The sequence below is a fragment of the Pantoea sp. S61 genome (assembly GCF_016625145.1).
Classification (GTDB): domain Bacteria; phylum Pseudomonadota; class Gammaproteobacteria; order Enterobacterales; family Enterobacteriaceae; genus Pantoea; species Pantoea rwandensis_B.
The window spans coordinates 115,344-170,906 of sequence record NZ_JACVUO010000013.1 but is presented as its reverse complement, the minus strand read 5'-3'; the positions used below and the strand labels follow the sequence as shown (position 1 = coordinate 170,906).

Below are 55,563 nucleotides of genomic sequence, written 5' to 3'. Positions count from 1 at the left end.
CGCAGCAAACGCTGGCCCGTATGTTCCTCTAGTCGACGAATCTGTGCACTGAGTGCGGATTGGGCTCGTCCGGCCTGCTCGGCGGCGCGTGTCAGGCTGCGGTGATGACAAACGGCAACGAAAGTACGAAGCAGCGCGGGTTCAAAATTGTCCGATATCATGATGGGGTTATGTCTGATACATGTGAATGCAGCCTACCAACATATCATCAGCTTCGCTACGCTTTATCTACCGGTCATTATTCGTGTTCAGCAGTGTGGAGAGCAGAGATGAAAGCAGTAACTTACCCACAACCAGGTGGTCCAGAGGTTTTGCAACTGGTGGATGTCCCCGAACCTCTGATCACGCAGGATGAGCTTTTGGTGGCGGTGGAAGCCATCAGTGTTGAGGGCGGCGATATCATTTCTCGCAACAGCCAGCACTTACAAGCGGGTGAGTCTTTGGGCTATGCGGCAGCGGGCACCATTCTTGATATGGGTTCCAACGTGACGGGATTTAAGATTGGCCAGAAAGTGGCAACGTTCAACTGGCGAGGTGCTTATGCAGAACGTCGCGCTGTCGCTGCATATAACTGTTTCCCTGTTCCTGAAGGCCTGGATGCGCGGATTGCTGCTGCCATTCCGGTTGGGCCAGGCACCGCAGCATGGGCGTTTCATTTAGGAAAGCTGCAGCCAGGCCAAACCGTACTCATTCTCGGCGCGGCGGGTGGAGTGGGCATGGCTGCCGTCCAACTGGCATCCCGCATGGGTGTCCGGGTGATCGGAACCGGTACGCGGCCAGAATCACTGGAAAAGTTACGTGAGTTTGGCCTCAATGACGCGATTGTGGTCGGTGACAAGCAGGCTGGCGAACAGGTGCGTGAATTGCTGGGCGGCAATAAAGTGGATTTGCTGATCGATACCATTGGCGGTGAAGCATTGTCAGATGGCATTGAAGTATTAAAAGATGGCGGGGCGGCGATTCTGATCGGCATTCTCGCTGGACGTAATCAGATGGTCGATGCGGAATATCTGCTGCTGCACCGTATTACGTTGATCGGATGCTTACTGGGGCCAGAATGGGGCGAAAAACAGATTGCCCGCGATTTGGTGAATGAACTAATGGTGATGGCGGCGAAAGGCGAACTGATCGTGCCTATTGATAGTACTTTCCCGCTGGAACAGGTGGTTGAAGCTCATCAACGAGCAGAAACGCGTGGGCGTTTGGGCAGAGTGTTTATCACTGTTTAACAGTGTGCGGCCGTAAGGCCGCACACTACCTGGTCACTGCTTATCCAGTGACCAGGTCGCGCTGCGCACATCCACTTTAACCGGCAGCAATCCAACGCGGGTAAACGTATCGGCTAACGCCTGCTGTTCATCAAATACCTGCGGTGTCATGCGCGTGGCACCATACGGCAGGCGCTTCAACGTGGTCTGCCAAATCGTTTTATCTAACCCGGTCGATTTCGACAATATCGCCGCGGCTTCATCCTGGTTGGCATTCGCCCAATCACTCAACTTACCCAGTTCCTCCACCACCTGTTTCGCGGTGTCAGGATGGCCTTCCGCAAACGGGCGGCTGGCAAGATAGAAGGTGTAATGCGGCACTAAACCTTCCGCATTACGGATTTCACGCGCATCGGCATTGGCTTCCACTTCTGCAAGGTAGGGGTCCCAAATTACCCAAGCATCAATCGCACCTTTCTGGAATGCCGCGCGGGCATCGGCGGGTGGCAGATAGACGGGCTTCACATCCTTATAATTTAATCCGGCATCTTCCAGTGCTTTTACCAGCAGATAGTTCACGTCAGAACCCTTGTTCAGCCCAACGCGCTTCCCTTTCAAATCTGCGACACTTTTGATCGGTGAATCTTTAGGTACCACGATGGCTTCGGTTTTGGGGTTAGCAGGGGAGTGACCGAGGTAAATCAAATCAGCTTTGGCAGCCTGCGCGAAAGCGGGTGGGGCATCGCCGGTGGCCGCTAAATCGATGCTGCCCACGTTTAACCCTTCCAGCATCTGCGGCCCGGCCGGAAACTCGACCCAGCGGACATTGATGCCTTCCTTCTTGAAGGTTTCATCCAGCGTGCCGCGATACTTCAGCAGCGCAAAGATATTGGCTTTCTGATAGCCGATGGTCACGGTTTCTGGTTTAGCGGCAAAGGCGTGCGCAGAGAGCAGGCCGACGCTAAGCGCCAGGATGCTTAGCGCAGGAATTTTAGTTGGCATAATCAGTCCTTGGTGGTTTTTATCTCACCATAACAAAGCACTTATATAACCAATAAATAACGAATTTCGATCGCTTATAACCGAATTTTTGTGATCAAGATCATTCACTGTAATCAGTATGTCATCTTGATTTGCATAGATGCCCAGATAATTAGCACGCTAATAATTTGTATAACAAATCAAAATGTCATATCGATAGGCTTCTGTCAGGATAGGCACTTACGTTGCCTGCTATGGGTTTCTTTCGCTCTATGAAGTGGTTTTCACAAAGCGCAGTGCTGTTTTCTGCCAAAACTTGTCTTGCCGCCTTTCTGGCTTTTTACATTGCTCTGGAACTCAATCTCGATAAACCGGCCTGGTCACTGACTACAGTGTACGTTGCCTCCCAACTCTATTCGGGTTCGACCGTATCGAAATCGGTGTTTCGCTTTTTCGGCACCTTGCTGGGTGGGCTGTTTACGCTGCTGATCTATCCCACTACGGTAGAGTCACCGATGCTGTTCAGCCTGTGTATCTCGCTATGGGTTGCCGTGTGCCTTTACCTTTCATTGCATGATCGCACGCCGAAAAGCTATGTGTTTATGCTGGCGGGTTACAGCGCGGCGATCATGGGATTCCCCGATGTGACATCCCCTTCGGCCATCACCTACACGGTGATATCGCGTATTGAAGAGATCACCGTGGCGATTATCTGCAGCAGCCTGGTGCACCGCTTAATCATGCCGGTCTCGATGCGCAACTTGCTGGAACAGAGTGTCAGCCTGTGGTACCAAAATGCCCGTAAGCTGTGCAGCGAGTTAGTTACGGTGATGCCAGCTGATAAATCGGTAGAACGAGAAGATATTCTGGTTCAGATGGCGAACTATCCTCTCAACGTCGAAACCCTGATTACACACTGTGTATATGAAGGCGATGCCGCGCGACGTCTGGTGCGGTTGGTCAGCGTGCAGTATCAACACCTCTCCTATTTGATCCCGACCCTAACGGCAATTGAATCACGTCTCAATTTGCTGGCGCAGCAGGAAATCCGCTTTCCAGTCTATGTGTCTGAGGCGTTCCAGCAGTTTTTGTTATGGCTAAATGGCGATGATCAGGTTCAGGTGCACGATGTCCTCACTGTTGCACAGGCGCAGTTGAAACAGGCCTGGCAGGAAGGTCGACTCAACAGTGAAGAGAGTATTTTGTTGATTGGATTGCTGGAACGTCTGCTTAACTTCGTGCGTATCGCAAATGCCTATCACAGCGTCAGCGAACGCGTGAGTGAGTGGACACCGACCGTCAAGCCGGGAAAAACCGTGCGTGCGCATAAGCATGTCGATAAAGGTTTGCTGCTGCTCTCCTGCTTCACTGCGTTTCTTGCCACCTTCGCCACCTGCTTGTTCTGGATCGGCAGCGGCTGGAAAGATGGCTCGACAGCGCCGATGATGGCGGCGGTACTCTGCTCCTTCTTTGCCGGGCTGGATAGTCCCATCGCGCCAATGAAGCTATTCCTGAAGGGCGTATTGATCTCAATGGCGATCAGTCTGCTTTACGTCACCGTGTTGATACCACAAGCGGTAACGTTTGAAGCGATGATCATCTGCCTCGCGCCCGGATTATTTGCGCTGGGATTGGTGATTGCCAACCCGGCAACCAATTTGATTGGCCTGATCGTCGCCACGCAGATTCCGGGTCTGATTGGCATGAGTCATCATTTCAAACCCGATCTTCTGCTTATAGTGAACGCAATGATTTCAACGCTGGTGGGTATTGTCATCGCCCTGGTGCTGACGTTGCTTATTCGCAACAAGCGTCCATCGTGGACGGCGAAACGCGCGGTGCGTAAAGGGATCCGCGATTTGCTGCAGTTTATCGCTGCGCTGCGCCTCAACACGGTAACGATGACGGCGCGCCAGCAATTTGTGGCGCGTACGCTGGATAAGGTCAACATTATCCTGCCACGTAAGCGCGTCGATCCCTCACCCGATCTGGTTTCCGGCGGCAATCTGATTGCCGAAGCCTGGCTTGGCGCCAACTGTTACGACTATTACACGCGGCACAAGGCGCTGCTGACCGAGAATGGCATTGAGAGTGCGGCGATGTTCCATGAGCTGAGAGTGTTCCTCAAACGCAGGCTGAAATCCCTGCAGACACAGCCCCATCCGGCGTTGTTGCATGAACTTAATCGCCTGCTGTTGGGTTTAGAGGCGCGGACTTTACAGGAACAGGCGTTGTTTACGCCGATGTTCCATCTGTTCAATATCCGCTTATCGCTGTTTCCCTCAGCGCGCTGGCCGGAAAACGCGCCACTTGAGGTTGATCGCGCATAAGTGTGCCGCAAGCCCTGTATTTGAGCTGGGGGCATGCGCCAGACTGACAAATCCCGTACAGTGCTGGACAGGCTTGATAAAGGAAAATCGCAGATGAAAATGATCGGTTTGATCGGTGGGATGAGTTGGGAATCGACGGCGCTCTACTATCGCATCATCAATGAACAGGTGAAGCAGCAACTTGGCGGATTGCACTCGGCGCGTAGCCTGATGTACAGCGTCGACTTTCAGGAAATTGAGAAGCTGCAAGTGGCGGGAGAATGGCAGCGGGCCGGCGAGATTCTGGCAGAAGCCGCGCGCAGTCTGGAAAAGGGCGGGGCGGACTTTATTGTGCTCTGCACTAACACCATGCACAAAGTCGCTGACCAGATTACCGGTGCCGTGGATATTCCGCTGCTCCATATCGCCGATGCGACTGCTCAGCGTATTCAATCAGCGGGCGTGAAGCGCGTGGGCTTACTGGCGACGGCATTCACCATGGAGCAGGAATTCTACAAAGGCCGCCTGGCGCAATCTGGCATTGATGTGCTGGTACCGGATGCGTCGGGCCGGAAGACGGTGCATGACATCATCTATCAGGAGTTGTGCCTTGGCATTATTCGTGAGTCGTCGCGAGCGCGTTATCGTGAGGTGATTGCTGAGCTGGTTGCGCAGGGCGCCGAAGCGATCATTTTGGGTTGCACCGAAATTACCCTGCTGGTGAAGCCCGAAGATGCCAGCGTGCCGCTGTTTGATACCACGTTAATTCATGCCGAGGATGCGGTGAAACTGGCTCTGGCAACAAAATAATTATCCTGCTAATTATTTTGTGTGTTATTATCTGTTCATTGAAGGCACAACGTCTGACCCCACATGGTCGTACAGGGATGTGCCAGAACGGGCTGCCAATACGTTGGCAGCCTTTTTTGTGGTCAGAATGCTGTTTCCAGTGAATCTGTGACGCAATAATCGTCGTCCACCAGTGGCAGATAGCGCCATTTATCAAAAGCGGTGCAGGGATGAGAGATACCGCATCCTACCCAATGACCCGGCTGCAACGTTTCATCATCGGGCAGCAGCAGATACGCATGTTGATCGTTGACGTCACTGATACGCAGATGGGTTGCCGCGCGCGGTTCACTGCCATCTGCGTTGCGAATCCACAATGGATTGGGCAGATCCTGGTCGAACGGCACATCACGTCGGCCAAAATCGACAAAAGCCAATCCTGGCTCAGGACGAGACAATACCCGCCCCCAAATCTCCAGTGCTGCATCGAAGTGATGGCTCGAACCCGGTTGCGCGAAGGGTGCAATGCGCGCATACAAGCCGCTGTCATGCGCCATATAGGCACCGGATCGAATCAAGGGTGTCATCGGCAGCGGTAATGTCGCGGCAGTAAAACACTCGGTCACCACATCAAACCAGGCGCCACCGCCAGCGCTGAGGATGATGTGATCGCTGCTGAAGAGTTGCTGACCTGCCAGCAGTGCGGCGGTGCTGATCATCATCTTACAATATGCTTTCACGCGTTGAATACCGGCTTCATCACGACCCGCACCCAGCGCGCCTTCATAACCGGCCACGCCCACCAGATGCAGTGAAGTACTGGCTTTAATCGCTGCGGCAATTTTTAGCGCTTCCTGCTGCGAACGGCAGCCGGTGCGGCCGCCGCTCACCGACATTTCCAGCAGCACGGAAATCTGTGTATCACCGAGATGCTGCTCCAGCAATTTTACGCCCTGCAGTGAATCCACATAGCAGAGGAAACCGTGGTCAGGATGCTGCTGCTGCCATTGACCAATCCAGCGAATGCCCGCCGGATCGACCAACTCATTGGCGAGAAACACATTGCGGATGCCAAACTGACGCAGCGCGCGGACCTGTGCCGGCGTGGCAGCACCCAATCCCCACGCGCCACCCTCTGTGATAGCGCGGCGCAAGATCGCGGGCGACATAGAGGTTTTTCCATGTGCTGCCAGCATGATGCCGTTTTCCTGGCAAAACGTGGCGAGCTGGTGGAGGTTGTTCTGCAGCGCTGATTGCTTCATCACCATCAACGGGGAGAACACTTCATCAGTAGTAAACACATTGCTGCCAGGCGTTAATGGCTGATGACCTGCACCTGCCACCGATTTAAAACGGGGTGCAGGTTGTTGGGCATCCAGCAACCCGTCCGCCTTCAGTGGAAAATGAATCGACATAGTGGCTCCTGTTAATGCTCAAGCACGCGCGATAAGAATTGCTGAGTGCGCGGGTTTTGGGGGTGCACGAAGATCTGCTCAGGTGAACCCTGTTCGGCGATAACGCCCTGATCCATAAACACCACGCGATCTGCCGTTTTACGAGCAAAGCCCATTTCGTGCGTCACCACCACCATGGTCATGCCTTCACGCGCCAGGCTGCGCATCACTTCCATCACCTCGCCAACCAGCTCTGGGTCTAGCGCGGAGGTGGCTTCATCGAAGAACATAATTTTCGGTTCCACCGCTAACGCGCGCGCAATGGCGACGCGCTGCTGCTGACCACCGGAAAGCTGTGCCGGATAGTGATGCGCGCGCTCCGCCAGCCCAACACGAGTCAGTGCCGCCATGCCGCGTTTGTTCGCTTCCGCTTCAGACAGTTTTTGCGCTTTAATCAGCGCCAGCGTGACGTTACCCAGCGCGGTTTTGTGCGGGAACAGGTTGAACTGCTGGAACACCATGCCGACATGGCCACAAATTTCGCTGCTGCGCTTGCGGTCGTGCAATGGCACTTTGTTGACCCATATTTCGCCGCCATCAGCGGTTTCTAAGCCGCTCATGATGCGCAGCACGGTGCTTTTTCCTGAACCGGACGCACCAATCAACACCAGCACTTCGCCGGGTGAAACATCCAGACTAATCTCTTTCAGCACCTGAGTGGAGCCAAAGGATTTAGTAATGCGGCTCAGCGTAATCGCGGATTGGCTCATGATATCTGGCTCCTGGTTTGATGATGTTGAACCCAACGAGAAAGCGGGAAGCAAATGGCGAAGTAGAGCAGGGCAACCAGGCCGTAAATCACCACCGGTTGGCCGATGCGATCGACAATCGCCTGGCCCTGATGCATCAGTTCGGACATGCCGATCATGCTGACGATCGAGGTGTCTTTAATCAGCGAAAGATACTGACCGGCCAGCGGCGGCAACACGATGCCACGGGTTTGGGGCAATACCACGCTCATGAAGGTTTGACGTTTGGAAAGCCCGAGAATCCACGACACTTCCCACTGGCCTTTCGGTACCGCTTCAATCCCGGCGCGGAACACTTCGGCGATATAGGCACCTTGATAGATGCTCAAACCGAGGATCCCGGCGGCAAACAGGTTGATCTCATAACCGAAGTAGGCCACGCCGAAGTAGATGAACATCAGCGTGATCAGCACCGGCGTACCGCGAAACAGCTCGGTATAGAGTACGGCGATCTGTTTGGCGACCGGCAATCGGCTGGTGCGCAACACTGCCGCCAGTAAGCCCAGCAACGTGCTGCCGATAATGGCGGCGATGGACAGCAACAGCGTGATACCCAGTCCTTTCAGCAGGATGGGGAAAGAGCTGATGATAAGCTCGCTCATAGCGCATTCTCCTGTTTCACTGGATTAGTCAGCCATTTTTTTGCCCACCACCAGGCGGACTTTTTTACCGGGGTTACCAGCGGCGGGTGGAACATGCGCCGTCCTGCCACCGTGCCCAGCCAGGAGAACAGATTGCTCAGCACCAGATAGACCAGCGCGACCACGCTAAAGGTCTGGATATACAGCAGAGTGCGGGCGTTGATCACCGTGGCGGTGCCGGTCAGTTCTGGCAGGGCAATCGCAGAAAGCAGCGAAGTACCGAGCAGCAGCTGAATCAGGTTGTTGATGATCGCCGGCCATACGGCGCGTGCCGCCTGCGGCAGCACCACGCTGAGAAAGATTTGCCGACGTGGGATGCCGAGAATATAAGCGGCTTCGAGCTGACCTTTAGGCACCGATTGAATCCCGGCACGAAAGGTTTCAGACAAGTAAGCGCCAACGTTAATGCCCAGCGCCAGCACACCGGCGGTAAAGGCGCTCATGGTGATGCCCAGCGAGGGCAGGCCAAAGAAGATGATAAAAATTTGCAGCAGCACCGGCGTGTTGCGAATAAATTCGACGTAGCAGTGACTGATCCAGCGCAGGGGAGCAACAGGCGATGATTTCGCTAATGCCGACAATAAACCCAATGCCACCGCCAGCACGAAGGCCAGCAATGTCACCTGTAGTGTCAGCCATGCGGCCTCAAGAAAGGTGTCGGCATAGCGCCAGAGGGTTAGCCATTGATAACTCATGGTTTGACTCCTTCGAACGGCGCGGCATCAACTGCCGCGCCGTACATCAATCAATATTGCGGATTCAGTGGGTAACGTGGCTTGCTACCGAACCATTTCTGATAAAGCTGGGCGTTTTCACCCGATGCATTAATCTCAAACAGGAATTCATTCAGATAGTTGGTCCAGACCTGATCACCCTGTTTCACACCAAAGGCGTTATATTCCAGCGGGACCAGCGCCTCGTTGGTGACGGTCAGCGTGGGGTCCAGCTTGGCCTGGTAAGCAAGGAAGTTGTTATCTTCGATCATTGCATCGGCCTGGCCCTGCTTCACGGCGAGGATCGCGGCTTGCGATGAATCGTATTCCTGAATTTTCACATCAATACCGAGGTTGCGGACTTCATCCCCATTGGTTGAACCCTTCACCGTGGCGATGGTTTTGCCCGCCATATCATGGGCTGATTGAATGCCGCTGTTCTTGCGCACCAGCATTGCCTCACTGGCGACCACATACGGGTTGGTGAAGCCGATCTCTTTGGCACGTTCCAGATTACGTGTGAAGTTACAGAACACGACATCGACTTTATTGGTTTGCAGGTTAGGAATACGGTTGGCGCTGGTGGTATTCACCATCTCCAGTTTCACGCCCATCTCCTTGGCCAGTGCTTTTGCCAAATCAACGTCATAACCATCCGGGTTGCCATCTTTGTCATAAAAACCAAAGGGGGCAAAGCTCAGGCAGTCACCGACACGCAGCGTGCCGCGTTGCAACACGTTCTGCAGGGCCGATTGCGGTGCCGCGCCAGCCTCTTTTTTTTCTTCGGTGGGTGTGCAGCCAGCTAAAACCAGTAACGCCAGCGCAGCCGCGCCGAATTTAAGCGATGTTGTGTTCATTTTATGCTCTCTATAAAATGGTTATGAGTCGGCGTAACACCGATATTTCACAGCAAAATGAAAAGCATCAATTAATAACAGGCTGTCCTGGTGTGGGCGAAGAAAATAAAAATTCGTCAGCCTGTTTTAACCGTAATAATTATTTACGATCGGCGCGGAAGCATTTCATATCCACTTCCACTTTGCAGTCGACCACTAAATCCTGCACGCTGCAAATACGCGCCGGTGGATTTCCACTGAATATCTCACTGAATACTTTATTAAAGGAACTGAAGTAGCGTGCGTCGGTCAGCACGGCTGTGACGTGTACCACATCTTCCACGCGATAACCTGCCTCGCGCATGATGGTCAGGCAGTTATCGAATGCTAACCGGGTCTGTTCAATGATACCGCCTTCCATTACCTCACCGTCGCGCATCGGCGTCTGGCCTGAGATGTACAGCCAGCCATCAGCTTCTACCGCACGGGCAAAAGGCAATTTTTGCCCGCCGGTGCCTGTTCCGCCTTCAATGCCATAACGTTTTATCGTCATGCAAATTGCCTCATTTCTGGAGTTGTTAGTCTGTCCGGTATATCAGACTTGAATCTGCAATACCGGATAGGGCAAGATTTGCACAGTGAATTTGCTTTTGCAATATGTGATCGGTTATTTAATTTTTTGTGATGTAGTCGGGATCGCAAAATAAATATCCTGGAGAGTGTTCGTTTAATAATAATGTGACCTTTGTCGAACATTTCAAATGTCAGCAAAAAACGATTGCGCCAAAATGAGGCCCCAAAATAGATCGCCATAATATAACGTCAGTGATTAATTTTTATTTTTACGGGGATGGGTAATTGTTGCGTTGGGGTGTATGATGCTTTTCTTTTTTCATGTATTCCAATCGCACCAATGCAACAGGGGAGTGAGCGTATGCCGGATGAAAAACCGTCACGGGCGCGCGGTGTTGACCGGGTTATTGATATTTTCCGTCAGTTGCATATTGCCCGTCAGCCGATGGCGATGCGCGATTTGATCGATGCCACTGGCGCACCCCGATCCAGCGTTTATGAGTTGGTCAGCCTGCTCAGTGAAGCCGGGCTGGTGGAATTAGATGCAGATGGTGCGGTGTTTTTCGGTCGCGAAATGCACTATTACGGTGCAGATTACATGGCGCACAATGACCTCATCCGTCGTGCCCATCAGTTGATGGTGGAGATTGTGGCGCGCCACGGCGAAACCGTGCAGCTTTGCATGTTGGAAGGCAACAAATACACCGTGGTGCTGTCCGAGAGCAGCAACGCGCACCCCTTCAAAATCACCTCAGATATCGGCGTACGCGTGCCCATCACCTGGACTGCGACTGGCCGCTTGCTGCTCAGCAACTGGTCTGACAGCGCGATCCTCGATTTGATTCCAGAAGAAGATTACCGTCTCGCCAGCGGGCAGATTCTCGATAAGCAGGCGTTTCTCGATGAAATCCATCATGCCGGTAAGCTGGGCTATTGCATGACGGAAGGTCTCTCCGAAAGCTTTACCTGCTGTATGGCGGCACCGATTCGTTCACGCAGCGGCCAGGCGGTGGCGGCGATCTGCTTTATGGTGAGCCGTGATACATCGCAAGAGCGTCGGCAGATGCTGTTGCAGGAGTTGATTACCTCCGGGCAGAAGCTGTCAGATTTTACATAATACCTATCCAGGTGCGCATCAATGCGCACCCTACGCAAACCCAACCCCATCCTTTTGACTCAATCCGTTACAACCCATTGTCCTGATGTTTATTTTTCGGCCCTTAAGGTTGTGTTAAGGTAATTGATAATAATAACTATTCTTTTTACCACGGAGTTTTAGGATGAAAACGCGCCTGCTACTGGCAATGGGATTACTGGCTTCCACGGCAGCTTCGGCTACCACTTATCCGTTAACCGTCACCGACATGGACGGTCACACGCAAACCATCAATAAAGAACCACAACACATCATCCTGCAGGATGGCCGCGATATTTTGACGCTGGCGTTGCTGGATCGTGATGACCCGTTCAAGCGCGTGGTGGCGTGGAATAACCTGCCGAAAAAACAGGACACCCAAACCTGGGATCTGCTGAAAGGCAAATGGCCGGAAGCGACCAAAATTGTCGATATGGGCTTCAGCGATCAGGGACAGGTCAATTTAGAAAGCGTGCTGGCGCAAAAGCCCGACATGATGATTGCCCAGCTGCGTGCAAAACCGGCATTGGAACAATCAGGTGTGTTGAATACGCTGAATAATCTGCATATTCCCGTGGTGTTTGTGGATTATGAACTGCACCCGGCACAAAACACCGCACCGAGCGTGACGCTGCTGGGTAAAGTGTTGAACCGCGAAAGCGAAGCAAAAGCCTATACCGACTTCTACCAGCAAAAGTTTGATCGCCTTACCAAAGGCGTTGCTGAAGTGAAGAACAAACCGACCGTGTTCATTGAACCGATTGCCGGTAACAGCGATAACTGCTGCTTTACCCACAGCCATAACGGTTGGGGCGGATTGGTCGAAGCCGTTGGTGGCAAGAATATTGGTTCGGAATTGCTGCCGGGCAATGCCGGGTTCGTTGCGCTGGAAAAAATCATCGCTATGAAGCCTGATGTTTACATCATGTCTGGCTCTAAACGTCCGAACACGAATGTGCTGCCATTTGGTTACGGCGTGCAGCCAAAAGAGATCAACGCCACGTTCCAGACCCTGCTTCAGCGTACGGGTTTGGCACAAATTGAACCGGTGAAAAAGGGGCGTGTGTATGGCGTGTACCATCATTTCTACAACCACCCGTACAACATCATTGGCATGGAAATTCTGGCAAAGGATCTCTATCCACAGCAGTTTGCCGATCTGAAACCCACCGCAGATTTCCATACTATTGTGAAAAAATTCACAAAATTGCCAGATGAACCGATTGATCTGAGCTACCCCAACAATCAGTAATGTGATTGAGCGGGCCGAGAAAGGCCCGCTTTTTTATGCCTTCTCAACAATCTTTCTCTGACATCATGACAATCGCAATTGTTATGTTATAACATATCAATTATAACGTTGGGTGTGGCATGTCACCGCACCTGCACTGGCCATGTTGAAGGAGTCGCAATGTCATCACTATCCCCGAATTTTAGAAAGCTGCCGGTTACTGTCCTGTCCGGCTTTCTCGGCGCAGGTAAAACCACGCTGCTTAACCATATTCTTAACAACCGCGAAGGTCGCCGCGTCGCCGTCATCGTGAACGATATGTCGGAAGTGAATATCGACGCCGCCTTAGTCCGAGAGGGTGGGGCTGAGCTTTCTCGTACCGATGAGAAACTGGTGGAGATGAGTAACGGCTGCATCTGCTGCACGCTGCGTGAAGATTTGCTGCTGGAGGTCGATCGCCTCGCAAAAGATGGCCGTTTCGATAACCTGGTGATCGAATCCACCGGGATTTCCGAACCGCTTCCGGTGGCGGAGACCTTTACCTTTGCCGATGAAGACGGTCAGAGCCTGTCAGAAGTCGCTGCGCTCGACACCATGGTGACCGTCGTGGACGGCTTTAATTTCCTGCGCGATTACGAATCCAACGAAAGCATTAAATCCCGCGGTGAATCGCTGGGTGAAGAAGATGAACGTACGGTAGTCGATTTGCTGGTGGATCAAATTGAGTTCTGTGACGTGCTGATTTTGAACAAAACTGACCTGATTGATGAAGCGGAAAAAGCCCGTTTGCTGGCGATACTGCACTCCCTCAATCCGCGCGCACGCGTGGTAACCTCTGAGTTTGGCAAGGTCGCGCTGAATGAAGTGCTGAATACCGGTTTGTTTGATTTTGATGCGGCCTCACAAGCGCCAGGTTGGTTACAGGAATTGCGTGGTTCACATACGCCGGAAACCGAAGAGTACGGTATTCGCAACTTCGTGTTTCGCGCACGTCGTCCTTTTCATCCCACCCGCTTCGCCAGCGTCATCGAAGGCGATCTCAAAGGCGTAGTCCGGTCTAAAGGCTTCTTCTGGCTCGCCAGTCGTCCCCATTATGCCGGTTCCTGGTCACAGGCCGGTGGCGTGACGCGTCAGGGCTTAGCGGGCATGTGGTGGGCCAGTGCGCCAAAAGAACGCTGGCCGGAAGATCCCGAAACGCTGGAATATATCATGCAGAACTGGGTAGAGGGCACCGGCGATGCGCGTCAGGAAATCGTGTTTATCGGGATTGAAATGGATGAAGCCCGTCTGCGCAACCAACTGGAAAATGCGCTGCTGACTGATGAAGAGATGGCTCAGGGGCCGGAAAACTGGGCCGGGTATCCGGATCCGTTTGATCCCTGGTTTCACTGATCACAGACGCACGCCAGGCAACACCTTTCTGATTGAGTGAGGCGCAGTCATTCGCGCGGCTCCCCAACTGCCACTCTGGCAGTGCATGGCTTAACGGAACGGCATGACGCCATGGGTGGCAAACCCAGGCCGCAACGGGCGGCAGCAAGAGGTCACAATGCAAAAAGTCCCCCTCACCATTCTCAACGGTTTTCTGGGTGCAGGCAAAACGACGCTATTAAAAAGCTTATTGATTCAGGCGCATAAACAGCAACTCGCCGTCTGCGTCATCGTCAATGATATGAGCGAACTGGACGTCGATGGCGTGCTGATTGCCAACACTGAAATCGTCAACGCCAGTAAACATAATTTCATCACGCTCTCAGCCGACAGCATCAGCAGCCGAACGGGTATCGAAAAACTCGATGCCGCACTTGCGTTGATGCTCAACGCACATCGTCCGGATCTGATCCTGCTGGAAACCTCTGGCAGCAGTCATCCATTGCCGCTGGTGCGTTATTTCCGCGACCATGCCAGGGTGCAACTCAACGGATTCTTATCGCTGGTCGACAGCGTGATGCTGAATGACGATTACCAGCAAGGCGAGGCGCTGATTCCTCGTTTACAGGCCAACCTGACCCGCCATGAGCGGCGTATCGAGAATCTACTGGCAGAACAAATCATGTTTTGCAGCCATTTGCTGCTCACCAAAAATGATCGGCTGCCTGCTTCCAGCATTTCCCGCATTGCTCAGGCGATTCATCCTTTGAATCCTTATGTGGCGGTGATGGCGGTGCCATGGGGAAATTTGACACTGAGCGAATTACTGGCGATGCCACCATATGATTTCCAACGTGTGGCGGGGCTGATTGACGAACTGGCGGAGGAGGTGGATGCCATTGATCCCACCGCATGGCAAATGGTCTCAGAAGTGATTCATGACGATCGGCCGTTTCATCCACAGCGATTGTGGGATACCTGCCACCACTTTATGGGCGCGGGCATCTATCGCAGTAAAGGCTTTTTCTGGTTACCGACGCGCGATGATTTAGCGCTGTTATGGAATCAGGCCACGGGCAGCATCAATCTGGAATTTATCAGCTACTGGAAAGCAGGCATTCTGAATCATCGTGATAGTCCGTTAACGGCAGAGGAGCGCGCGGCGGTTGAACAGGCGGTAGCCAAAATGCCGGGGCGATTTGGCGATCGACGATGCAGTTTAACGGTGATCGGTGAACCGGATGAAGTAAAAGCCTTCACCGTCGCCCTGAAACGCTGCTTTCTCAATGAAGAGGAGATTGCATGGTGGAAAAGTGGCGGTGAATTTGCCGATCCCTGGCCGCAGCGCGTGGCGCGCGTATCCGCCTGAGTTAGCCTGCCAGCGTACGCATTTGCGTACAGAACGGACACTGGCAGCCGGATACGGGCTTTAACAGCGCCGCATGCACTTCTGCCGTCGCAAGAGGCTGCGTCAAATCGACGTTAGCCACTGCGGTATCCGGTTTTTGCGCCAGTTTTAACGTATCAATCTTTGCCTGAAAGGCACCTGCTTTTGCCGATGCTATGGCAATCAGCAGCAGAGGAACAGTGGTCTTCATCGCAGCAACCTCAATGAATGATTTGAAATGTGACGATATAACATTAACACAAGGCTGTTAAGGAATTTCAACATGACCAAACCCACAGCAGGAGAGCAGCAAAACCTTCTCAGTATGCCGCCGGAAGAGTATATGAATGCTCACCAAAGTGATTTCTTTTTGCGCTTATTGCGACATGAGCGTCAGGAACTGCTCGAACATATCGACTACCTGAAAACGCAGCTGCAACGCAGTGAACAGCAGGGAGATGAAGCGGACAAAGCGATACGCGAAGAAGAACTGCGCTTGTTGTTTCGCCAGATCGATCGTGAAAGTCGGCTGCTACCCAAAATTGATGCGGCAGTGCAGCGCATCCATCAGGGCGAATACGGCTACTGCCGTGAAACGGGGGATCCCATTGGTCTGGCTCGTCTGCTGCTACGCCCCACCGCAGAACTCTCCATTGATGCCAAGATCAAGCAGGAACGGGTTGAAGCGCAGTATAGGAAATAAAAATCACCCAGAGCGCAGGCTCTGGGTGCTGATTACTGTGAACGTCCCACCCACATGGACACTTCCACACCATCATTGAAAGGCAAAGACATATAGCCGTTTCCGCTGTGAACGCGCGCCAGATACTCCGGGCTGAAATCTGCGTCATCGGCGACGATCAGTGCCCCAGGGCGCAGATAAGGCTCAACCAACGCCAAAATCTCTGGGTAAATCGCTTTCGCACCATCCAGCACCAACATATCCACCGATGCTGGCATCGCTTCGCTTAAAGTCAGCAGTGCATCGCCAACGCGTACCTCAATCAAATCACTCACGCCCGCATCAGCAAAATGATTACGCGCTAAGGCAACCTTGCCCGGTTCGAATTCACTGGTAATGATTTGACCGCCACCGTTATCGCGCACCGCCGCGGCCAGATGCAGCGTCGAAATGCCGAATGACGTGCCGAACTCAACGATAGATTGTGCTCTGCTGCTGCGCGCCAGCATATACAGCAGTTTGCCGGTCTCACGTGATACCGCCAGCGGTACATTTTTCAGGTGGCCATAAAGTTCCAGATAATCGGTTTTACTCTGCATCAGGCGATTTTGTTCTTCATCAGACATGGCGTGAAAAGCTTCGTTGGTCGGATGCGCCATGTTGTCGGCCAGTTCAAAAAGATAGTTAAGCAGTGGCGCTAAAGGCGCAGACGTTAAAGTATTCATGATGTTTCCCCGTGGATTAAACTGTGCGATCAGAATACGATGAATCATTCGCATTTCACTATTCGTGTTCAGGAGTATCTGATGGCTGAACGTCGTAACACTAAGATTTCAGAGAGAAAAAGGCCGCAACAAGCGCGATCCAGTGAGCTGGTTTTGGCGATTTTGCAAGCCGCTACTCAGGTTTTGGAACAGGAAGGCGCCACGCGATTTACCACGGCACGCGTGGCAGAGCGTGCCGGTGTGAGTATTGGATCGCTGTATCAATACTTTCCCAATAAAGCGGCTATTCTTTTCCGCTTACAAAGCGAGGAATGGCAGCGAACCGGCGATCTCTTAGGTTCGATTCTGCGCGATCGCACCGTCTCCGCTCGCCAGCGTCTGCATCAACTCACGCGGGCATTCTTACTCTCCGAATGTGAAGAAGCGGCGATGCGCACTGCGCTAAATGACGCGGCGCCACTGTATCGTGATGCGCCAGAAGTGGCGGCCGCGCGTGCAGCGGGGGAAAATGTGATGAGTGACTTCTTATTTGAATTACTCCCGCAATGGGATGAAAAAGAGCGTTTGCGCGCCGCAGATTTGATCAACAGTACGCTGGGGAATGTGGGTAAGTATTTTTCGGAAACTCCGCGCTCTGATGCTGAAATAGAGGACTATGCACGGGATATGGCTGATATGTTCTGTGTCTGGATCAGGGAAAAAGGCGCGGATATGCAGTAAAACATGGGCCTGGAAATCTCTGAAAGCAGTAAACAATCTCATTATTCGCATTCTCATTAATCCACACCGCGAGTAAGCTTTATGAAAACCTTTTCAAGCCGGATGGAAAACACGGCGAGCAGATACGGGAGAGCAAAATGGCAGTGAAAATGATTGCGGTGGATATGGATGGCACTTTTCTCGACGATAATAAGCAATACAACGCGCAGCGCTTTTCGCGCCAGTACGCGTTGTTGAAAGAGAAAGGCATTCGTTTTGTGGTCGCCAGTGGCAATCAGTATTATCAGCTACAACGCTATTTTCCTGAAATCAAAGATGAAATCGCGTTTGTTGCGGAAAATGGTGCCTGGGTTTCAGACAGCAATGAAGAGATCTTCTGCGGCGAATTAGCGCAGGAACGTGTGCACCAAATTTTGGATATTCTGGCGAAAGAGCCTGACATTAGCACGGTCGTCTGTGGTCGTAATGGTGCCTATGTGCACACCTCAATGCCTGAAGAGGTGATTGCGATGTTAGCCAATCACTACCATCGCCTTGAGAAGCGCGACAATTTGTATGATATCGATGACACCATCTTCAAATTTTCACTCAATTTGGCACACGAAGGGGTGGATGCTTTGATGGAGCGCCTGCATGCGGAACTGGGGGCGATTGAAAACATTATGCATCCCGTCTCGAGTGGCTTTGGTTTCGTCGATTTGATCATTCCCGGTTGCCATAAGGCACATGGGATTGCGCTACTGCAGGAAAAATGGGGCATCGACGATTGCGAAGTACTGGCGATTGGCGATAGCGCCAACGACCTCGAAATGCTGCGCCAGGCGTGCTACAGCTTTTCGATGGCCAATGCAACCGCACCTTTGGCCGCCGTTGCGCGTTACAAAACCGATAGCAACAACGACGAGGGTGCGCTTAACGTGATTGCACGCTTGCTGGCACGCGAAGAGCCATTTGGTTGATTCCTCGCGGCAGAGTTTATCGAGCCTGAGCTGAACTTTCAGCTGGGCGATCGATTCTGCCGCTACCTTTATCAATTTGGGTATTTGCATTCATTTGACTACCCGTTTGCATTTTACTTAACCATCGCCAACAAAATGCGGCCAGGTTGACAGGTAGCTGTGAGCGATCAGCAGACGTTGTGAAGAAGAGATTATGTTGTTAGGGATACTGCATCTTCTAGGGGTTCAATTCATAAACTCCCCGGGATTTTTACCCTGAACGGTACGAAAGGTTGCAGTAAATGTTGACGGGCATGAGAAGCCAAGCTGCCAGACGATCTTTTTAATCGGCATTCCGTTGGCGAGAAGATCCAGTGAGTCGCAAATTCTGGCTCTCAGTTTCCAGTTTCTGAAACTAAAACCCGTTTCCTTCATAAACAGTCGTGAAAACGTGCGTACTGACATAGTAGCGATATCCGCAAGATCGCTCAGTGAGGCATCCCAGCGTTGTTTTACCAACAACTCACTTGCAGCTCTTGATAAACGTTCATCCTGCGGCACAGGAAGCTCAGCTGACAGACACTCGGTCTCACTGAGAATTTCCATTAGTAAAAGAGCCATCGTCCGTTGGCTTGCTCCCTTGTATTAAGCACTAAACAATCCGGCTAGCCGTAAAAGGTAAAGGCATCCTGTAATAAAATACTCCGGGCTGAATGACGCTTATGATGCCTGGCAATTAACAGAACCTGGAATTCCTTAGCAGACGCGGTTTACTCGATGTCGAAACCAATCAGCTCTTTCTTAATGGATGTACCTGGCATCATGAGTTGCAGACCGCGAATCAGTTCATCACCGGCTTCATACAACATTTCCAGTGGCATTGCGGGTAAGCTTTCCAGAATGAACCACATCTGGGTAGCCTCAGCACTCAATCGGGTTCTCACTCCCTGACGCCAGTTCCAGCGGCGGCAGGTGACGCCTGCTTCATCGCGCCAGACGACTTCACCAGGTTCAGGACATTCCTCCGCAGCTATCCCATCTTTAATTGTGTCGAATGTTTCGGTGCCGTCAGCAATCGTGAGCCTGGGTTGCCCGACATAAGCCCCAAAGTTCTCCCCGCCTACGGGTATCGCATAGTGAATGCTTATTGCGTTATAAAGATCTACGACAGGATCAATCCCAGCCATAAATCCGTCACGAATAACGCGTTTGCGAAGTGCTTCTGCTGAGCAGGGTGTTCGCTTCGGTTTTGCCCCAAACTTCTTATACGCTTCTGACCATGCATCAAGATGCGCATCGGCCCATGGCATCTCTCCGGCAACGACAGCCTTACAGGCACGCTCAAGAAATTCCTCTGCAACCTCCGGATGTGTCAGCGGCGCTGCTTCAGCCACAATACTTATGGCTCTGAATCCAGGACCTATCTGGGCAACTGAATCGTCAATTGACGGGATAACTGAAAACATCTCATAATCTCACTAGTGACTAATTTATTTCATGATAGTGACCAATGACCAATAAAGTCAATATAACGACCGATACAGGTTCAGATATTGAGTGCGTTAATGAAGCTGTCTCTGCCAGCATCAAAAATCATCGAAAAAACCTGAAGATCTCGCTCGATGAGCTTTCCAGACGAGCCGGTGTGAGTAAAGGGATGCTTGTTGAAGTAGAGAAAGGAAAGGCTAATCCAAGCATTGCTATTCTTTGTAAAATCGCTGCGGCACTGGGTGTCTCTGTAGCCGATATCGTTAACGTAACACACGCCCCTGACTCCTGGCTGATTGAGAGCCAGAACATCCCCGTGTTGTGGAAGGGTGAGAAGGGAGGGTCTGCGAGGCTTCTGGCAGGAACCAGCGGCCCCGATATGATTGAACTCTGGCGATGGGAAATGCAGCCGGGGGAAGTTTTTGAGTCAGTCGGTCATCCGACAGGGACATTTGAACTGCTTCACGTTGAGCGTGGCACGTTAGGGCTTGCAACAGACACCACGGAATTACAGGTCACCGCAGGCAGCTCAGCAGTGGCCAAAACGGATATGCCTCACCATTACAAAAATTTGGGGGAGGCTTTGCTGGTCTTCACTATGACAGTGGCAGAAATTCGCCAGTAGATATAAAAACTTTTAGAGCAGGAATTATTAATCTAAATGGAATAGGTTTGCCGCTTGCTACTTATTTTTGTTACGGAAGTAGGCCATAAAATAAAAGGTCCGAAGAGTTAAGATGTCCGCTATTGGCAAGAAGTGGACGAACTAACTGAGCTGAGGGTCTGCTGCGAGCGAATAGCCGACGATGGATTTTTACTTACTGATTTCGTGTTTTGTAAGTTATAGCACCATGGTAAAATATATTACAAATATAATTTAAAAGGCGTTTAGAAATGGGACGTTCATCGAAAGAACAGTCAGAACAGAATCGCATTCTGATCGTTGAAAAGGCCAGCGAGCTTTTTCGGGCCCGTGGGGTAAACGATGTAAGCGTTTCTGACGTAATGAAAGCTGCCGGTATGACCATAGGTGGGTTTTATAAGCATTTTGACTCCAAGGAAGCGCTTACCGAAGAGGCTGCGCGACTGGCCTTTAAAAATTCCTGCCTTGGATGGGAGACTTTAGGTGCCGGACGTGGGGAAAACCTCCAGAGAACAATTGCGGAGCACTATTTCGTGCCAAAGGAAGGAAGTACACGCTGTCCAATGATGGCTTTCGGTGGTGATTTGATGAAGCATGAACATCCGGGGCTGACTGCTGATTGCGCGCGTGGGATAAGAGCTTTACTGTCAGTCTTTGTCAGCGGTGACTCGGGCGACAGAGAAGTAACGGATGACAGTAAAAAGCTTGCGTTGTTTGCCGCAATGGTTGGGGCTAATTATCTCAGTGAGGTATCAGGAGATGTGGAGCTGTCTGCAAAGCTGAGGAGCGCGGTTCTGGAGATGTTTTAAATCGGGGGCTACCTTTGCTTCAGTCAAATTTTTCCCGTCACCGTGACGAGACATATTGTTATTATCCTGCACAGCGGTATGAGCTCATCCCGCTGTGGATTAAGCCGCAGGATTATCTGCGGGACGATTTCTCGATTGCACTGATGAGTTCGTTGGTGGTCAAAACCTCAGTAGCGTAGGTAGGACCATCAATGTCCATTGCAGCGTGAAGCGCTTCATGTGATCGTGCCGATGTTGCATCGCGAACCAGCGTGACATGGAAGCCCAATTCCATACCAATTCGCGCAGTGGCCTCCAGACAAGTATTAGCCAGCAACCCGACGCAGATGATTTTTTCTTTACCATAGCGTTTCAGCTTGTGCTCAAGATCAGTGTTCGGGAAACCGCTGGAACCCCAGTGCTCAGTCGCCACAATGTCGCCATCATGCACCTTAAAATCATCATGTAAGGTGCCACCCCACGTATCTTTGGCAAACGCCTGGCGTTCGCCTGCGCCTAGTTGGTAGGGCGAAGGATATTTCCAGTCTTCGTAATCACCTGGCTCTCAGCGGTGATGTGGAACGTGGTAAACCGTAATACCGGCTTTACGTGCGGCTGCAACGAGGCTGCGCAGGTTTTCATGCATGTTGTTTTCAACTGCAATGTCCTTCACCCACGGATAAAGCTTGCCACCTTCGGCCAGAAAATCGTTGTAAAGGTCAATACAAAGCAGGGCAGTCATTTCAGGTTCATAAACTGGGTTGCTCATTGAATACCTCTTAAACAGCGTTTTGAAAGTCACAATAGATTATGATCATAATCTATTTGGTGCAACAAAAAGGATTTAGCGTAAGGATGGACCGAGGCTTTTGATGTCCGCTGTTGGCACACAGCAGACGGTCACGCAATGCCATGTATTCCCCCTCAACATCGGCATCCATTTTTTGTTGGCGGTGGTCAAGTAAAATGCAAACGGGTAGTCAAGCCACGTGCAATTACGCATCAAATCAAGCTTCACGCCTCGCTAACCTCTTTTCCATACGCTTGATCATCGCAGGCAAGAGGAACGCGCTGCCAACCACCAGTCCCCAGAATATGATCGGTAGTGGCGCGGCTATCTCAAAAGTCATGGCCGAAACATAAAAAGCGAGGGTGGTACTCAATGACATCAGCGCCGTTTGCAGGGACAGGAAACCAGCCCGACTGGCCTCATTTGGAAATCTCGCGGTCACACAAGACACCACCACTAATCGACCGTAAGCCCCGCCCAGAAACAGCCCCATGAAAAGTGCGCTGGCATGCATACCTGTCACGGGAAGCAGCATGCCGACCAGTAATATCAGCGTTGAGACAATGGCTAAGGTGTAGCTGGACCAGTGAGCCAATAGTTTTCCGGTGAGCTTTGTCGCCATTAACCCTGCGATGCCACCGATGAAGAACAACACTGGCAGAGAGGCGCTCACAGCCTGCATGTGTTGGGTCAATAAAGGCACCACAGCAGGAATGATGAGCATAGGGGTGAATTGCGCAATGGCGTTCCCGCTGGCGAAAAACAACCATTCTGGCGTCAGTGCTATCGATGATTTAGGGGAGATTTTGCGCGGAGCTTCAGGAATAAACCCGGCAATAAGAAGCAAACCTATCAGACACAGCAAGCCAATGAGTCTCGGTGCGCTATACCAGCCGAAATGGGTGCTCAAAAACAGCATGGTCGGCATCCCTGCAATGCTGACCACAGAGAATGCGGCAATGACGGTGGCAATCATCCGTGCTCGTAAGGCCGCTGGCGCGAGGTTGATTAATAAACTCATCCCTACGCCCATGGTTGTTCCCCCCACTAACCCCGCCATAAATCGTAGAACCAGCAGCAGGGTATAATCGCTCGTGAAGGTGATCAGCACCGTCAGAGCGCCTAAAAGCGCCATATTCCACAGTAAAAAACGTTTGGCGTTAACGCGGTCAATCCATTTCCAAATACATAACCCGGATAGCACTGAACCCAGGGTGTAAGTCCCGGTGACATAACCTGCATAAGTGACAGGTACTGAAAATTGAGACGCCATGTAGGCAAACAGCGGATTAAACATCATGTATTCAAGGGCATTCGTGAATTGAATAAAAGCGATAATCACAGCGATGCGGATCACAGCGAATGAACTTGGTTGCGGGGTGAGGACAGGCATAGTTTGCTCCATTAAGTGACAGGAGGCCTAGTCTATTGCCCGTGCATCATTATGATTAGAGAGATAAATTGAGATGATTAATTATCATAAATGGGATAATAGATGCGCAGTAAAATCGATTTAAATGTCTTACGTGTCTTCGTCACCGTTGCAGAAAAAGGCAGTTTTATCGGTTGGGCGCGGGCCCTTAATATGCCTGCATCGAATGTGAGTCGCCAAATTTCCCAACTGGAAGAACGGTTGGGGATGCGACTATTACAGCGAAGTACGCGTCACATGAAGCTTACCGACGCAGGGCAGATGTTTTTTGACAGCATGCGCCCCTTGTTGGACTCGGTGAATGAGATGGAAGCCAGGCTTAGCCACGCGAAAACTGAACCGGAAGGATTGCTACGCGTGTGTTTACCGAGTGGCGTAGGACCGGTGGTGTTTGGCAATCTTCTGGCTGACTTTGCACTGCGGTATCCCAGGATAGAACTCCACTGTATGACCAACCTTCAGGGGGCTGATGCACTGTGGGAAGACTGCGATGTTGTGATTGATATCAGTCGCGGCGCTCGCGCCAGCAGTGATGTCATTGCTCAACAGCTGGTCTTATTGCCCTGCCAGATTGTTGCGGCGCCGACTCTGCTTCAAAGGTTCCCAAGACCTACGCACACTGAGCAATTGCTGGCTCTGCCCTGTATCACTACCGTTAGCGCTCTTCAGGGGCAGGCATGGCAATTTCTCACGACGGGAAAAGGGTTCCGACATATCAATGTGACGAGCTCGTTTCGTGTCGACAGCGGTGAGATGGCACTGCAAGCAGCACTGAAAGGCGTCGGGTTTGCCATCCTTTCAGCGCAGGCTTGTGAACCTTATATTCGTGACGGGCGGCTGGAAGTGATTGAACTTGAACTCGTTCCTGCCCCTCTTGAGATCGCACTGCTCTATCAGGAGCGAAGTTTTCTTCCCGCGCGAAGCCGTGCGTTTATTGATTTCCTACAAGAGGCCGTGCGAAATCATCGGGAAAAATAACCCGCCTCGCGCATATCCTGCAGTAATCCCGGCCCGGTGGGTTGCCAGTTAAACGTCTGGCGCGTCCATTCACTGGATGCAGGGTTATCCACGGAGGCAAAGAACGCCATCCAGCCCAGCCACTCTTTGGCTTCTTCCAGCGTCAGGCTTTTTACCGGCAGGGATAAACCGGTGCCGATGGTTTCGGCGATCTGACGAAACGCAATGCCTTCCTCCTGAATCGCATGCAGAATCGTGCCGGCTTCGGCGTGCTCAGCGGCGAGGCAGAACAACTCGGCGGCATCATCACGATGTATGGCTGGCCACCGATTGCTGCCGTCACCGATATACACCGCAGCTCCTTTCTCTCGCGCCATATTGATGATCATCGGCACAAAACCATGATCGCCTGCACCGTGGACGGTCGGTGGTAAGCGCACCAGCGACACGCGTACGCCTTTATCAGCCAGGGCGAGCGCGGCAATGTTGGAGTCGGAACGAGGATGACCGCCGGAAACCGGTTTGGTTTGCTCTACAGCAAGACGTCCCGGTGACACCAGTGCCGTGCCGGTGGTGACGACCAACGGGCGGTTTGATCCGGCAAGGACTTCGCCCATCGCCAGAATCGCCTGCTGATCGATAGCCGCCGCATGATCCATCCGGCTGAAATCGTGAATGTAGCCCGCGTGGATCACGCCATCGCTCTGCTCAACGGCGCTGCGCAGGCTGGCAAAATCTTCCAGATCCCCACGAATCACCTGCACACCTTGCTGATGCAGTTTCTCAGCAGATGCATCACTGCGCGCCAGTCCAAGCACATCCACGCCGCGTGCCTGCAGTTTTTTCACAATGGCCGAACCGATAAAGCCGCTTGCGCCGGTCACAAAAAGTCGCATATTCGTACTCCTATTTCTGGCTGTTGAAGCACTATGATAAAAGTCTTCGGCGCGGCGAAAAGTCGTGAGCTTATACAGGTATATGCACTAACAGGATAACGCCATGACCCTACAAGACGACAATCTGCTCGGGAACTATCTACGTGAACGCCGCCAACGGCTGGATGCGAGTAAACTCGGCTATCCGTTGCTGCGCCGTCGTACACCCGGCTTACGCCGTGAAGAAGTCGCAGTGCGTGCCTGTGTCAGCACCACCTGGTACACCTGGCTCGAGCAGGGCAGAGGCGGTGCGCCTTCTGAAGAGGTGCTGGAGCGATTATCTAAAGCGTTAGAATTGAGTGCCGCCGAGCGCGATCACCTGTTTTTACTGGCGCAAAACCGTTTGCCGGGCGTCACCTGGCAGGCAGGCGTGGATGTGTCGCCCTCTTTACAGCGAGTGCTCGATAGCATGACGCAAACCCCGGCGCTGGTGAAAACCGCAGAGTGGCAGGTCGTTGCCTGGAATCATGCGGCGACTAAAGTGTTTGTTGATTATGCGCAGTTACCGCCGGAACAGCGCAACATCCTGCTGATGATGTTCAGCAATGAAGAGATGAAAAAACGCCTGCCGGATTGGCATCAAGTCACGCGCGGCCTGGTCGCAAATTTCCGTGCCGACGTGGCGCGCACCGGTGCCAGTGAGCATGTGCGCGCGCTGGTGGAGGAACTCAGTGAGATGAGTGAAACCTTCCGCCAGCTATGGCAATCGCAAGAAGTCAGCCAACACGGGGAAGGCATCAAACAGTTGTGGCTACCGGACGAAGGTGTGCTGGAACTCGAATACAGCACGTTTGCGGTCGAGGGCAAGCCTGGCTTGAGTCTGGTGGTGTTTAATCCGCGCTTGCCGAGGGATCGAGAGACGGTGGCGCGTCTGATGGCACGTCCGTAGCCTTGCGCAAATTGTCTTCCATCGCATCCAGCGCCGCCTGGTTTTCCAGCCCCCACTGATACATCTGTTCTATCGGCGCTGCGAAGGTCAATCCTAACGGTGTTAAGCGATAATCCACTTTCGGTGGAATCATATCGTACACATGGCGGGCGATCAGCCCCCGCTGCTCCAGCTCTTTCAGTGTCTGAAACAGCATCTTTTTTGAAATCCCCTGCAAGCTGCGCTGCAACTCACCGGTGCGCGCACGCTTTTCCGGCCAGTGATAAAGCGCGTGCAGCACCATGCTGCTCCATTTCAGCGAGAACAAATCCATCAAGCGACGCGGAGGGGAATCCGCATAAAAAAACAGCTTACCGTCAACCCAGGCTGGCATCAGTGTCACTCCTTTATGGTCACCAAAAGGTAACTACTATCATTTCTGCACCACGTTGACTATAGTCTGCCGCCTTCAATTCAATTACGCCAGCACCTTGCGGAGGCACCATGAAAATCAACGCATTAGTCGCTCACGACGCGGCAAAACCTCTCGTATCCAGCCAGATCGCGCTGCGTCCACTGCAACCGCAGGACGTGAAAATCGACATTTTGTACTGTGGCGTGTGCCATTCCGATCTCCATATGGCGCGTAACGAATGGGCGGTCAGTCGCTATCCACTGGTGCCCGGCCATGAAATCGTCGGACGCGTAGTTGAAACCGGCGCAGCAGTTACAAATTTTAAGGTCGGTGATGTTGTGGGTGTCGGCGTGATGGTCGATTCCTGCCGCGAGTGCCATTTTTGTCAGCAGCAGGAAGAGCAGTATTGCGAAGCCGGTTTTACGCCGACTTACAACGGCATGGATAAGCACACGGGCGACAGCACCTGGGGCGGTTACGCGCAGAATGTGGTGGTCGATCAGCATTTTGTGGTGTCAGTACCGCAAAACTTGCCACTGGCGGGTGTTGCGCCGTTGCTCTGCGCAGGCGTCACCGTGTGGTCGCCGTTGCGTCACTTCAACGTAAAAGCAGGCGATAAAGTGGGCGTGGTCGGTTTAGGCGGCCTGGGACATATGGCGGTGAAACTGGCGAGTGCGATGGGGGCGGAAGTCACCTTGTTCACCACCTCTCCGGAGAAGGGCGCTGATGCACGCCGTCTCGGCGCAAGCCGTGTTGTGGTGTCGCGTGATGATGCGCAGATGGCAGCGGCGAAAACCTCACTCGATTTCATTATCGACTGCGTTTCCGCGCCGCACGATCTCGACCCGTACCTCGCGACCTTAAAAACCAATGGCCGCCTGGTGCTGGTGGGGATTCCCGAGCAGCCACATCAGTCCCCCGACGTGACGCCGATGGTGTTCCGCCGTTTAAGCATCAGCGGTTCGTCGATTGGCAGTATTCAAGAGACGCAGGAGATGCTGGATTTCTGTGGCGAGCACAACATCACGGCAGATATCGAATTGATAGCGGGTGAGTCAGTGGAAGAGGCCTTTGCGCGAATGCTGAAGGGCGATGTGAAGTATCGCTTTGTCATTGATATGGCGGCTACCCGCTGGTAAAAATCCTGGCGATTTCAGCCTGAAATCGCCAGACAAATGTTAGTTGAGTGACATCCCCACGTGCAGTGAAAAGTGCTGCACCAGTTGCGGCGCGCTGAGGTTGTCGTGATGCGATAACCCTGCCGCGACAATCTCCAGCACATTTTCGCCACAGGCGATCAACAGCGGCTCAATGGAAATAATCGACCCCGGCGCATGCTGATGCGGCTGGGCAAGCACACGGCTTTTCCACACGATAAAGCGTTGTTCACCTATCAGGCTGTACGCGCCAGGCCACGGATAGGCGACGCCACGAATCAGGCGATGAATCTCATCAGCAGATTGATGCCAGTGAACCTGTCCATCCTCAGGCTTTCGCTGTCCGGGTTCGCTGGCGAGGCTTTCATCCTGCACGCGCTCCATCAGACTCCTCGCACGCAGTGCGCGTAGCCAGTTTGGCAATTGTTCCCGCGTCGTGCGCACCAGTTTACGGTGCAATGACAGTGCATCATCGTCGTCAGTGATGGCGACACGACTTTGCGCCAGAATTGGCCCGCCGTCCGGAACATGATTGATACGATGCAGCGTTACCCCGGTTTCGCGTTCGTTGCGGATAATCACCCAGTTAAGATGGGCACGACCGCGATAGGCAGGCAATAATGAAGCGTGCACGTTAAATGCCCCTTTCCTGGCGGTGGCGATCAAAGCAGGGGAAAGAGCCTGACGATATGACAGGGTGAAAATCGCATCGGGTTGCAGTGACGAGATTTTGGCAATCCATTCCGGCGTATTGATATCATCCGGGCAAAACACCGGGATCTGAAGTTGTCGCGCCATGACTTCAACTGAGTCAAAAAAACTGTTTTCCTGATGGGCGCCTGCGTGGGTGAACACGCAAGCCACTTCAAATCCCACTTCCTGTAAACTCTCCAGCGCCGCGCATCCCATCTCATGATACGCACATAACACGACTTTCATTCTTCCGCCTGTGAACACTGATTAACGTCTGGTGCTTAGCATAGCAGGGGAAGATTATGCCTGGCTTAAACCATCGCATTTGAATCTGCTATCTGTGGACGTTAGGCGAAGCGCGGGTGTCTGAGGCGTTAGCCGCCACTTCTCATTGGATGTGTGTGGCGGCGAGCCCGAGCATCTTAGCGTCCACTTCTCACAATCACTTTGCCGCATGCATGGCCGGAGGCAACGCGCTCCAGCGCGGCGCGGCTCTGTTCCAGCAGATGGATGGAATCGATCACTATCTGCAAGTTACCGTTGCTGAAATCGCGCATGGCCTGGGGCAGGGCGACCGTGGCATCGGCAAAAAAGACGGCATAGCCGTGGCGGTCACCGCGATCGGTAATAGCAAAGTCGGCCAACGTAGCGATATGTCCACCGGGTTTCAACACTTGCCATGAGCGCTCCAGGGCTTCGCCGCCAAAGGGATCTAACACCACATCAACCGGGGCAATCTGGGTGAAATCCTGGCTGCGATAATCGATCACCTCAAAATTATAGTGCGGGGAACTGGCCAATCTGCTGGAACATGGCAAACCAATCTTCCATATGCCAGGTGGTGGTCACGCGCTCGCCGTTGAGTAAGTGGAATTCGTGCAGGCGCACGCTAATGCGACGACCGGTGGGCGCAATGCCCATAAACTCACCCTGGTGCGTACCGGTAATTTCTGCGCGCACAGCAATCTTTCCCGGCTCCTGCAACATGTCGTGCACGATGATGTTGATATCCGGGAACGCGGCGATAAAACCTGCCAGCAAAGGTTTAAATCCTTCGGGTCCCGGCCCCTGACCTGGTGCCAGTGGGATGTCATCCCAGTCTTGTGTTACCGCCAGATCCAGCAGGTCGGGATTTTTGTCACTAAAGGCGCGATAGAGGTTTTCTACCGCAGTACGTTCAGTTTGCAGGCGTTGGTTCAGTGGTTGTGTGGCAGACATGTTGGAAACCTTATTGGATTAGTTAGCGGTGCATCTCACCGGCTTGTGCAGTATTCCCGAATCTGACACTATCCATCCAACAAATGATTGGTATAGAGCATTATACAAAATATGAATTTTGAAGGATTCGATCTCAACTTGCTGGTGGCATTTAATGCCTTAATGCTGGAGCGCAACGTGACTAAAGCTGCGGCACTGGCTGGCGTAAGCCAACCGGCGATGAGTGCCGCGCTCTCTCGCTTGCGTCGTGTTTTTGACGATCCGTTGTTTATTCGCAGCGCTGAAGGTTTGTTACCCACGGCGAAAGCGCAGGAGATTGCGATACCGGTGGCCGATGCGTTAGGGCAGGTGCGTCATTTAATGAAGCCCGCAGAGGTCTTTGATCACACTGCTAAACAGCGCAGTTTTACCCTGGGATTGACGGAGTATCCGATGCATGTGCTGCTGCCGGCGTTAACCAAAAAGCTGGCGGCAGTGGCACCTCATTGCACGATTCACGTGCGTTATTTTATTGATCGCGATGAGGTTGTTGCGCTACTCGATGCGGGGAAGATTGATATTGCCGTAGGCGTACCGCCAACCAAAGCAGAAAACCGAATTCTATCCCAGCCATTGATAAGCGATGATTTTGTCACCTTAATCGGGCGTGACCACGAGGTAGCGCGTAAAGGCATGAACCTGCAAGCGTTTCTGTCAATGCGCCACATCCTGGTGTCACCCGAAGGCAACCATTATGGCTTGGTGGATCAGCAGTTACGTGAACAAGGACTGGCTCGTACCATTAGTTTGACGCTGCCCACCATGTTTACCGTGCCCGCGCTCTTGCCGGGAACGGATTATGTGGCAACGGTACTGCGCCGTGTGGGCACCACTTCAGCCAGCCAGGGTGACATCATCATGTTTGAACCGCCGTTGGCACTGCCCTCGATTCCATTTGATCTGCTTTGGCATCGCAGGACGCAGGACAGTGCGGCGCACAGTTGGTTACGCGGCGTGATCGCGGAAGTAGGAGCAGCATTGTAGGTCAAACCAGCGGCGGGTACGTGTTGCCGCTTTTGCATAAACCTGCCATGTTACTCGACACAATAAAAAACCAAGTCGCTTTGCAAACCCGTTTAACATCAGACCAGGAGTAACAGCTATGCTGGGGATAATCCGCGTATTAACCCATCCAGATCAGCACTTTGTCGAAGAACATGGTCGGCTGATTCATCAGGAATACGCTATCAACTCAATTAGCCGGGCGATCCCCGATCAGCATAAAGGCATTTTCGATGATGCCAGTGAAGCGCTGGCGGTGCCTAAGATCGTTACGCTCGGGCGGCAATTAGAGTCCGACGGCTGCAATGCGCTGTTTCTCAGTTGCGCCGCCGATCCTGGCCTTGCAGCACTGCGCGATGCCGTCTCCATTCCCGTCATCAGCGCCGGTTCGGCTTCCGCAAGTATTGCTCGTATGCTGAAACGCCCGGTGGCCGTGATGGGGATTGGTGCGGCGGCACCGGTGCCTTTCCGCCAGCTGCTGGGTGAATCCGTGCGTTACGCGCGTCCGGAAGGGGTGCTGAACACCACGGATCTGCTCAGTGCAGAAGGTCGTGCCAGCGCCCTGGCCTGCGCTGATACGCTCTATCGCGAAGGCATCGAGGTGATCGCTTTCTCCTGCACGGGTTTTTCTACCATCGCGCTGGGTGACAGTATTCGCCAGCAGTTAGGGAAAGTGGCGGTGGATGCAGTGAGCGCTGCAGGCCTGTTTATCAGCCAGTTAGCCCCGCAATCCGCACGATAACCTGCTCGCGCCGCCACCCGGCGGCGCATAACATCCTGTAATCGTTTTTTTATGATCTCAGCGATAAACAAATCCCGCCTCGCTCCGATAACTCCCTTACCAGAATTTACAAAAATAACATTCGCAGGAGAGGGAACATGGGGCTGGTATCCCGTTTACGTAATGTACGCATCACCCGGAAATTGTCAGCAGGATTTGGCATTGTGTTGCTGTTAGTGGCCCTGGCCACCAGCATCAGCGTGCAGCGCTTCAACGCGATTCATGACATTTATCAGAAAACTAATCTGATCTATGACATCAACATTGAGGTGTTCCAGGCCAAAATTAACCGCCTCAAATATCTTTATGGTGATGATAAATCAGGCAAAGTGATGGCTGATTATGTGGCGCATGCCCAGCAGCTCAATCATGAGGCCAAACAACTCTCCTGGACAGACAATGCCCGCGCGCTGGTGGATGAACTGGATACCCATCTCGCCAGCTTCCAGAACAGTATTGGCGCGATGACGCAAGCTACGCAGCAGCTGAATAGCCAGCGAGCACAGCTCGATTCTCTGAGCCAGCAAGACATGACCTCGCGCTACACGCAGTTGATCCGTACGCCAGTGACCAATCCAGAACTGACTAACCAGATTTACGAGCAGCTCTTTGCTATCAGCAACGTGCGTGAAGAGGCCTGGGCGCTGCGCTTCAATGTCACTGATACCCTGCGCAATACCTTGCAAACCCATTTCCAGCAGGCCGACCAGGGCATGAAAGCCCTGTTAGCTCAGCTGCCACCCGAACAGCAGGGCGGATTTACCGCGCTGTGGCAGGATACCGAACGCTTTAAAGATCTCAGCCTGCAAGCGGCGGACAGCTATGGTCAGCTGCGTGCGTCAGAAGACAAGGTAAAAGTCGCGGGTGATAAGAGCAGCGCGGCGATCAAAAAGATCATTACCATCGTGAAGGAGCGTAACGATGAACTGGCTAACGGTTCAGCGACGCTGTCCCTGTTGATTGGGGGGCTGGCGATTCTGTTTGGCGTACTGGTGGCGTGGTACATCATCCGTCAGATTACGCGTCCGGTATTCCACAACCTTGAGCTGGCGGAGCGCATTGCCAGCGGCGATTTAAGCTCGCAGTTTACTACCGATCGTCATGATGAACTCGGCAAGCTAACCTCGGCGATGGGGCGGATGAACGACCGTCTGCGCAGTATGATTGGCGATGTGTTGCATAGCGTCAGCAGCGTGTCGCAAGCCGCTAGCGAGATCAATCAGGGCAACCTCGATTTGTCATCACGCACTGAGCAGCAGGCGGCGGCGGTGGTGGAAACGGCTGCCAGCATGGAGCAGTTAACGGCTACCGTGAAAAATAACGCCGAGAACGCCCGTCAAGCCAGCCAGATTGCTGCTGAAGCTTCGCATAACGCTAATCAGGGCGGCAAAGCGGTGCGCGACGTGGTCAGCACCATGGGTGAAATCTCCGACAGCTCGAAGAAAATTGCCGATATCACGGCGGTGATTAACAGTATCGCTTTCCAGACCAATATTCTGGCACTGAACGCGGCAGTGGAAGCGGCACGAGCCGGTGAGCAGGGGCGTGGTTTTGCCGTGGTCGCCAGTGAAGTGCGTAACCTGGCACAGCGTAGTGCCGGTGCGGCAAAAGATATTGAACAGCTGATCAGTGAATCGGTAAGCCGGATCAGTAACGGGCATCAGCAGGTGGCGCGTGCAGGTGAAACCATGGATCAGATTCTCGGTAGCATTGCGCGCGTGAATGAGATCATGGAGGAAATTTCTGCAGCTTCCGATGAGCAGAGCCGTGGTATTGAACAAATTGCTCGCGCGGTGGGTGAACTCGATACCACGACCCAGCAAAACGCCACGCTGGTTAGCGCATCCTCGCACTCGGCAAACTCGCTGGAAGAACAGGCGATGATGCTGGAGCGGCTGGTTGCGCAGTTCCGCTTGCAGGGCGCGGGGCGTTAAGTTTTTTCAAAGATAGGGCGGCCTGATGGCCGCCTTCTTTTAAAGTGGCCTGCGGTGATCGTCTTTATTTAACGTTAACAGCGCCACGAAACTCACCAGCGCGGTGCCCATCACATACCACGCCGGAATATCTGCATTACCCGTCTGCTTCATCAATCCGGTAATAATCAGCCCCGCACATCCGGAAAACAGTGCATTCGAGAGTGAATAGGCTAATCCAAGTCCGGTATAGCGTACGCGCGTCGGGAACATTTCCGCCAGCATCGCGGGGCCGGGGCCTGCAAGCATGCCAACCAATGCACCCGCGACAAACACCACAGCCGCTTTGATTAGCAAGCCATTTTGTGGGTCTTGTAGTACTTTCAGCAGCGGGAATGCCAGCACCAGCAACAAGAAGGTCGCCAGTAGCATCACTGTGCGTCGTCCCACGCGATCGCTCAGGATACCCGCAGGCAGGATGGTGGCTGCAAAACCGAGATTAGAAATCACCGCAATCAGCAGCGCCTGGTTGAAGCCGGTATGCAGCGCAGCCTGCAAATAGGTGGGCATGATCACCAGATAGGTATAGCCCGCTGCGGACCACACCATCAGTCGTCCAATCCCCAGCACAATGGCGCGCACAGTGGCGCTGACCGACGCGCTTTCTGCATCTGTTGCTTGCCCAAATTGTGGAGACTCTTCTAAGCCCGACCGTAGCCAAAGTGCAATCGCCCCAAGAGGCAGTGCGAGCAGGAAAGGAATGCGCCAGCCCCAGGCACTCATTGCTGCATCTCCTACCAGCAGCGGCAAAACGGCCACCACGGCCACACCTGCCAGCAGGCCAAACGCCACGGTCAGAGACTGCCAGGCGCCGTAAAAGCCGCGCTTGCCGGGAGGCGCAAACTCCGTCATCAGTGAAACTGCGCCGCCGTACTCTCCGCCAGCAAACAACCCTTGCAGGATGCGTAACGCGGTAATCAGCAGCGGTGCGGCAACGCCAATCGAGGCGTAAACCGGCACCAGACCCATCGCGACTGTGGCGAGCGTCATCAAAATCAGCACAGCGATCAGCACCGGTTTGCGTCCATAGCGATCGCCTAGCCTGCCGAACAAAATCGCGCCTAATGGGCGGAAAAAGAAGGCCACGGCGAATGCCGCATAGGTCAGGATCAAACTGGTGAGGGCACTTTCACCCTCAAGCTGGAAGAAGTTTTTAGCCATCAGCGTGGCCATAAAACCGTAAACGGCGAATTCATACCACTCAATAAAATTGCCAACGGATCCGGCAATGAGCACGCGCTTGTGTGCCGCAGAAAGAGACATGACGTTTTCCTATCAACAAAGGGCAGTGAACATCCTGCGGTCTGGCCGACATTGTGACAACCGCTGGTGCTAATCTGCTGCTGAAAATCACTGTGGGTTCAAAGTTTTAATGTGGAAGGGCGCTATTCCATGCTGATGTTTGCCGGACTTTTCAGCATAACGAAGGGTTTTTGCACTATTGCCTCAGCACAAGGTAAATATTCTTAAAATATTCCGACCCGCTCGCCCTTTTTCCCGTTAAACTGCATTTCTTGTCGATCAGACTTTTCCAGTGAATGAATTATTACTCACCTGATGATAGCCATCTGAAGCGGCGTTCCCAGCGCTTCGTGCGTCGTATGTTTATCATGCGCCAGCTTGGCACAATTTTATGTTTCTTCCCGATTCTCTCGGTATTGATGGAGATGGATCGCGGTGTGGCGTTCAGCGCCCTGTTATTTATCAATGCATTTATCTGGCCGTGGGTGGCTTACCGCCGGGCATTGCGTGCAGAAGACTCCACCGGCACCGAACGCCATAACTTAACGCTAGACGCGGCATTCGGTGGGATTTGGGTGGCGCTGATGGCGCTCAGTCCGCTTCCTTCGTTCATTATCATGGCCGTGCTGGCCTCGGATCGTTATGCGGCAGGGGGCGCAGCGCAGTTAATCGCTGCCATGCAGGCGTTCCTCTGCGCTTTCGTTATGGTCTGGCTGGTGGATGGCGCGGGCGTCCATCTCGCATTCAGCCCGCAAACCGTCTGGCTGACATTGCCGCTGGCGACCTGCTATATGCTGGTACTGAGCGTGACGTCTTATAATTTGACCTGGCAATTGCGTAAACGAAACCGGGAGCTAGAGCGTATCGCGTTAATGGACCCTGGTCTGGAAATCCCTAACCGCCGTCTGTTTGAACGCCGCCTGGAGAGTGAATTCCTGAGTACGCGTCGTGGCGAAAGTGCGGGCTATCTGTTGCTGATGGACCTCGATTACTTCAAGTCGGTGAACGATACCTGGGGCCACGAAGCCGGGGATTTTCTGCTGGCTGAGATATCAGCGCTGCTGCGCAATCATGTGGGATTACAGGATATTCCTGCGCGTTTCGGCGGCGATGAGCTGGGGGTGATCGTGCATCATGCGACCGATGAGTCGGTGGTCGCGCTGGCAAATCGCTTAAAGGAAAAAATCGCCCAGGTGCGTCTGCCGGCGTCGGCAGAGTTTCGTTGCTCGGTGAGTATCGGCATTGCTTCAGCCGCCAACGCCGAGTCTTTGCGCCATTGGTTACGCCATGCAGATGAAGCGTTATACGAGGTAAAACGCGCCGGACGAAATGGTGTGCGGCTGTGGGTACCGCCGCAACCGCCGTTGGCCGGCGCCGCCTGATCAGGCAAACGTCGGTTCGCAATTCACCGGGAAGTTGAGTGAATTCGCCACATAACAGGCTTCATGGGCCTGATGATGTAACTCACGCGCGCGATCCGCATCTGCCGGATCGCGCAGCGTAATGCGCGGTTTCAGCGTGATCTGCGTGAAACGACCCCGCGCCCCTTCCACCATGGTGCCTTCCGCGGCATCCTCATAAGCTTCCACCACAATGCCCGCGTCCGCGCACAGATGCAGATACCACAGCTTGTGACAGGCTGAGGCCGAAGCCAGCAATAACTCTTCAGGATTCCAGCGCGTGGCATCGCCACGAAAGGCCGGATCGGCGCTTAATGGCATTGTGGGTTTGCCATCTGCCAGCATCTCACCGTTACGATCGTAAGCCGTATAAGAAGACGTGCCTGTACCGCGATTGCCTGTCCAGCGCACTTTAACCTGATAATGGTGTTCCTTGGCCATACCTCTGTTCCTCAACATGTCACGTGAATTAAGTGGGATAACTCACTCTATTTTATCAAGATGATTATCGCCACCTAATGTATTCAAAGCATGTTGAAAGAAATCTCTTCTGCCAAAATTGCCTGACTTAAGTGCAAGCGCCAGTGGTTGATCTGAGTGACTAAACAAGGCGGGAACACCGGGATCGATCTCATTGCCCACCTGCAGTGAGTCAAGGTTCAGTGCACTGACCACCGCACCTGACGTTTCTCCACCGCCAACCACTAATCGTCGAATGCCCGCTTCATAAACCAGTTTGCGCGCAGCATCGCCGAAGAGTTGATCAAGACGCTGTGAAATACGCTGTTGGCCATATTGTTCCTGCGCTTTTTTCACGCTAAGCGGATCGCCGGATGAGTAAACCAGCGGGCAGTCTGCCTGATGATCAAGAATAAACTGCACAATATCATCGGCTGTGATGTTGTTTTGCATCACCTGCTGGATGTCCAGTGCTAACACCGCGGAATGCTGCTGATGGGCTTCTATTTGGCCGCGTGTTGCGCCAGAACAGCTGCCAACCAAAATCGCACTTAACCCTTCCACTGCAGGTTGTTCCTGACTCCCACCTTGAGCGAGACCCGCTTTGATGAAGTTATGCGGTAACGCTTGTGCAATGCCAGAACCCCCGGAGATCAGTGGCAATCCTGCCGCCGCTATACCAATAATGGTGAGGTCGTGGTCGCTTAACGCATCCACAACCACTAATTTCACCTCATCATCACTCGCGAATTGCTGGCGAAGTGGCTCGCTGCCCTGAGTCACGTGCTGCCAGGCAATATGACCAACAGGTGTGACAGCTTGTTGCGCTAGTAAGCGACGAATATCTGCATCTTTCATCGGTGTGATGGGATGATGCTCCATGCCTGATTCATTCAGCGGGCGATCGTGAACGAACAAATTTCCCTGATAAACCGTGCGTCCCATGGTGGGGAAGGCCGGGCAAACAATGACCTGTTTTGCCTGCAAGCGCGCGGTAAGTGCATCCAGTACTGGGCCGATATTGCCCTCGGCAGTGGAATCAAAGGTTGAACAATACTTGAATATAATCTGTGTGCAGCCCTGATCGAGTAACCACTCACAAGCCGCCAGCGACTGCTCAACGGCATCGGCTGCGGGTATAGACCTCGATTTGAGCGCAATCACTCCCGCTTCCACGGCTGGATCGGCAGGGTGCTGGGGTACGCCAAGATATTGCGTCGTGCGCAATCCGCCTTCACCGGTTAGCCCCTTGGAGAGTGTCACCGCAATATCACTGGCACCGGTAAAATCATCAGCAATTACGCCAATCAGCATGATGTTTCTCCCAACGCGGCGCGCAGTTTTTTCACTGCGGCATGCGGTGCGGTCAGGACGGGCACTGAAACGCGCTCCCGAACGGCGTCAGCAGCTTGTGAGGTAGAGAAGTGCGCGAGCATAATCGCATCGCAGTGACTTAGCCGAGGGGCATATTCGGCCACCAGCCGGTTATGGCTGGCGACATCGCCCTTACGCAGTAAATCGATCGCATCGGGTACCAACAGGGTTTCCAGTTTGGCGTCAGAACCACACTGTGCTGCATAGTGTTCGAACTCATCGCACATGGTGACCAAAGAAGGGCCGAATGTTGCCAGCATGCCAATACGTTTACCTGACTGAAGCGCAGCTTCAAACATCGCTTCATTCGGTTTCAGTACGGGGATTGGCAGGGCTGCGGCCAGTTGTTCTATCGCCGGGCCAAATGCCGAACAGGTGACTAAAATGCCTTGAGCTTGCATGGCGTAAGCATAGTGCCCGAGTGCGACAAAGCGTTCGATGAGTTCGGGGGTTAATTGCTCCGTTTTCGCTCGGTCAATTGTCAAACCATCATCCAGCAAATTCACGATTTCCGACTCTGGCCATACGTCTTTGAAAGCTTGCTGAATAGGCGGCATGGCGACTGGCGTGGCATGCAGTAAAACGATTCGTTGGCTCATGTTGATCTCCGTTAGCTGCCATAGGCTCGATGTACTACAGAACACCATACTCAGATAAAAATTAAAATGTAAGGGCTTACATTTTGCTTGATATGGTGATGATGATCACATAAAAAATCTGAGCGTCTGTCAGGATATAAAACAGAAAACAATTGGCTATTAATAATTTTGATAACGCTTACTTTTTAAATGTGAGAACGCGCTATGACGACTCGTGGAGAGACCACTGCTATCAACATCGTACAGAAACCGGAAGCGCAGACGCGTCCAGTTAACACTTTGCCGCGTCATTTTCGCGACCTTCTGGCCTTAGAGGATTTTGAGCGCCACGCGCGTAAGCGCTTGCCGAATATGATTTTTCAATATGTTAAAGGGGGAGTTGAAACCGGAAGAGGACTTGCGGCTGCCCATGAGGCTTATCAGCAATATCACTTCGTTCCGCGTATGTTCCGCGATGTCTCCGGCCGCGATCAACATGTCGAACTGCTGGGGCATAACTGGTCGCTGCCATTTGGCGTCGCCCCACTCGGAGGAGCCTCCTTTGTAAGCTACCGGGCTGACCTGATGCTGGCCAAAGCTGCACGCGCTAAGAATGTGCCGATGATACTCAGCGCGTCATCCTTGATTCCCCTGGAAGATATTATTGCCGCAAACCCTGATGCCTGGTTCCAGGCTTATCTCGCGGGAGACCAGCCACGTATTGACCGCCTGCTGGATCGCGTCGAGCGTGCGGGGTACAAAACACTGGTGGTGACGGGAGATACCCCGATGTTGGGCAACCGTGAGCACAACACCCGCAGCGGCTTTAGTATGCCCATCAAAATCACCCCGAAAGTCATGTGGCAGAGCGCTATCAGTCCCCGCTGGCTATTGGGAACCGTGGCGCAAACCTATCTCCGCCATGGCGCGCCGCACTTTGAAAATACCGATGCTGAGCGCGGTCCACCAATGATGTCGAACAAGGTGCGAAACACCAATGCCCGTGACAAGTTGAGCTGGACGCATGTGGAAGCTATCCGTAAAAAATGGAAAGGCAATTTGGTGGTCAAAGGCTTGATGTCGCCTGAAGATGCCTTTATTGCGCGTGATTTAGGCGCAGATGCCGTGATCCTCTCGAATCACGGTGGCCGCCAATTGGATTACACCATCCCACCATTGCATTCCTTGCCGGAGATTGCGGCTGCCAAAGGCAATATGAAGGTGATCATCGACAGCGGCATCCGCCGTGGCACCGATGTTATGAAAGCGATGGCGCTAGGCGCTGACTTTGTCTTCTTAGGGCGTCCTTTCCTGTACGGATCGGTCATCGGTGCGCAAGCGGGTATTGAGCATGCTATGCATATCCTGCGTGACGAAATTGATCGCGATATGGCGCTGCTCGGCGTCACACGGCCTGATCAACTGAATGCTGCGTTCTTGCGCCGCGCACCCCTGTTTGCCCGTGAGGATTAAGCATGGAATTAACCATTTATAGCGCGCTTGCGTTAAGCGCGCCTTTTGAAGTGCTGTTAAAACAGTGGCAAAGCCTGCAACCCGACCATCGGTTGGCAATACGCTGGCATCCTAGCACCCTCATTGAACAAGAAATACGGCAAGGAGCCAAAGCCGAAGCGATCATTGCCACGGTCGAAACGGTCGATCGGCTTATAGAAGAGCGCCTCTTAAATGCCAGTAGCCGGATTGAAGTGGTGGATTCTCCCATCGGTATTGCGGTGAAGTCTGGCGCGCCAAAACCGGATATCAGTAGCCGGGAGCATTTAATCGACAGCCTGGTGACCGCACGTTCGGTGGCTTGGTCCGAAGCAGGAGCCAGCGGTCAATGGTTTTCACGGCTGATTAAGCAGTTGAATATCGATGAGATTTTGCGTCAACGCGGAACGGTGATTCCGGCCGGATTTACCGCTGAGCAACTGATCAATGGCAAGGCGGATATCGCTGTACAGCAGATCAGTGAATTGCTGATGGTGCCAGGCATCGATATTGTGGGGCCGTTGCCGACTGGCACTCAGCAGCCCATTTCGCTTTCCGCTGCGCTGCTGCAAGAGGCAGCCTACCCTGAAGAGGCGGCTGCATTTCTGGCGTGGCTGAAAACCCCGTCAGTCACGCAGGTCTTCAACCAGTTCGGTATGCTGCGCCGCGATTAACGCTCTTTTCGGGGCACAGAACCGGTGCTGCCCCGAACAATCAGCTCTGTTTGGATCACCGTATGTGCCTGAGCAGGCAGGTTATTGAGCGTGTTTAACAGGAACTGCGCGGCGTGTTCGCCTATTGAAGCCAGGTCTACGCGCATTGTGGTCAACGGATGCTCAAGGTGCTCGGCATATTCGTAATCATTAAAGCCCACGATGGAAATATCATTCGGAATACGCAAATAGCGTTCGCTCGCGGCGCGCATAGCGCCAAACGCCAGCAGGTCATTACCGCAGATGATGGCGGTGGGTGGCTGCGGCCCATCCAGCAGACGAAACACCGCTTTGCGCGCGTCATTCATGCTGAAAGCGTTATCGATCAGGTGGCTATCCGGTAACGCCAGGCCCTGCTTCTCCAGTGCGCGCCGCGTACCCTTGAGACGCTCAGAAACGCGGTCGTTTGACGGCGGGGTGCCGACGATCACCGCGAAACGTTGGTGTCCCAGAGCTAACAGATGATTGGCAATCGCCTCCGCTGCGCCTTCGCTATCATAGCCGACACAAGGTTTCTCCTGATCCAGTGAGAAAGTCTGCACACAGGCTATCTCTTGCTGCTGAATTCTTTCCCAAAGCTTGGGGTGGTGGGTATGACCCACCAGCATCAAGCCATCAATGCCGTACTCAATCAGCTTGTTCACTTCTTTAAGCTCGGTATCCGGGTCGAAATTGGAATTGGCCAACAACAACGTATAGCCCGCCTCATGAATTAACTGCTGAAACGCCGCCAGCGGGCGAGAAAAGGTTTCTGTTGCGAGGGTAGGGACCACGGCACCAATCGTCATGCTGCGGCGAGAGGCCAGGGTCCGCGCTGCGCGGTTAATCACATAGCCTAACTCTTCGCACGCCTTTTCAACCGCCTCACGACGGGCGGCTTTGACGGTGCTGCTCCCGTTTAAAACGCGTGACACCGTGGCCGTTGAGACGCCAGAGAGACGCGCAACATCTTCCAGTGATACGCGGCCAGATCCATTTTGTTTCTCACTCATCAAGTCACTCCTGCAGAAAGAGTGAGCTTGCCCACAAAAATCACAGGCAACTCACAATCAATTTTGAAAGCGCTTACTTTTGGCTTGACTGTATTTTGTAATCGCTTACTTTTGACAGCATGTTATCAGGTTGGGGTCACCCGCTCACGATTTATTAACCGATTTGTGACGAGTTGCTCCGCATTTTAACCACCACCCTGGCCCTGCAGCCCGTTACGCCGCAGAACCTCTGTCACTTAAAAATAAATCATAAAGGAATTCACCATGCGCAGATATCCACGAATTCGCTGGTTGATGATCGTGTTCTGTTTTTTTGCCATCGCCATCAACTACATCGACCGCATCAACCTTGCCATCGCGGCACCGCACATCAAAGCTGATTTGGGACTGGATGACACCAGTATGGGGCTGGTGTTGGGGGCATTCTTCTGGACATATGCCTTGATGCAGATCCCGGCTGGGCGTCTGATTGACCGTTTAGGTGCCCGTGCCGGCCTGGCTCTGGCCGTGGGCTGGTGGTCGCTGTTTACGGTGTTCACCTCGTTCGGTAAAGGGTTTACTTCGTTGTTCGCTGCACGACTGGCGTTGGGTATCGGTGAAGCGGGGGGTAACCCCGGCTGTGTCAAAGTGGTCTACAGCTGGTTTCCAAAAAAACAGCGAGCGACGGCGAGTGGCATTTTCGATGCGGGCCCACGTGCGGGCAGTGCGCTGGCCTTGCCATTGGTAGCCTGGCTTATCAGCACCTGGGACTGGGAAACATCATTCGTTGTTACCGGCGCATTAGGTCTGGTGTGGGTCGCTATCTGGCTGGTGTTCTACCGCGAGCCGGAAGAGATGAAAGGACTGGACGAAACCGAGCGTCAAAACCTGCTCGAAGATCGTGCCGCGCCGGTACTAGAGGGCAATGCAAAAGTCGATTTGTGGTCATTGTTCCGCCACCGCAACGTGTGGGGCATGATGATTGGTTTCTTCTGCATGAATTTTGCCACTTACTTCTTTGTCACCTGGTTCCCGACTTACCTGACCGTGGCCCACGGTTTCTCACTCAAGGAGCTGGGCACGCTGGGTGCGATCCCGGCTTTGATGGGGATTCCGGGAAGTTTACTGGGCGGCGTGACCTCCGATGCGCTATACCGCAAAGGCTTCAGTCTGACCGCCGCACGTAAAACCTGTCTGGTATTGGGCATGCTGCTGTCATCGGTGATTGCGTTCGCGGCGTTTACCGACAGCATCGCGGTGATCTTGACGTTGTTCTCCATTACCTATGCGGGCCTCGCTTTTACTGCCGCCAACATCTGGACACTGCCTGCTGATGTGGCACCTGCCAGTAACTACGTGGCGACACTGGGCGGCATCCAGAACTTTGCCGGTAATCTCGCAGGCATTGTCACCGCTTCCTTTACCGGCCTGATGCTGAGCCTGAGTCACGGTTCCTTTGTGGTCCCGTTGCTGGTAGCGGGGGGAATCTGCGTGCTGGGTGCGCTGACCTTCCTGTTTGTTCTCGGCAAGCTCGAGCCACTTCCGATTACTCCCACTCGTAAAAATCCCGTCGTTGCGACAGCCAAATAAGGAGAGCGTGATGCAAAACGAACAATCTATACGTGAAGAGATTTGCCAGGTCGGCGCAGATCTTTTTAATCGCGGCTACACCACGGGCACTGCCGGTAATATCAGCGCCCGGCTGGAAGATGGCTGGTTAATTACGCCAACCGATGCCTGCCTGGGACATTTGCAGCCTTCGCGTATTGCCAAGGTTAATCGTGATGGTGAATGGGCTTCAGGTGATAAGCCCTCAAAAACGCTGCTTCTGCATCGTCAGATTTATGACCGCAATCCTGAGGCGCAAGGCGTGGTTCATACCCATTCCACTCATCTGGTGCAGCTGACGCTGGCTGGCGTCTGGCAGCGCGATAGCATTCTGCCACCGTTAACACCTTACCAGGTGATGAAAGTGGGGCGTATCCCGTTGATCGCTTACCGTCGCCCGGGCCATGCCGAAGTGGCGGAGCAGGTCGCTGCATTGGCGAACGATGTGCGCGGCGTGATGCTTGAGCGATTAGGTCCGGTGATCTGGGGAACCTCGGTTTCGTCGGCCAGTTTCTCTCTCGAAGAGTTAGAAGAAACGGCACGTCTTTGGCTCAACTGCACAACGAAACCGGCGGCATTACCGGAAAGCGCAGTGTTGGAGCTGTGCGAGCACTTTAAAACACGCTGGTAGTCACAGGCTGTACCCTACAAAAGAGATAAATAAATGAAAAAAACGCTAATTGCAGCAGGCATGATGCTCTGCGCTTCAACGGTCATGGCGCAAGAGACGGCATTCGTCTACGTATCGAATGGTGACAGCGGCACGGTAACCGCCTATACGCTGAATAAAGCCAAGCAGACGCTCAGCCCCATTGGTGAATATCAAACCGGGTTGAAGAGTATGCCAATGGTGGTGTCGAAGGACAAAAAAACGCTGTATGTCTCGGTACGCAGTCAGCCTTACCACGTGTCGAGTTGGCATATCGCCTCCGATGGCACGCTGAGTCATTTTGCCGATACTCCGTTGCCGGAAGCGATGGCCTATATTGCACTGGATAAGACGGGGCGTTTCCTCTTGTCATCTTCGTACGGCGGTGATTTGTTCAGTATTAACCGCATCGCCAATGATGGAAAAGTAGAAAGCGCACCTGTCCAGGTGGTTCACACCGGCAAGCGTGCTCACTCGATCCAGACTGACCCTGGCAACCACTATCTCTACGTGCCGTTGCTGGGTGCAGACCAGATGTTGCAGTATCGTTTTGACAGTCAAAGCGGCAAAGTGACAGCCAACACGCCCGCTTTTGTGAACATTCAGCGAGAAGCCGCAACCGGGCCGCGCCATTTTGCTTTCGCACCGAAACCGGATGGGCAGGGCGAGCAGAATCTCTATTTATTAACCGAGATGGCAGGCAACATCTCACGCTTGACGCTGAATAAAGATGGCACGCTGAACGAACATGAAGCGACACCCTCACTCGATCCAGTGATTGCCCGTACCATGCAGCGCGGCGAGGCGCGTCCACTGACTGGCGATGATGATCTGCCAAAGTCAGAAAAACCGCGTTTATGGCAGGCTGATATTCACATTACCCCAGACGGACGCTTCCTTTATTCCACCGAGCGCACCAGCAGCAATATTACTGCCTTCCAGATTTCACCGGACGATGGTCATTTAAGCTTCATTAATAGTACCAAAACGGAAGCGCAGCCCCGTGGATTTGCTATTGATAACTCAGGCCATTTCTTAATCGAATCAGGACAGAAATCAACACAGGTGGCGCTCTACGCGATTAACCCGGCAAGCGGAAAGCTTAATTTGCTTGAGCGAGCGCCAACCGGGAAGGGTGCAAATTGGGTGACGATTGTTGAGTAAATATCACTCGCTTCATGTCATCTGCTATTCGTTATTTTAACAGGAGTCGTAATGTCTATTGTTCGCAAAACGATCACCAGTACCTTGATGTGCACCGCAATCTTTACTACCAGTCTGCAAGCTCAGGCAGCTGAAAAAGTTGTGGCGACTGATTTGGAACCTCTGCACCATGTTATTTTGGAAAATAAATATGTGACGGTCATGCGGGTGTTAATCCAGCCCGGCGAGTCAACGTTGTTTCATGAACAACATCTGGACTATGTCAATACACATATCGAAGGCAGTCCGGTAAAAATCGAATATCCCGATAAACCGGTTAATAATACCGAGATGAAAACCGGTAATGTTAAATTTGGTGAACATCAGGGTAAATCTGATACAGATAAAGTCACTAATACCGGTACGAATGTTAATCATCAAGTCGCATTTGAAATTAATATTCCTGGCCCCCAACATTTTGGCGGTGCCAGCCGTCCAGCTCGTGAAGCTTTCCAACAAGTTTTAGATAAGAAAACCGTCAAAGGATGGAAGGTTACCCTGAAACCCGGTGAGAGCAGCGGCGAATATACCCAGCATGGGCCGGGCGTTCGCGTCTTCTTTACCGAAGGGCGGGTATTACTTGCTGACGACAAACATCCGAATCGAGTGAAAGAGCTATGGGTTCATCCGGGAGATGCTTTTTTAACCGAGCCTGGGAAAGTCGATATTACGGCGGCCAGTGGTGAAAATATCATCTTTAATGATTATGAGCTGTTATAGCACTGTTTGTATTTTGTAAATCAAAAACATTTGATATTCTGCATTTCCGCAACTTTGTTGCGGGAATGTTTTTCTATTTAACACCATATAATTATTATTAACCGGAAGCAATTATTATGAAGGCAAGAAAGGTGAGACCGCGTTGTCTACCTTTCGCGTTGAGTTTACTGTTGTCGACGACATTTTTAGCCCATGCTGAAAATGCGCCTGATGCTGCATCACTTATCGCGAAAGGGAAATATCTGGCTATTGCGGCGGATTGTGGTGCATGCCACACGCCACCCAACCATGGTGATGAAATGTCAGGCGGATATATTATTTCTTCGCCGCTAGGAAATATCGTTGCCAGTAATATCACACCCTCAAAAACTGCAGGGATTGGTGATTACACCGAAGAAGACTTTGCGAAGGCAGTGCGTGAAGGGATAAACAAACAAGGACAGCATCTTTATCCTGCGATGCCTTATACCTCTTACGCAAAAATAACCGATGCCGATATTCATGCGCTGTATGCATATTTTATGCACGGAGTGAAAGCCAGCGATCATCGTCCACCGGCCACCGATCTGCCTTTCCCGTTTAATATTCGTTTAAGTATGGCGTTATGGAATACTTTATTTGCAGATAATAAGGTGTTTATTCCCGCACAAGACAAATCTGAGCAGGTTAATCGCGGCGATTATTTAGTCAATGCCTTGGCTCACTGTGATACCTGCCATACACCGCGTAATTCACTGATGGGACAAGTAAACGATCAGGCGTTGAGCGGGGGAAGTTTGGGTAGCTGGTTTGCACCCAATATCACACCGGACAAGCATTCGGGCATCGGCAACTGGAGCGATGAAGAGATCGCGCAATACCTGAAGACGGGGCATGTTGCGGGTAAAGCTCAGGCCGCGGGTCCTATGGCTGAAGCAGTTGAACACAGTTTGCAGTATCTCAATGACGATGACATCGCTGCCATGGTGGCGTATTTGCGTCAGATCCCTGCTGTGGGCCAGTCTTCTGGCGCATCGCGCGAATCGCTGGGTAAACCGGCGACAGATGAAGCCGCACTTCGCGCGGTGAGCCATCCTGATGAAGGATGGAAAATCTACGGCAGCACCTGTGCCAACTGTCATCAGCCTGATGGCTCGGGTAATAAACTTTATCCATCACTGTTCCACAACACGGCAACAGGCGCACCACAGGCGGACAACCTTATTGCCACCATCGTCTATGGTGTGCATCGCCAGGTCAACGGGCAGGATATTGATATGCCTGGATTCGGCCCGGACGCTCTCTTTACTGATCGTTTGACCGATCAACAAATCGCGGATGTCAGTAATTATGTGCTGAAAAACTTCGGTAATGCCCAGCTCACGGTGACCCCGCAGCAGGTGAAAACCGTGCGCGAGGGTGGCGAACGTCCGCTGATTGCCCGTTTGGCTCAGCCTGCAATATGGGGCAGTGCAGCGGCGGTCATCATCATTCTGTTGGTGCTTCTGATTTCTCGTTCGCGCAGAGGTAAAAAGCATGGCGCATAATTCCACCACCCGAATTTCTCGCCGTCGCTTATTGCAAGGGATGGGTATCTTATCCCTTGGCGCGATGTGCAATTCAATGTTCCCTGCACGAGCACTGGCTGCCGAGCAAATGGCAGACAACGCCTTCCTTGATGTTTCCGCTTTCCTGGTCAGTCGTCCTGTTGGTCCCATTTTGGGACAGCGCTATTTCAGCGCCTTGGTCCGTCATGATGCGCAGTTCCCGCAAAAGCTGAGCAGCCTGCATACGCTATTGCAGCAGCACACATTTGCACATGTCGATGATTTCCTTGCCGCATTCAGCGAGGATAACGCGGACTGGCAGACAGCAAAAACGGTGATTTCTGCCTGGTATACGGGCGTCGTCGGGACAGGCAGCGACCTGGAACTGATCGCCTACGCCGATGCGCTGATGTACCTCCCCACCAGAGACATTCTCGTGGTGCCGACGTACGGCGGTGGTCCGTTCTATTGGGCCGTGACACAACCAGGTAAAGTGGCAACAACAGGAGAGAGCGCATGAGTGCTAAAAAGGTCGATGCCGATGTGATCATTATTGGGTCCGGCGTTATGGGTGGTCTGGTCGCGACTCAAATGGCAAAAGCGGGCAAATCAGTGATCATTCTTGAGGCCGGTCCGCGCGTTTCACGTCAGGAGATTGTAGAACGCTTCCGTAATTCTCCGTTCAAAATGTCGCTCACCAACATCAAGTTGCAGGGGGTGGGATCGCCTTATCCTAACCCGCCGCATATTCCGTCTACCTACGGTGATTATTTACAACAGGTTGGCCCGGTTAAATACCCCACTAAATACTTGCGTGTGGTGGGCGGAACCACCTGGCACTTCGGCTCCGCGCTGTGGCGTATGATCCCTAACGATTTCAAATTAAAGACTCTTTACGGACGTGGGCGTGATTGGCCCTTTGGTTACGATGAGCTGGAATCCTGGTACGGCAAAGCGGAACATGAGCTGGGGGTTTCAGGCATGGATGGCCAGGATGAGAGTGGTCAAGGTGGTAAAGCCTGGCCGCCACGTTCGACACCCTTCCCGATGCCCGGCTTGCCCACTAGCTATATGTTCGATCGCCTGACGGAGATGTTGGGTAAAGGGGGGTACAATCCGGTGCTGGAACCCAACGGCCGCGCGACAAAACCATGGGGTAAGCGCCCTAAGTGTGGCGGTAATAACAACTGCAACCCGGTTTGCCCCATTGCCGCGAAATATGACGGCTCCATGCACATTGATGAAGCGGAAAAACTGGGCGCAACGCTGCTGGATAATGCGGTGGTGTACCGTATTGAAGCAAGCGATGATGGCAGCATCACCGGTGTGTGGTACAAAAAGCCGGACGGATCGGAGCATCACCTTACCGCCAACTATTTTGTGCTGGCCGCTTACGGCATTGAGTCACCGAAACTGTTGCTGATGTCCACCTCTGAAAAATACCCTAATGGCATTGCCAACTCTTCCGATCAGGTTGGGCGCAATTTAATGGGGCATACCGGTATCAGCATGAATGTGATGATGTCTGAAGATGTCTGGCCAGGGCAGGGACCCACGGAACTCTTGGTCTATCTCAACAATCGTGATGGCGCGTTCCGCAAGGATTTCCCGAGTTATAAAATCAAAGTCCGCAACACTGTCCCTACCGCGGACTATGCTGCTTCGTTGATTGAAAAAGGGGTATTGGGATCGAAACTGGACGCAGAGATTCGCCGTCAGTCTGCACGTTCACTCAATTTTGCGATTGATTTTGAAACCTTGCCGCTGCCGGAAAACCGCGTTACGCCGAGCAAAACCAAGAAAGATGCGATTGGTATTCCACTGCCGGAAATTTACTACAGCGTGACCGATTATTGGCATGCGGGTAAAGAAGAGGGCATCAAGGATTTCCATAAGTTCGCTGAATTGCTCAACGCAGAAATCCTGTCTATCGATACCAAGTTCCAGGATCGCCAGCACATTATGGGCACCACGATTATGGGGGACGATGCAAAAACCTCGGTGGTAGACAGCAACTGCCGTACCCATGACCATCCGAATATGTGGATCGCCGGTACGAGCGTAATGCCCTCTGCCTCTTGCATGAACCCCACCTTAACGGGTGCAGCGCTGAGCCTGAGACTGGCGGAGCATATGCTGCAAACCATGGGCAAGCATGAATAATCACTATGCGTAAGTTGTAAAACAGACAGCGGGGCTTACATGCCTGCTGTTTGCCGATTAAGCTTCTCGTGATCATCTATCTGAACGGTCGTTGTTCGCACCGTTAATTTACTTGCAGCATGGCGGCCCCTGGGTCGCCATTAGCCACCGCGCGTCAAATCCTCAATATCCAGCGTTTCGGTCTGGCAAATGGAAATCAGGCTGGCGGCTTCTTCACTTAGCCGTACGAAGGTATGACGCATCGTACTGTCGATGTAGGCGCTGTCACCTTGCGCCAGCCGCAGTGGTGCATAGAGCTGCGTGTGCAACATCACTTCGCCTGACAAAACATAAATGAACTCTTCACCGGCATGTTGAGACCAGGCTTCCGGCGGTGGCAATTCGCGTGTCTCAATTCCCATCACCACCGGGATCATCCCTTTCACCAGCAGTTCGGCGGCATGCACTTCATAACGAAAATAGGGATTGGTAAAGGCCAATCCTTTACCAGCCAGCGTGTAAGTGCGCCGGCCCTGAATGGCGGTGCTCGCCACCGAAGGCGGGGGCAACTCTTCGGCGAACAGTTCTGCCAGCGAGTATTCAAACGCGCTGGCAATCTTGGCAATGGTATCGAATGAAGCGGATACCTGACCTTTTTCAATCTTCGAGAGCGTCGAAATCGAGACGCCACTCAACTCGGCGACCTGCTCCAGCGTCAATTCTCGCGCCTGACGTATCGTTTTGATTCGCAGTCCAAAATCTTGTTCGCCGGTTAAGGCGGCGCCCAGCCCGGAGGCTTCATGCTGTCGGGTGGTTTTCATTGGCAATGATTCTTCTGCTGAGTGAACTGGATAGTTAATTTCTCACATATGATAAAAATTATCACATAAGAAAATTGTATTGGTCTAAATGTGAGCAGAGTAGCAGTTTAAAAGAAAACTTCTGGGAGCTGCTATGAACATAACCACCATCGCCAGCATTACGCTGCCCGCGTTTTACGATAAAGCCCGCAACCTCAACAACCTGCTGAGTTGGATGGAACAGGCGGCACAGGAAGGTGCCGACCTGGTGGTATTTCCGGAGCAGGTTTTGCAAGGCTATCTGCCGGATACGCTCAACTGGAACGGTGAAGCGGTGGCGTGGCAAATGGCGCAAGCCGAAGTGGTGACAGAAGGTGAGAGCGTGCAGGCAATGCAAAAGCTCGCCACGCAACTGGGCTTGCATGTGGTTTTCGGCATGACCGAGCGCCATCCTGAACGTGCCGAGGTGCTGTTTAACAGCGCGGTGCTATTGGGGCCAGACGGTTTAATCGGCGTATATCGCAAAGTGCATCAGCCGGGCGATGAGAAACATGTTTACTATCCCGGCAGCGATTTCCCGGTGTTCCATACGCCAATTGGCCGCATTGGCATGTTGATCTGTTACGACAAAGTGTTCCCGGAAAGCACCCGCCAGCTGGCGCTGAAAGGGGCCGACATCATGATCATGCCGACCGCTTGGGGTTACGCCGGTGACGGCAGTGCAGGCGATGCCGATCCGATGGTCGATAGCTACACGCTGTTTGGCCGCGTGCGCGCGCTGGAAAATCAGTGCTGGATGATCGAATCCAATCTGTGCGGCCAGCACGGCAATCTTCACTATCACGGGCACAGTCGCATCATCGATCCGCTGGGACATATCGTCGCCGACAGTGGCACCACAGAAGGCATGGCGATTGCCTGCGTCGAGGTGCAATCCGCCATTCTGCGCGCTCGCAGCAGTGACTATCTCGGCTATCACTTCCTGAAAGATTACGTTCCGGTGCAGGCTCCGCCTTCGCCGCTGACGGTTCACAATCGCCACGCGCGACCTTTGGGGGAAAACCATGAGTAAAGTTCTGGAAGCCGCTGGCATCCACAAAAGCTATCCCACGCCGGAGGGGGAGGTGACGGTGCTGCGCAACCTCAACTTCCACGCCAATCGCAATGAATTCGTCTCTTTTGTCGGGCCCAGCGGCTGCGGCAAATCGACGCTGTTCAACATCATCACCGGGCTGCTAATGCCGGACAGCGGCAGCATTCTGCTGAAGAATCGCGAAACCACCGGCACGCCGTCACCGGAACTCGGTTATGTGCTGCAAAAAGACCTGCTGTTTCCGTGGCGTACGGTGATCGACAACGTGATCCTCGGGCTGGAAGTGCGCGGCATGCCCAAAGCGCAGGCACGAGCGAAAGCGCGTGAACTGTTCGAACTCTACAAGATGACCGGTTACGAGCAGAAGTATCCGTCGCAGCTTTCCGGCGGGATGAAACAGCGTGTGGCATTGATGCGCACCATGGTCACCAACCCGGAAATCATTCTGATGGATGAGGCTTATAAAGCGCTGGACTACCCGCTCAAAATTTCGCTGGAAAGTGAATTGTTGAGCGTGGTGAAAGAGCAGCACAAGACGGTGATCTTCATTACGCATGATATCGAAGAGGCGGTCACGCTGTCGGATCGCGTCTATGTGATGAAGGCGCGTCCCGGTGAAATTGTGCAGGAGATTGAGGTCGATCTGGGCACGGAGAGCCTGTCGATTCCCGAACGCCGCCTGTCGCCGCGTTTCAATGAGTATTACGAGCATATCTGGCGCAGCATCGGCATCCAGCCTGAGCCGGTTAACTAACGAGAGGACGACATGACAATGAACTCAGTGTCTACACGCCCCACGGTTGCGGCGACGGCAAATCGCAGTTCACGAGAAACCTTTTTCCGCTCGGCTAACGCACGCCGCTACACGCTGCTGTTCTTACAGGTGGCGATTGTGGTGCTGCTGCTGGGAGGGTGGGAACTCGGTGTGCGCAGTGGCAACATCAACGCCTTCCTGTTCTCCAGCCCCTCGCAGGTGTGGGAGGTGCTGGTCCAGCGCTTCCAGTCCGGTGAAATGGTGACCGATGTGCGCGTCACCGCCGTTGAAACCCTGGTGGGGTTTGCCGTGGGCGCGATTGGCGGCTCAATACTCGGCCTGCTGCTGTGGTATTCGCGTTTTATCTCTGACCTGGCCGCGCCGTTTATCGCTGCCATTGGCTCAATCCCGGTGCTGGCGATTGCGCCGATGACCATCATCTGGTTCGGCACGGAGATGCTTTCCAAAGTGGTGATTGTGGCGTTTTCATGCGTGGTGGTATCGCTGACCACCTCTTATAAGGGCGCGATGCGCACCGATCCTGACCTTATCAACCTATTGCGATCCTTCAACGCCGGACGCGGCACCATTTTCTTCAAACTGGTGGTGCCGTCAGCGATGTTATGGGTGCTTTCGGGTTTACGTCTCAATGTCGGTTTTGCTCTGGTGGGCGCGATTGTTGGCGAATACATCTCTTCAGATAACGGCGTGGGTCACATGATCCTGCTGGGCAGTTCCAACTTTGGTATGAACATTGTGCTGGCTGGCATCGTGCTGGTCATGCTGATGATGCTGTGTTTCAACGCGCTGGTGGCATTTATTGAACGCCTCATTCTCTCCTGGGACAGGAAATAATCATGAAAAAATTCCGTTTAGCTACGATCTCTGCCGCAGTTTGTCTGGCTTCTCTGGTGAGTGCGCACGCGGCTGACACGCCGGTGCGCATCAACCAGGCGTTTCAATCGCTGCTCTATCTGCCGCTGTATGTGGCGCAAGAGCAGGGCTTTTTTAAACAGCAGGGCGTTGATGTCAAAATCAGTACCGGCGGCGGTGGGGCGCAATCCTGGGCGGCGGTGATTGGCGGCTCAGCAGATTTCTCGATTCAGGATCCGGTGTTTGTACCTAAAACCCGTGAAAACGGCGGAAAAGGCGTGGTGGTGGCCGGGGTACAGAACGCGCCAACCATCTTCATCTTCGGCAAAGAAGCGGCTTCCTTGCAGGACAATTTGTCACTGCTCGCGGGTAAACGTGTGGTGACCAGCCCGCAACCTGATACCACCTGGGCGTTTATGAGTTATCTGATCAAACAGAACAACCTCAAAGACGTGAAGCTGGTGCATGTGGCGATTGGTAATGAAATCCCGGCGGTGGCGGCAGGTCGTGCAGATTACGCGTTAGCGGCGGAGCCACAGGTCACCATGGCCGAAAAACAAAACGGCTTGCATGTGGCTTACTCGTTCTCAGCCGCACAATCCTGGTATCCGTTTGCCTTCTCCAGCCTGACGACCACGCAACAATATATCGATAAGAATCCACAGGCCGCGCAGGCCGTCGTGACTGCCTTTGAACAGGCCTCGCGCTTTATCTACAAGCATCCGGCTGAGTCGGTGACCATTGCACGTAAATACTTCCCGGCGTTGCCCGAAGAGGTGGTGAAAACCGCCGTGCAGCGTGAAATCGATGCCAAAGGCTATCCAGAGAACGTGCTGGTGTCGCAGAAGGCCTGGGATAACAACATGAACATCGCGCTGTATGCCAAAAACATCAAAGCTTATCCGTCTGAAGCCACGTCATATCAGAACAACGTGAACACGGCGCTGGCGACGAAGGCCAAACAAGCGGTCGATGCGATGGGCGATAAATAAGCCATTACCGACTTTCGACAGGTTATGGGCGTACCGCGGTGCGCCCGCATTAAAAGAGGATTGATGATGGATGCACTGACACTTCGGCTGGCCTTGATACAGCGCCATTGCGCGGCTGATGCGGTCGAGCTGGAACACCTGCTCACCGATTGTGAAGCGCGTGCGGCGGGCGTCAGCGCCTTTGCTGCGCAACATTTCTCGCCAACGCTGCTGCCGGCAAATGCCTGGGTTTCTGCTTTGCAGCCGCCGCTGGAGTTGCCCCATGAATGAGTTGATCGATGTCTCGATGCTGACGTTGGCACAACAGCTGCGCCTGCGGCAGACCAGCGTGCCAGAACTGGTTGAAGCCTGCCTGGCGCGTGAGGAAATCACACGCGATCTCAATGCGTTCAATGAGGTCTATGTGTCTCAGGTACGTCAGACGGCTAAAGCCAGCCAACGCTTGCTGGAACAGGGTTACGATCTGGGCCCGCTGCATGGCATGCCGATTGCCATTAAAGCCAATATTGATTTGGCCGGTGAGGAGATGCACGCGGGCAGTCAGATACTCAGTGGCAATATCGCCCAGCGTGATGCGGTGGTCGTGCAGCGCCTGAAGCAGGCGGGCGCATTAATCATCGGCAGCACCAATATGCATGAGTTCGCCTGGGGCGGCACCACCAACAATCCGCACTACGGTGCCAGCAGTAATCCCTGGGATGATGCGCGCATCCCCGCCGGATCCAGCGGGGGTTCCGGCGTGGCTGCCTCGGTGCGCAGTGCGCTGGCAACGCTGGGAACCGATACCGGTGGTTCGATACGTTTACCGGCTTCGATGAACGGCATCACGGGCCTACGCCCGGGCGTGGGCCGACTCTCCACGGAGGGCATTTTCCCCCTCGCCACCAGTCTCGATACCGTTGGGCCACTGGCACGTTATGCCGAAGAGTGTGAAGTGTTGTTTAACGTGCTGGACGGAAAAAACCAGCCGCTGACAGCATTACCTGAACTGGCCGGATTGCGTATTGGTTTGCTGCCCGATGTGCATCAGCAGGTACAGCCTGATGTCGCGGCTGCCTATGATCAAATGGTGCAGTGGTTGGGCGCGGCGGGCGCACGTTGCCAGACGCTGAGTTTGACCGGCCTTGAGCAGGCGGTGAATGCGCTGGTGCTGATCAACCTCGCGGAACCGGCTTCATTGCACGCTGCCTGGCTTGCTGACCGTCCGCAAGAATACGGTGCGGATGTGCGTAAGCTGCTGCAAGCGGGGCTCGCCATTACCGCCGTCGAGTATCTACAGGCACAACGTTTTCGCACCGGTCTACGCTTGCAGTTGTTGCAGCATTTGAATCAGGTGGATGTGATTCTGGTGCCG

At 53.2% G+C, this 55,563-nt stretch carries 57 protein-coding genes and 2 pseudogenes (2 of these 59 running past the window's edge); 34 read left to right on the top strand and 25 right to left on the bottom strand.

The annotated features are described in order from the left end of the window. Positions 1–161, bottom strand: partial view of a LysR family transcriptional regulator gene (locus tag IAE30_RS21680; protein ID WP_200680991.1) — the 5' end (the start) only. Its footprint begins 694 nt before the window's first position; 161 of the gene's 855 nt are visible here — the first part of the coding sequence; its start codon is at positions 159–161; its stop codon lies off the left edge, out of view. 108 nt (positions 162–269) lie between these two features. On the opposite strand from IAE30_RS21680, the gene IAE30_RS21675 reads away from it, so the two are divergent. Then, on the top strand, positions 270–1,229 hold the full coding sequence (locus tag IAE30_RS21675) for a zinc-binding alcohol dehydrogenase family protein (protein ID WP_200680990.1): 960 nt from the start codon (positions 270–272) through the stop codon (positions 1,227–1,229). Between the two features lie 33 nt (positions 1,230–1,262). On the opposite strand, the gene IAE30_RS21670 is transcribed toward IAE30_RS21675, so the two are convergent. Next, positions 1,263–2,210, bottom strand: a complete 948-nt coding sequence (locus tag IAE30_RS21670; protein ID WP_200680989.1) for a sulfonate ABC transporter substrate-binding protein — start codon at positions 2,208–2,210, stop codon at positions 1,263–1,265. 251 nt (positions 2,211–2,461) lie between these two features. On the opposite strand from IAE30_RS21670, the gene IAE30_RS21665 reads away from it, so the two are divergent. Beyond that, positions 2,462–4,519: an FUSC family protein gene (locus IAE30_RS21665; protein WP_200680988.1), complete on the top strand. Its 2,058-nt coding sequence runs from the start codon at positions 2,462–2,464 to the stop codon at positions 4,517–4,519. A 93-nt stretch (positions 4,520–4,612) separates the two neighbouring features. Then, complete coding sequence (locus tag IAE30_RS21660) at positions 4,613–5,308, top strand: aspartate/glutamate racemase family protein (protein WP_200536936.1); 696 nt, start codon at positions 4,613–4,615, stop codon at positions 5,306–5,308. Between the two features lie 122 nt (positions 5,309–5,430). Here IAE30_RS21660 and IAE30_RS21655 read toward each other — a convergent pair whose 3' ends face one another. From IAE30_RS21655 to IAE30_RS21630, 6 genes are all read right to left on the bottom strand, one after another. Next, positions 5,431–6,702 carry an alanine racemase gene (locus IAE30_RS21655; RefSeq protein ID WP_200680987.1) on the bottom strand — a complete coding sequence of 424 codons (1,272 nt, stop codon included), beginning with the start codon at positions 6,700–6,702 and terminating at the stop codon, positions 5,431–5,433. An 11-nt stretch (positions 6,703–6,713) separates the two neighbouring features. Then, positions 6,714–7,451, bottom strand: coding sequence for an amino acid ABC transporter ATP-binding protein (locus IAE30_RS21650; protein WP_045815499.1), 738 nt, complete (start codon positions 7,449–7,451; stop codon positions 6,714–6,716). After that, entirely contained in the window at positions 7,448–8,092 is a 645-nt protein-coding gene (locus IAE30_RS21645) for an amino acid ABC transporter permease (protein ID WP_045815500.1), read from the bottom strand. The genes IAE30_RS21650 and IAE30_RS21645 overlap by 4 nt, the downstream gene beginning before the upstream one ends. Beyond that, the gene (locus IAE30_RS21640) at positions 8,089–8,826 is read right to left on the bottom strand and encodes an amino acid ABC transporter permease (RefSeq protein ID WP_045833600.1); all 738 of its coding nucleotides are present in this window, start codon (positions 8,824–8,826) and stop codon (positions 8,089–8,091) included. The genes IAE30_RS21645 and IAE30_RS21640 overlap by 4 nt, the downstream gene beginning before the upstream one ends. A 50-nt stretch (positions 8,827–8,876) precedes the next feature. Beyond that, positions 8,877–9,701, bottom strand: a complete 825-nt coding sequence (locus IAE30_RS21635) for a transporter substrate-binding domain-containing protein (RefSeq protein WP_034822375.1) — start codon at positions 9,699–9,701, stop codon at positions 8,877–8,879. 139 nt (positions 9,702–9,840) lie between these two features. Next, a complete protein-coding gene (locus IAE30_RS21630; protein WP_045815502.1) occupies positions 9,841–10,233 on the bottom strand; it encodes a RidA family protein in 393 nt (130 codons plus the stop codon). A gap of 381 nt (positions 10,234–10,614) precedes the next feature. Here IAE30_RS21630 and IAE30_RS21625 point away from each other — a divergent pair, with 381 nt between their 5' ends. From IAE30_RS21625 to IAE30_RS21610, 4 genes are all read left to right on the top strand, one after another. Next, the gene (locus tag IAE30_RS21625; RefSeq protein WP_034822379.1) at positions 10,615–11,370 is read left to right on the top strand and encodes an IclR family transcriptional regulator; all 756 of its coding nucleotides are present in this window, start codon (positions 10,615–10,617) and stop codon (positions 11,368–11,370) included. A 163-nt stretch (positions 11,371–11,533) separates the two neighbouring features. After that, the gene (locus tag IAE30_RS21620; RefSeq protein WP_200536934.1) at positions 11,534–12,640 is read left to right on the top strand and encodes an ABC transporter substrate-binding protein; all 1,107 of its coding nucleotides are present in this window, start codon (positions 11,534–11,536) and stop codon (positions 12,638–12,640) included. Positions 12,641–12,799: 159 nt separating this feature from the next. Next, entirely contained in the window at positions 12,800–14,011 is a 1,212-nt protein-coding gene (gene zigA / locus IAE30_RS21615; RefSeq protein WP_200536933.1) for a zinc metallochaperone GTPase ZigA, read from the top strand. A 157-nt stretch (positions 14,012–14,168) separates the two neighbouring features. Continuing rightward, the gene (locus IAE30_RS21610) at positions 14,169–15,359 is read left to right on the top strand and encodes a GTP-binding protein (RefSeq protein ID WP_200536932.1); all 1,191 of its coding nucleotides are present in this window, start codon (positions 14,169–14,171) and stop codon (positions 15,357–15,359) included. A 1-nt stretch (position 15,360) separates the two neighbouring features. On the opposite strand, the gene IAE30_RS21605 is transcribed toward IAE30_RS21610, so the two are convergent. Then, positions 15,361–15,588, bottom strand: a complete 228-nt coding sequence (locus tag IAE30_RS21605) for a hypothetical protein (protein ID WP_200536931.1) — start codon at positions 15,586–15,588, stop codon at positions 15,361–15,363. Between the two features lie 72 nt (positions 15,589–15,660). Here IAE30_RS21605 and dksA point away from each other — a divergent pair, with 72 nt between their 5' ends. Beyond that, positions 15,661–16,080 (top strand): RNA polymerase-binding protein DksA, encoded by a 420-nt coding sequence (dksA, locus tag IAE30_RS21600; protein WP_045815505.1) that lies wholly within the window; start codon positions 15,661–15,663, stop codon positions 16,078–16,080. A gap of 32 nt (positions 16,081–16,112) precedes the next feature. Here dksA and IAE30_RS21595 read toward each other — a convergent pair whose 3' ends face one another. Then, positions 16,113–16,784, bottom strand: coding sequence for an O-methyltransferase (locus IAE30_RS21595; protein ID WP_045815506.1), 672 nt, complete (start codon positions 16,782–16,784; stop codon positions 16,113–16,115). An 81-nt stretch (positions 16,785–16,865) separates the two neighbouring features. On the opposite strand from IAE30_RS21595, the gene IAE30_RS21590 reads away from it, so the two are divergent. Further along, complete coding sequence (locus IAE30_RS21590) at positions 16,866–17,504, top strand: TetR family transcriptional regulator (protein WP_200536930.1); 639 nt, start codon at positions 16,866–16,868, stop codon at positions 17,502–17,504. Positions 17,505–17,641: 137 nt separating this feature from the next. Further along, on the top strand, positions 17,642–18,463 hold the full coding sequence (locus tag IAE30_RS21585) for a Cof-type HAD-IIB family hydrolase (protein WP_200536929.1): 822 nt from the start codon (positions 17,642–17,644) through the stop codon (positions 18,461–18,463). A 225-nt stretch (positions 18,464–18,688) separates the two neighbouring features. Here the strand turns inward: IAE30_RS21585 and IAE30_RS21580 are convergent. Next, a pseudogene (locus IAE30_RS21580) lies at positions 18,689–19,111 on the bottom strand (helix-turn-helix domain-containing protein); the annotation flags it as partial. Between the two features lie 101 nt (positions 19,112–19,212). Beyond that, positions 19,213–19,908 (bottom strand): B3/4 domain-containing protein, encoded by a 696-nt coding sequence (locus IAE30_RS21575; protein ID WP_200536927.1) that lies wholly within the window; start codon positions 19,906–19,908, stop codon positions 19,213–19,215. A 44-nt stretch (positions 19,909–19,952) separates the two neighbouring features. Between IAE30_RS21575 and IAE30_RS21570 the strand changes: the two genes are divergently transcribed. Then, positions 19,953–20,555, top strand: coding sequence for a helix-turn-helix domain-containing protein (locus IAE30_RS21570; RefSeq protein WP_200536926.1), 603 nt, complete (start codon positions 19,953–19,955; stop codon positions 20,553–20,555). A 269-nt stretch (positions 20,556–20,824) separates the two neighbouring features. Continuing rightward, positions 20,825–21,382, top strand: coding sequence for a TetR/AcrR family transcriptional regulator (locus IAE30_RS21565; protein WP_200536925.1), 558 nt, complete (start codon positions 20,825–20,827; stop codon positions 21,380–21,382). Between the two features lie 112 nt (positions 21,383–21,494). Here the strand turns inward: IAE30_RS21565 and IAE30_RS30120 are convergent. After that, positions 21,495–22,103, bottom strand: a pseudogene (locus IAE30_RS30120) (isochorismatase family cysteine hydrolase). Positions 22,104–22,368: 265 nt separating this feature from the next. Continuing rightward, complete coding sequence (locus IAE30_RS21550; RefSeq protein WP_200536923.1) at positions 22,369–23,544, bottom strand: MFS transporter; 1,176 nt, start codon at positions 23,542–23,544, stop codon at positions 22,369–22,371. Positions 23,545–23,646: 102 nt separating this feature from the next. Between IAE30_RS21550 and IAE30_RS21545 the strand changes: the two genes are divergently transcribed. Further along, positions 23,647–24,561, top strand: a complete 915-nt coding sequence (locus IAE30_RS21545; protein WP_200680986.1) for a LysR family transcriptional regulator — start codon at positions 23,647–23,649, stop codon at positions 24,559–24,561. Here IAE30_RS21545 and IAE30_RS21540 read toward each other — a convergent pair. Next, the gene (locus tag IAE30_RS21540) at positions 24,546–25,436 is read right to left on the bottom strand and encodes an SDR family oxidoreductase (protein ID WP_200536921.1); all 891 of its coding nucleotides are present in this window, start codon (positions 25,434–25,436) and stop codon (positions 24,546–24,548) included. The two genes, IAE30_RS21545 and IAE30_RS21540, sit on opposite strands and share 16 nt — an antisense overlap. A 103-nt stretch (positions 25,437–25,539) precedes the next feature. On the opposite strand from IAE30_RS21540, the gene IAE30_RS21535 reads away from it, so the two are divergent. Beyond that, a complete protein-coding gene (locus IAE30_RS21535; RefSeq protein ID WP_200536920.1) occupies positions 25,540–26,364 on the top strand; it encodes a helix-turn-helix transcriptional regulator in 825 nt (274 codons plus the stop codon). On the opposite strand, the gene IAE30_RS21530 is transcribed toward IAE30_RS21535, so the two are convergent. Further along, positions 26,306–26,737: a helix-turn-helix domain-containing protein gene (locus IAE30_RS21530; protein WP_200680985.1), complete on the bottom strand. Its 432-nt coding sequence runs from the start codon at positions 26,735–26,737 to the stop codon at positions 26,306–26,308. The genes IAE30_RS21535 and IAE30_RS21530 overlap by 59 nt on opposite strands. Before the next feature lie 110 nt (positions 26,738–26,847). Between IAE30_RS21530 and IAE30_RS21525 the strand changes: the two genes are divergently transcribed. Further along, the gene (locus IAE30_RS21525; RefSeq protein ID WP_200536918.1) at positions 26,848–27,897 is read left to right on the top strand and encodes an NAD(P)-dependent alcohol dehydrogenase; all 1,050 of its coding nucleotides are present in this window, start codon (positions 26,848–26,850) and stop codon (positions 27,895–27,897) included. A gap of 39 nt (positions 27,898–27,936) precedes the next feature. Here the strand turns inward: IAE30_RS21525 and IAE30_RS21520 are convergent, their stop codons facing one another. The 3 genes from IAE30_RS21520 to IAE30_RS21510 all read right to left on the bottom strand — a co-directional run bounded on the left by IAE30_RS21520 (position 27,937) and on the right by IAE30_RS21510 (position 29,826). Continuing rightward, the gene (locus IAE30_RS21520; protein WP_200536917.1) at positions 27,937–28,854 is read right to left on the bottom strand and encodes a formyltransferase family protein; all 918 of its coding nucleotides are present in this window, start codon (positions 28,852–28,854) and stop codon (positions 27,937–27,939) included. A gap of 176 nt (positions 28,855–29,030) precedes the next feature. Further along, on the bottom strand, positions 29,031–29,378 hold the full coding sequence (locus IAE30_RS21515; RefSeq protein ID WP_200536916.1) for a zinc-binding dehydrogenase: 348 nt from the start codon (positions 29,376–29,378) through the stop codon (positions 29,031–29,033). 7 nt (positions 29,379–29,385) lie between these two features. Next, on the bottom strand, positions 29,386–29,826 hold the full coding sequence (locus IAE30_RS21510; RefSeq protein WP_200536915.1) for an ester cyclase: 441 nt from the start codon (positions 29,824–29,826) through the stop codon (positions 29,386–29,388). 111 nt (positions 29,827–29,937) lie between these two features. On the opposite strand from IAE30_RS21510, the gene IAE30_RS21505 reads away from it, so the two are divergent. The 3 genes from IAE30_RS21505 (at position 29,938) to IAE30_RS21495 (ending at position 33,582) form a co-directional block, all read left to right on the top strand. Beyond that, positions 29,938–30,849, top strand: a complete 912-nt coding sequence (locus tag IAE30_RS21505; protein WP_200536914.1) for a LysR family transcriptional regulator — start codon at positions 29,938–29,940, stop codon at positions 30,847–30,849. Positions 30,850–30,967: 118 nt separating this feature from the next. Further along, positions 30,968–31,609, top strand: coding sequence for an aspartate/glutamate racemase family protein (locus tag IAE30_RS21500; RefSeq protein ID WP_200536913.1), 642 nt, complete (start codon positions 30,968–30,970; stop codon positions 31,607–31,609). Between the two features lie 137 nt (positions 31,610–31,746). After that, positions 31,747–33,582 carry a methyl-accepting chemotaxis protein gene (locus IAE30_RS21495; RefSeq protein WP_200536912.1) on the top strand — a complete coding sequence of 612 codons (1,836 nt, stop codon included), beginning with the start codon at positions 31,747–31,749 and terminating at the stop codon, positions 33,580–33,582. A 39-nt stretch (positions 33,583–33,621) separates the two neighbouring features. Here the strand turns inward: IAE30_RS21495 and IAE30_RS21490 are convergent, their stop codons facing one another. Beyond that, the gene (locus IAE30_RS21490; RefSeq protein ID WP_200536911.1) at positions 33,622–34,884 is read right to left on the bottom strand and encodes an MFS transporter; all 1,263 of its coding nucleotides are present in this window, start codon (positions 34,882–34,884) and stop codon (positions 33,622–33,624) included. A gap of 275 nt (positions 34,885–35,159) precedes the next feature. Between IAE30_RS21490 and IAE30_RS21485 the strand changes: the two genes are divergently transcribed. After that, positions 35,160–36,245, top strand: a complete 1,086-nt coding sequence (locus tag IAE30_RS21485; RefSeq protein WP_200680984.1) for a diguanylate cyclase — start codon at positions 35,160–35,162, stop codon at positions 36,243–36,245. On the opposite strand, the gene IAE30_RS21480 is transcribed toward IAE30_RS21485, so the two are convergent. The 3 genes from IAE30_RS21480 to IAE30_RS21470 are packed head-to-tail and all read right to left on the bottom strand — an operon-like array spanning position 36,246 to position 38,695. Next, positions 36,246–36,704, bottom strand: coding sequence for an OsmC family protein (locus tag IAE30_RS21480; protein WP_200680983.1), 459 nt, complete (start codon positions 36,702–36,704; stop codon positions 36,246–36,248). It lies immediately after the preceding gene. A gap of 42 nt (positions 36,705–36,746) precedes the next feature. Continuing rightward, a complete protein-coding gene (otnK, locus tag IAE30_RS21475; RefSeq protein ID WP_200680982.1) occupies positions 36,747–38,036 on the bottom strand; it encodes a 3-oxo-tetronate kinase in 1,290 nt (429 codons plus the stop codon). Next, a complete protein-coding gene (locus tag IAE30_RS21470) occupies positions 38,030–38,695 on the bottom strand; it encodes an aspartate/glutamate racemase family protein (protein WP_200680981.1) in 666 nt (221 codons plus the stop codon). Before IAE30_RS21470 ends, otnK begins: the two co-directional genes overlap by 7 nt. A gap of 204 nt (positions 38,696–38,899) precedes the next feature. Between IAE30_RS21470 and IAE30_RS21465 the strand changes: the two genes are divergently transcribed. Next, on the top strand, positions 38,900–40,147 hold the full coding sequence (locus IAE30_RS21465) for an alpha-hydroxy acid oxidase (protein ID WP_084934040.1): 1,248 nt from the start codon (positions 38,900–38,902) through the stop codon (positions 40,145–40,147). 2 nt (positions 40,148–40,149) lie between these two features. Beyond that, positions 40,150–40,839 (top strand): substrate-binding domain-containing protein, encoded by a 690-nt coding sequence (locus IAE30_RS21460; protein ID WP_200680980.1) that lies wholly within the window; start codon positions 40,150–40,152, stop codon positions 40,837–40,839. On the opposite strand, the gene IAE30_RS21455 is transcribed toward IAE30_RS21460, so the two are convergent. Further along, positions 40,836–41,870: a LacI family DNA-binding transcriptional regulator gene (locus IAE30_RS21455; protein ID WP_200680979.1), complete on the bottom strand. Its 1,035-nt coding sequence runs from the start codon at positions 41,868–41,870 to the stop codon at positions 40,836–40,838. The genes IAE30_RS21460 and IAE30_RS21455 overlap by 4 nt on opposite strands. A gap of 264 nt (positions 41,871–42,134) precedes the next feature. Here IAE30_RS21455 and IAE30_RS21450 point away from each other — a divergent pair, with 264 nt between their 5' ends. The 7 genes from IAE30_RS21450 to IAE30_RS21420 all read left to right on the top strand — a co-directional run bounded on the left by IAE30_RS21450 (position 42,135) and on the right by IAE30_RS21420 (position 49,718). Next, positions 42,135–43,439 (top strand): MFS transporter, encoded by a 1,305-nt coding sequence (locus IAE30_RS21450; RefSeq protein ID WP_200680978.1) that lies wholly within the window; start codon positions 42,135–42,137, stop codon positions 43,437–43,439. Between the two features lie 10 nt (positions 43,440–43,449). Further along, positions 43,450–44,088, top strand: a complete 639-nt coding sequence (locus tag IAE30_RS21445; protein WP_200680977.1) for an aldolase — start codon at positions 43,450–43,452, stop codon at positions 44,086–44,088. Positions 44,089–44,121: 33 nt separating this feature from the next. Further along, complete coding sequence (locus IAE30_RS21440; RefSeq protein WP_200680976.1) at positions 44,122–45,270, top strand: beta-propeller fold lactonase family protein; 1,149 nt, start codon at positions 44,122–44,124, stop codon at positions 45,268–45,270. A gap of 51 nt (positions 45,271–45,321) precedes the next feature. Continuing rightward, on the top strand, positions 45,322–46,029 hold the full coding sequence (locus IAE30_RS21435; protein ID WP_200680975.1) for a hypothetical protein: 708 nt from the start codon (positions 45,322–45,324) through the stop codon (positions 46,027–46,029). Between the two features lie 116 nt (positions 46,030–46,145). Then, a complete protein-coding gene (locus tag IAE30_RS21430) occupies positions 46,146–47,555 on the top strand; it encodes a cytochrome c (RefSeq protein WP_200680974.1) in 1,410 nt (469 codons plus the stop codon). Then, a complete protein-coding gene (locus IAE30_RS21425) occupies positions 47,545–48,075 on the top strand; it encodes a sorbitol dehydrogenase family protein (RefSeq protein WP_200680973.1) in 531 nt (176 codons plus the stop codon). The genes IAE30_RS21430 and IAE30_RS21425 overlap by 11 nt, the downstream gene beginning before the upstream one ends. Next, positions 48,072–49,718 (top strand): GMC family oxidoreductase, encoded by a 1,647-nt coding sequence (locus IAE30_RS21420; protein WP_200680972.1) that lies wholly within the window; start codon positions 48,072–48,074, stop codon positions 49,716–49,718. Before IAE30_RS21425 ends, IAE30_RS21420 begins: the two co-directional genes overlap by 4 nt. A 140-nt stretch (positions 49,719–49,858) precedes the next feature. Here the strand turns inward: IAE30_RS21420 and IAE30_RS21415 are convergent, their stop codons facing one another. Next, the gene (locus IAE30_RS21415) at positions 49,859–50,518 is read right to left on the bottom strand and encodes a helix-turn-helix domain-containing protein (protein WP_200680971.1); all 660 of its coding nucleotides are present in this window, start codon (positions 50,516–50,518) and stop codon (positions 49,859–49,861) included. 133 nt (positions 50,519–50,651) lie between these two features. On the opposite strand from IAE30_RS21415, the gene IAE30_RS21410 reads away from it, so the two are divergent. From IAE30_RS21410 to IAE30_RS21385, 6 genes are all read left to right on the top strand, one after another. Further along, positions 50,652–51,569 (top strand): carbon-nitrogen hydrolase family protein, encoded by a 918-nt coding sequence (locus tag IAE30_RS21410; RefSeq protein WP_200680970.1) that lies wholly within the window; start codon positions 50,652–50,654, stop codon positions 51,567–51,569. Further along, positions 51,562–52,344 (top strand): ABC transporter ATP-binding protein, encoded by a 783-nt coding sequence (locus tag IAE30_RS21405; protein ID WP_045834332.1) that lies wholly within the window; start codon positions 51,562–51,564, stop codon positions 52,342–52,344. Before IAE30_RS21410 ends, IAE30_RS21405 begins: the two co-directional genes overlap by 8 nt. Positions 52,345–52,356: 12 nt before the next feature. Further along, positions 52,357–53,199, top strand: coding sequence for an ABC transporter permease (locus IAE30_RS21400; protein ID WP_200680969.1), 843 nt, complete (start codon positions 52,357–52,359; stop codon positions 53,197–53,199). A 2-nt stretch (positions 53,200–53,201) separates the two neighbouring features. Then, entirely contained in the window at positions 53,202–54,209 is a 1,008-nt protein-coding gene (locus IAE30_RS21395; protein WP_200680968.1) for an ABC transporter substrate-binding protein, read from the top strand. Between the two features lie 63 nt (positions 54,210–54,272). Continuing rightward, positions 54,273–54,479: a hypothetical protein gene (locus tag IAE30_RS21390; RefSeq protein ID WP_234465304.1), complete on the top strand. Its 207-nt coding sequence runs from the start codon at positions 54,273–54,275 to the stop codon at positions 54,477–54,479. Further along, positions 54,472–55,563 carry the 5' portion of an amidase gene (locus tag IAE30_RS21385; protein ID WP_200680967.1) on the top strand. It continues 279 nt past the right edge of the window, so only the first 1,092 of its 1,371 coding nucleotides appear in the window; the start codon lies at positions 54,472–54,474; its stop codon lies beyond the right edge, outside the window. The genes IAE30_RS21390 and IAE30_RS21385 overlap by 8 nt, the downstream gene beginning before the upstream one ends.

Bases quoted from the DNA above. Each gene is read 5' to 3' on its own strand.
- IAE30_RS21675 (WP_200680990.1), top strand. From the start codon at position 270: ATGAAAGCAGTAACTTACCCACAACCAGGTGGTCCAGAGGTTTTGCAA.
- IAE30_RS21670 (WP_200680989.1), bottom strand. From the start codon at position 2,210: ATGCCAACTAAAATTCCTGCGCTAAGCATCCTGGCGCTTAGCGTCGGC.
- IAE30_RS21665 (WP_200680988.1), top strand. From the start codon at position 2,462: ATGAAGTGGTTTTCACAAAGCGCAGTGCTGTTTTCTGCCAAAACTTGT.
- IAE30_RS21660 (WP_200536936.1), top strand. From the start codon at position 4,613: ATGAAAATGATCGGTTTGATCGGTGGGATGAGTTGGGAATCGACGGCG.
- IAE30_RS21655 (WP_200680987.1), bottom strand. From the start codon at position 6,702: ATGTCGATTCATTTTCCACTGAAGGCGGACGGGTTGCTGGATGCCCAA.
- IAE30_RS21650 (WP_045815499.1), bottom strand. From the start codon at position 7,451: ATGAGCCAATCCGCGATTACGCTGAGCCGCATTACTAAATCCTTTGGC.
- IAE30_RS21645 (WP_045815500.1), bottom strand. From the start codon at position 8,092: ATGAGCGAGCTTATCATCAGCTCTTTCCCCATCCTGCTGAAAGGACTG.
- IAE30_RS21640 (WP_045833600.1), bottom strand. From the start codon at position 8,826: ATGAGTTATCAATGGCTAACCCTCTGGCGCTATGCCGACACCTTTCTT.
- IAE30_RS21635 (WP_034822375.1), bottom strand. From the start codon at position 9,701: ATGAACACAACATCGCTTAAATTCGGCGCGGCTGCGCTGGCGTTACTG.
- IAE30_RS21630 (WP_045815502.1), bottom strand. From the start codon at position 10,233: ATGACGATAAAACGTTATGGCATTGAAGGCGGAACAGGCACCGGCGGG.
- IAE30_RS21625 (WP_034822379.1), top strand. From the start codon at position 10,615: ATGCCGGATGAAAAACCGTCACGGGCGCGCGGTGTTGACCGGGTTATT.
- IAE30_RS21620 (WP_200536934.1), top strand. From the start codon at position 11,534: ATGAAAACGCGCCTGCTACTGGCAATGGGATTACTGGCTTCCACGGCA.
- zigA (WP_200536933.1), top strand. From the start codon at position 12,800: ATGTCATCACTATCCCCGAATTTTAGAAAGCTGCCGGTTACTGTCCTG.
- IAE30_RS21610 (WP_200536932.1), top strand. From the start codon at position 14,169: ATGCAAAAAGTCCCCCTCACCATTCTCAACGGTTTTCTGGGTGCAGGC.
- IAE30_RS21605 (WP_200536931.1), bottom strand. From the start codon at position 15,588: ATGAAGACCACTGTTCCTCTGCTGCTGATTGCCATAGCATCGGCAAAA.
- dksA (WP_045815505.1), top strand. From the start codon at position 15,661: ATGACCAAACCCACAGCAGGAGAGCAGCAAAACCTTCTCAGTATGCCG.
- IAE30_RS21595 (WP_045815506.1), bottom strand. From the start codon at position 16,784: ATGAATACTTTAACGTCTGCGCCTTTAGCGCCACTGCTTAACTATCTT.
- IAE30_RS21590 (WP_200536930.1), top strand. From the start codon at position 16,866: ATGGCTGAACGTCGTAACACTAAGATTTCAGAGAGAAAAAGGCCGCAA.
- IAE30_RS21585 (WP_200536929.1), top strand. From the start codon at position 17,642: ATGGCAGTGAAAATGATTGCGGTGGATATGGATGGCACTTTTCTCGAC.
- IAE30_RS21575 (WP_200536927.1), bottom strand. From the start codon at position 19,908: ATGTTTTCAGTTATCCCGTCAATTGACGATTCAGTTGCCCAGATAGGT.
- IAE30_RS21570 (WP_200536926.1), top strand. From the start codon at position 19,953: ATGACCAATAAAGTCAATATAACGACCGATACAGGTTCAGATATTGAG.
- IAE30_RS21565 (WP_200536925.1), top strand. From the start codon at position 20,825: ATGGGACGTTCATCGAAAGAACAGTCAGAACAGAATCGCATTCTGATC.
- IAE30_RS21550 (WP_200536923.1), bottom strand. From the start codon at position 23,544: ATGCCTGTCCTCACCCCGCAACCAAGTTCATTCGCTGTGATCCGCATC.
- IAE30_RS21545 (WP_200680986.1), top strand. From the start codon at position 23,647: ATGCGCAGTAAAATCGATTTAAATGTCTTACGTGTCTTCGTCACCGTT.
- IAE30_RS21540 (WP_200536921.1), bottom strand. From the start codon at position 25,436: ATGCGACTTTTTGTGACCGGCGCAAGCGGCTTTATCGGTTCGGCCATT.
- IAE30_RS21535 (WP_200536920.1), top strand. From the start codon at position 25,540: ATGACCCTACAAGACGACAATCTGCTCGGGAACTATCTACGTGAACGC.
- IAE30_RS21530 (WP_200680985.1), bottom strand. From the start codon at position 26,737: ATGCCAGCCTGGGTTGACGGTAAGCTGTTTTTTTATGCGGATTCCCCT.
- IAE30_RS21525 (WP_200536918.1), top strand. From the start codon at position 26,848: ATGAAAATCAACGCATTAGTCGCTCACGACGCGGCAAAACCTCTCGTA.
- IAE30_RS21520 (WP_200536917.1), bottom strand. From the start codon at position 28,854: ATGAAAGTCGTGTTATGTGCGTATCATGAGATGGGATGCGCGGCGCTG.
- IAE30_RS21510 (WP_200536915.1), bottom strand. From the start codon at position 29,826: ATGTCTGCCACACAACCACTGAACCAACGCCTGCAAACTGAACGTACT.
- IAE30_RS21505 (WP_200536914.1), top strand. From the start codon at position 29,938: ATGAATTTTGAAGGATTCGATCTCAACTTGCTGGTGGCATTTAATGCC.
- IAE30_RS21500 (WP_200536913.1), top strand. From the start codon at position 30,968: ATGCTGGGGATAATCCGCGTATTAACCCATCCAGATCAGCACTTTGTC.
- IAE30_RS21495 (WP_200536912.1), top strand. From the start codon at position 31,747: ATGGGGCTGGTATCCCGTTTACGTAATGTACGCATCACCCGGAAATTG.
- IAE30_RS21490 (WP_200536911.1), bottom strand. From the start codon at position 34,884: ATGTCTCTTTCTGCGGCACACAAGCGCGTGCTCATTGCCGGATCCGTT.
- IAE30_RS21485 (WP_200680984.1), top strand. From the start codon at position 35,160: ATGAATTATTACTCACCTGATGATAGCCATCTGAAGCGGCGTTCCCAG.
- IAE30_RS21480 (WP_200680983.1), bottom strand. From the start codon at position 36,704: ATGGCCAAGGAACACCATTATCAGGTTAAAGTGCGCTGGACAGGCAAT.
- otnK (WP_200680982.1), bottom strand. From the start codon at position 38,036: ATGCTGATTGGCGTAATTGCTGATGATTTTACCGGTGCCAGTGATATT.
- IAE30_RS21470 (WP_200680981.1), bottom strand. From the start codon at position 38,695: ATGAGCCAACGAATCGTTTTACTGCATGCCACGCCAGTCGCCATGCCG.
- IAE30_RS21465 (WP_084934040.1), top strand. From the start codon at position 38,900: ATGACGACTCGTGGAGAGACCACTGCTATCAACATCGTACAGAAACCG.
- IAE30_RS21460 (WP_200680980.1), top strand. From the start codon at position 40,150: ATGGAATTAACCATTTATAGCGCGCTTGCGTTAAGCGCGCCTTTTGAA.
- IAE30_RS21455 (WP_200680979.1), bottom strand. From the start codon at position 41,870: ATGAGTGAGAAACAAAATGGATCTGGCCGCGTATCACTGGAAGATGTT.
- IAE30_RS21450 (WP_200680978.1), top strand. From the start codon at position 42,135: ATGCGCAGATATCCACGAATTCGCTGGTTGATGATCGTGTTCTGTTTT.
- IAE30_RS21445 (WP_200680977.1), top strand. From the start codon at position 43,450: ATGCAAAACGAACAATCTATACGTGAAGAGATTTGCCAGGTCGGCGCA.
- IAE30_RS21440 (WP_200680976.1), top strand. From the start codon at position 44,122: ATGAAAAAAACGCTAATTGCAGCAGGCATGATGCTCTGCGCTTCAACG.
- IAE30_RS21435 (WP_200680975.1), top strand. From the start codon at position 45,322: ATGTCTATTGTTCGCAAAACGATCACCAGTACCTTGATGTGCACCGCA.
- IAE30_RS21430 (WP_200680974.1), top strand. From the start codon at position 46,146: ATGAAGGCAAGAAAGGTGAGACCGCGTTGTCTACCTTTCGCGTTGAGT.
- IAE30_RS21425 (WP_200680973.1), top strand. From the start codon at position 47,545: ATGGCGCATAATTCCACCACCCGAATTTCTCGCCGTCGCTTATTGCAA.
- IAE30_RS21420 (WP_200680972.1), top strand. From the start codon at position 48,072: ATGAGTGCTAAAAAGGTCGATGCCGATGTGATCATTATTGGGTCCGGC.
- IAE30_RS21415 (WP_200680971.1), bottom strand. From the start codon at position 50,518: ATGAAAACCACCCGACAGCATGAAGCCTCCGGGCTGGGCGCCGCCTTA.
- IAE30_RS21410 (WP_200680970.1), top strand. From the start codon at position 50,652: ATGAACATAACCACCATCGCCAGCATTACGCTGCCCGCGTTTTACGAT.
- IAE30_RS21405 (WP_045834332.1), top strand. From the start codon at position 51,562: ATGAGTAAAGTTCTGGAAGCCGCTGGCATCCACAAAAGCTATCCCACG.
- IAE30_RS21400 (WP_200680969.1), top strand. From the start codon at position 52,357: ATGACAATGAACTCAGTGTCTACACGCCCCACGGTTGCGGCGACGGCA.
- IAE30_RS21395 (WP_200680968.1), top strand. From the start codon at position 53,202: ATGAAAAAATTCCGTTTAGCTACGATCTCTGCCGCAGTTTGTCTGGCT.
- IAE30_RS21390 (WP_234465304.1), top strand. From the start codon at position 54,273: ATGATGGATGCACTGACACTTCGGCTGGCCTTGATACAGCGCCATTGC.